Raw genomic sequence first — 48,434 nt, 5'->3', positions numbered from 1 at the left:
GGTGGCGGCGCTGCTGGGCGCGGCGGTGCCGCAGCCGGCGGAGGCGCTGCCGGCGGATGGGGAGGTGCAGCTGCGGGCGGCGGTGCGGCCGGGCGCGCGGGCGCCGCAGGCGGCGCGGCCGCTGGTGGTCCCTTCGGCGGCTGCTTCGGTTTTCCGTCAGGGCCGGTCTCTTGTGGCTGCGCCTGCGCGACGACAAGCGGCGGCGCGCCTTGTGCATGCGATGCGGAGCTTGCGAATTGCATCGCGGTCAGAGCCGTGGTGGCAAGCAGCACGAAACGAAGGTTGGTCATGTGGTGAACTTCCCCGGAAGGTTCTTTGACGAAGTGTTGGGATGAACAGCTACGCGTTAGGCCGGATTGTGGCGGACGAAGCGGACGCGGCCCGATTTATTTCTGCACGCAAATCACCTCACTATGGTGACGTTCATTGCGCATTCAGACGCAGGTTGCAATTGCCTCGGATGTGATGCGTCGCCTCATGCGCGATCCCGCGGCGGACTTGCATCCGTCGCGGGATTCGGCGTGAGCGGTCCGTTCGGTCCGCGTGATGGAATCTCTTCAGGCATGCGGCCCGGCAATTCGTCGGGCGGCGCTGGCGAGCCGGGCTCGCGCACCGGCGGTGCGATTTCAGGCTGCGGATTGCTCGGCGGAATCCCCGGCGGCGGTTCGGTGGGCGTACCGGGCGTCGACGGCGGTATCTCGGGCGGCTCGATCGGCATTACATAGAGACCTTGCGGTTGTCGCCGAGATCGGGGCGCGTGTTCGTCACCGCCGCGGCCGCCATCTTCACATAGGAAATCACGGTGCCGGGCGAGTCCCAGAACTCGGCATCGTCAGGCGTGACCTTGAGCACGCGGATGTTCGGATATTCCGCAGAGTCCCACCACGCCTTGGCCGGCGTCGAGAACAGCTCCTTGATCTTGGCACGGTCATTGGAGATCATTGCGGTGCCCGTCAGCGACACGTATTTCTGGCTGCCGGCATCTGCGAACGACAGGTTGATGGACGGATTGCGCGCGATCTCCTCGTCCTTGTGACGCCGCGCGTCGGTGAGGAAATAAATCGTGTTCGCGTTGCGGTCGAGATAGGCGCTCATCGGCCGCGCGCGGAGCTTGTCGCCATCGCGCGTCACCAGCATCGCGAATCCGATCGTCTTCATCAGATCCCATACGCGGTCGACGTCGCGGGCATTGTCGTTGGCCATGTCGTGCTCCTTCTTGCAAGGGACGACAACGGCGCGCGCGGAACGAGGTTCCGGCCGAAGGATGGAACTTATCTATTCCGGCGCGTGGCAAACCGCCTCGATGTTGTGTCCATCAGGGTCGAGCACGAAGGCGCCGTAATAGGTCGGATGGTAATGCGCCCGGATGCCCGGCGGCCCGTTGTCGCGCCCGCCCGCTGCAATCGCCGCCTTGTAGAACGCGTCCACCGTGGCGCGGTCCTTCGCCAGAATCGCGACATGCACCGGCTTGTTCAGCGCGCCCTCGCCGCCGATCCAGAAATCCGGCTTGCCGTCGGCGCCGAAGCCGGCGGCTGGATCGTGTCCGGTCTGCTCCTGCGTGACCTCCATGATCAGGCTGTAGCCGAGCGGCGCCAATGCCTTGGCGTAGAACGCCTTGGCGCGCTCATAGTTGGAGACCGGGAAGCCCATATGGTCGATCATTCGTAACCTCCGTTGTTCGTCGTCAGCGCGACAGGAACGTATTGCTCCGCGTCTTGCGCGCAACCACGAAACCGCGCGCGACCATGTCGGCGATACAATCGTCCCGCCATTCCTTTTGCGACAAATGCTCGATTACCACCGCGCGCGGCCATAGCGATTGCGGCGCGTCGCGGAAGAAGCCGATCAAAACGCGATCCTCGAAGCCCTCGACGTCGATCTTCAGCGCGTCCACCTTGGTGACGCCGGCCTCGCCGAGAATGCGCGTCAACCGCAGCGAGGGCACCTTGATCGCCTCGGCGCTGGCCGTGCCGGTGACGACATGCGTGGCACCGAGATTGTCGCCGCCGCTCTCGATCATCAGCTCGCCGTCGCTGTCGCCGGCGGCCGCCTGCACCAGGCGCACCTGCGTCGCTTTCGACGCGGCCTGGTTGAACGACAGCCGTCCAAACGTCATCGGATGCGGCTCGATGGCGATCACTTTGCCTGATGGCCCGACCTGTCGCGCCATCACCAGCGCGAAGGTGCCGACATTGGCGCCGACGTCGACGAACACGCCGCCCTCCGGGGTGTGCTGGCGCAGGAAGTCGAGCTCGTCGAGATTGTAATCGGGATTGAACAGCGCGCCGCGCTCGGTGGCGCTGCCCTGGTGATAGAAGCGGAACGATGCGCCCTGGTATTGCACGTCGATGGGACCACCGCGCAGCAGGTTCACCAATCGCGACAGCCAGGGCCGGAACGCGCCGCGCTTCAGCCCCGATTGTGTCGCGAGGCGAATGATCGCGGCCTGCGCCGCGTTCGGCGCAAACGCGCCGAACGGCGCGGACGAAGGGGCATTATCGGTCGCCAAGTCAAAGTCCTCGTTGCAAGCGGCGCATGCATAGCCGGTTTTGCCGGGGACTCCAACGCTCGATCCGGGCAACAATCTCTGGGTCGTCCCGGCCTTCGCCGGGACGACGAAGAAAAGAGACCGCCCCTCACGCCGCCTTTTTCGGCGCCTTGCGCTGGCGCAGGAAGCGGCCGAGCAGCTTGCGCTTGCCCTTGCGCGGGATCAGGTCGATATCGCTGACGAGTTTTGCGCCGCCCTTGCGGCGCTCCAGCACGATCTTGCGGCTGTGGAAGGCTTCCAGCTCGACACGATGCGCGACGCTGACGATGGTGGCCTTCGGCAGTTCGTCGGTGATCATCTTCATCATCTTGTCCTGGCTCTTCTCGTCGAGCGCCGAGGTCGCCTCGTCGAGCACGACGATATCCGGGTTGTGCAGCAACAACCGCGCGAAGGCGAGGCGCTGCTTCTCGCCGCCGGACAGCGTCTGGTCCCAGGGTGCTTCTTCCTCGATCTTCTCCTTGAGATGGTCGAGGCCGACCTTGTGCAGGGCCTCGCCGATCTCCTCGACCGTCCAGTCGTCTTCCGCGCCGGGATAGGCGACGGCACGACGCAAGGAGCCCGACGGCACGTAGGGTCGCTGTGGCAGCATGAACAGCCGCCGGTCGGGATGGAAATTGACGCTGCCGCCACCCCATGGCCAGAGCCCGGCGATGGCGCGCACCAGCGTGCTCTTGCCGGTGCCGGATTCGCCGGCCACCAGCAGCCGCTCGCCACGCTCGATCACCACCTCGGTCTCGCCGACCACGGCGGTGCCGTCATCGAGCGTGACGGAGAGATCCTTCAGCTCCAGCATGGCGTCATTGCTGGTCTCGCCGCGCTTGATGCGGCCGAAGCCGTCGCCCAGCTCGGCGCGCTCGAGGCCGTCGAGCGACATCATCAGCGAGGCGATGCGGCGAGCGCAGGCATTCCAGTCGGCGAGCCGCGGATAATTGTCGACCAACCAGCCGAACGCGCTCTGCACGATGGTGAAGGCGGAAGCCGCCTGCATCACCTGACCCAGCGTCATGCTGCCGTCGAGGAATTTCGGCGCGCACAGCAGAAGCGGCACGACCGGCGCAACGAGGCTCGATCCCTGCGACACCAGCGTGGTGCGCATGTGCTGACCCGCGAGCCGCGCCCATTGCCGCAGCACGTTGGTGAAATTGCGGTCGATGCCGTCGCGCTCCTCCTCCTCGCCGCCGAGCAGCGCGATGCTCTCGCCGTTCTCGCGCACGCGCGTCAGCGTGTAGCGGAAATCGGCCTCAGCCTGGTTCTTGTCCTCGGAGACCTGCACGAATTGGCGGCCGATCACCAGGATCGAGCCCGATGCGATTCCCGCATAGAGCATCGCGGCGATCACCAGGAAGCCGGGAATGGTCACCGACGATCCCGCAAGGGTGACGGTGAGCGCGCCGCCGATGGTCCAGAGCACGACGATGAAGGTCACGGCCGACAGCAGCGCGGACGTCACGCCGGCGAGAAAATCCACCGGCGAATCGGTCGCGACGCGCAGATCCTCCGCGATCCGGTATTCCGGATTCTTGTGGTCGCCGCTGACGAGATTGAGCTGGTAATAGCGGCCGTTGCCAAGCCAGCGCGTCAGCACGCTTGCCGTCAGCCACGCCCGCCAGCGCCGCTGGATGCCCATGCGCGCGAACACTTGTGCCACGCCGAGCACGATGCTGCCGATCGCGAGCGGGAAGAATACCGCGGTGAGATGGAAGACGGTGGACGCCTCGCGCTTCTCGATCGCGTCGAAGATCGCCCGATTCCAGACATTGATGCCGTATTGGAAGCCGACGGTGAGGACGATCAGCAGGCCGAGGCCGACGGAGTAGAGCCACGCAAGCCGGTCGCCGTTGCCGCCCCAGAAGCCGCGCGCGCTGATCCAGAAGCGGGTGAGGAGATAGTCCTTGCGGGCCTGCTCGGCCTCTTCAGGCGACAGCTCCGGGTCGGGCTCGATCAGCTCGGGCGGCGGCGGAGCCACTTCCCCGCCGGTCTCGCCGATGATTTCGACGATGGGCGGCTTCTTGCCCGATTCGCGTTTTCTGACCGGCTTTTGCATGGCCGGATAACGCAAGCTAAATCAAAAGGTTCCCGCAGGTTCCGGGCGTCAGCTCACTCGGCGGCGCCGTCGCGCACCCGGCGCCGCGCGACCCGGTGCAGCACGCGCGATAGCTGATCGATCGCGTAGGGCTTCTGCACGAGCTCGAAATCGACCTTGCCGTCCTGGGACAGCGCCTCGCTGTAGCCGGTGGTCAGCACGACCGGCACGCCGATGCCGCGGACCGCCTGCGCGAGATCGAGCCCGGTCATGCCGGGCATCACGATGTCCGAGAAAACGACATCGAAGCGATCGGCATCCATGACCAGCTCGGCGAGTGCATCGGTTGCGTTGTCGATCAGCGTGACGCTGTAGCCGAGCTCGGTGAGGCCGTCGGCCGCGAAATTGGCGAGTTCGATATTGTCCTCGACCAGCAGCACCGACATGCCGCTGCCGGCCACGGCCGGGGCCGTATTCGGTGCCTGCCGCTGCGGCAGCAAATCCGGCGCCACGCGCGGCAGGTAGAGCGAGAAGGTGCTGCCGTGGCCGACCTCGCTGGTGACTGTCACCTCGCCGCCGGACTGCCGGGCAAAGCCGAACACCTGCGACAGGCCGAGACCGGTGCCGTGGCCGATCTGCTTGGTGGTGAAGAACGGTTCGAAGATGCGCTCGAGCCGCGTAGCCGGAATGCCGATGCCGGTGTCGCTGACGGCAATGCCGACGAAACCGTGTTTGCCAGCAAGGTCATGGCCGCCTGAAAGATCAGGGCTGCCCGAGACGGGAGCCCGCGTGTCCGCAATGGTCGCTGCGGCCTCGACGTTGAAGACGATCCTGCCCTTGCCGTGCATGGCATCGCGCGCATTGGTCGCCATGTTGATCAACGCCGTCTCGAACTGGCTTGCATCGGCATTGACGAGGCAGGGCTCGGCCGGCAGCCGCATCGCGATTTCGATCGCGGGTCCGAGCAGCGTCGCGAGCATGTCGTGCAGCGACTGCAACCGCGCGCCGACGTCGAACACCTCCGGCTTCAAGGTCTGGCGGCGCGCGAAGGCGAGCAGCTGCGATGTCAGCTTGGCTGCGCGCCCGACCGCGTCCGCGATGGCGGTGATGTAGCGCTGGCGCCGCTCCTCGCTCAGCTGCGGCCGGTTCAGCAGGTCGACCGAGGCGCGAATCACGGTCAGGAGGTTGTTGAAGTCGTGAGCGACGCCGCCGGTGAGCTGGCCGAGCGCCTCAAGGCGCTGGCTGTGCTTGAGCGCCTCCTCGGCTTCGCGCCGCGCGGCGGCCTCGGCCTGGAGATGCTGGGTACGCCGGAACGCGAACGCCAGCAGCAGAAACAGCAGCGCGGTGGCGGGAATGCCGAACACCAGATGCTGGCCCATGGTGGCGAACCAGCGCGCGCGGATCGCCGAGGTCTCCAACCCCGCGCTGACATAGATCGGGTATTCGGCGATGCGTCGGTAGCCGATGCGGCGCTCGACCTCGTCCGATGGCCAGGCAATGGTGATGAGGCCATGCTCGGGGTGAGCTGCGATGCTGCGGCCGACCGGCCCGTTAGGATCGAGCCTGAGGTCGCGATCCAGCTGCGGAAGATGCGCCAGCACCACGCCGTCGGTGCGTCCCATGGCGAGGAAGCTGCCGGGGTCGGAGCCGATCCGGGCATAAAAGCTCTCGAAATATTCCGGCAGGACGGAGGCCTGGATCACGCCGATGAAGCTGCCGTCGTCGGAGCCGCGGCGGCGGCTGACCCCGAAGAAGCGCGCGCCCTGATAGGGCTGGCGCGGCGTCAGGGGAACGCCGATGTAGCTGCCGATGGTCTGGTCGACATGGGCGGCAAAGTAATCACGGTCCGCAAAGCTCTGCGCCGGCGGCGGCGATGCCAGGCTGTTGACCAGCGACTTTCCGTCCGCATCGAAGATCCAGGCCGATTTGAGCTGCGGCAGCGAATCGGACAGTTGCTTCAGGCGGCGGTGCAGGCCCGGTTCGCGCGAGCGGATGATGTCGTCGGGCATGCCGCGCACCACCTCGTTGATCTCGGCGAGGCTGCGGTCGATGGTCTCGAACACCTTGAGCGCATGCTCATGCGCGACATCGAGGGTGCGCTCGATCTCGCGGTCGGCGATATCTTTCGTCGAGGTGTAGGAGATCGAGGCGGCGATCGCGAACAGCGCAATCGGCAGCGCCAGGGACGCAGCCATCATCCACTGCAGCAATCTCAGCGAATTGCGTTGTGCGCCCTGCACGGTCGCTCCGGTCCCACGCCGGTGAGCTTACTTGAATTTCGCGCCGGGAAGAAAGCGGCTTGTGGCGGGAACCAGAGGTTGCAACCCGCCGGCTTGCCCGCGTAGGGCTGAGGTAAAATCTACTGGAAGATGCGCCCGCCGTAGAATGCCCCGGCCGTGCCGGCCGGGGATCGCAGCATGAATGACGCCTAGATCTGGCGCTCGACCATCTTGAGCTTGAGCTCGGCGATGGCTTCCGCCGGGTTGAGGCCCTTCGGGCAGGCCTTGGCGCAGTTCATGATGGTGTGGCAGCGATAGAGGCGGAACGGGTCCTCGAGATTGTCGAGCCGCTCGCCGGTCGCCTCATCCCGCGAATCCGATACCCAGCGGTTGGCCTGGAGCAGCGCGGCGGGACCGAGGTAGCGCTCGCTGTTCCACCAATAGCTCGGGCAAGAGGTCGAGCAGCAGGCGCAGAGGATGCATTCATAGAGGCCGTCGAGCTTCTCGCGGTCTTCGTGGCTCTGCTTCCATTCCTTCTGCGGCGTCGGCGAGGTCGTCTTCAGCCACGGCTCGACCGAAGCGTACTGCGCGTAGAAATTGGTGAGGTCGGGGATGAGGTCCTTCACGACAGGCTGGTGCGGCAGCGGATTGATCTTCACCGCGCCGTCCTTCACGTCGTGCATCGAGCGGGTGCAGGCCAGGGTGTTCTGGCCGTCGATGTTCATCGCGCAGGAGCCGCAGACGCCTTCGCGGCAGGAGCGGCGGAAGGTCAGCGACGGGTCGATGTTGTTCTTGATCCAGATCAGGCCGTCCAGCACCATCGGCCCGCAATCATGAGTGTCGACGTAATAGGTGTCGACGCTCGGAGTCTTGCCGTTGTCCGGATTCCAGCGATAGACGCGGAATTCACGGACCTCAGTCGCGCCCGCGGGCTTCGGCCAGGTCTTGCCGCCTGATATCTTGGAGTTCTTCGGAAGTGCGAATTCAACCATTTCGATAAAGCTTTCGCTGTTCGCTCAGTACACGCGCGCCGTTTAGTAAACGCGAGCTTTGGGCGGGATGTACTGGACGTCGTTGGTCATGGTGTAGTCGTGAACGGGGCGGTACTCGATCTTGACCTTGCCGGAATCTTCCAGCCAGGCCAGCGTGTGCTTCATCCAGTTCTTGTCGTCGCGCTCGGAGAAGTCCTCGCGGGCATGCGCGCCACGGCTCTCGGTGCGGTTGGCGGCCGAGTTCATCGTCACCACCGCCTGCGAGATCAGATTGTCGAATTCGAGCGTCTCGATCAGGTCGGAATTCCACACCAGCGAGCGGTCGGATACGGCGATGTCGATGATGCCGCTATGGACCTTCTCGATCAGGTTCTGGCCTTCGCTCAGGATGTCGCCGGTGCGGAACACCGCGCAATTGTTCTGCATGACGTGCTGCATGCCTTCGCGCAGCTTCGCGGTCGGCGTGCCGCCGGAGGCGTAGCGGTAGTGGTCGAGCCGGCCGAGCGCCAGGTCGGACGAATTCGTCGGCAATTCCGGCTGGCTGGCGTTCGGCGTGAGCTTCTCGGCGAGGCGCAGCGCCGCGGCGCGTCCGAACACGACGAGGTCGATCAGCGAGTTGGAGCCGAGGCGGTTGGCGCCGTGCACGGAGACGCAGGCGGCCTCGCCGATCGCCATCAGGCCGGGGATGATGGCGTTGTCGTCGCCGTCCTTCTTGGTCAGGACTTCGCCGTGATAGTTCGTCGGGATGCCGCCCATGTTGTAATGCACGGTCGGCACAATTGGGATCGGCTCGCGCGTCACGTCGACATTGGCGAAGATCTTTGCGGATTCCGAGATGCCCGGCAGGCGTTCGGCCAGCACCGCGGGATCGAGATGGTCGAGATGAAGGAAGATGTGGTCCTTCTTCTTGCCGACACCGCGACCTTCGCGAATCTCGATGGTCATCGCGCGCGAGACGACGTCACGCGAGGCCAGATCCTTGGCGGAGGGCGCATAGCGCTCCATGAAGCGCTCGCCCTCGGAGTTGACGAGATAGCCGCCTTCGCCGCGCGCGCCTTCGGTGACGAGACAGCCCGAACCGTAGATGCCGGTCGGGTGGAACTGCACGAACTCCATGTCCTGCATCGGCAGACCGGCGCGCAGCACCATGCCGCCGCCGTCGCCGGTGCAGGTGTGCGCCGAGGTGCAGGATGCATAGGCGCGGCCATAGCCGCCGGTGGCGAGGATCACGGTCTGGGCGCGGAAGCGGTGCAGCGTGCCGTCATCGAGCTTGAGCGCGATAACGCCGCGGCAGGTGCCCTGGTCGTCCATGATCAGGTCGATGGCAAAGAACTCGATGAAGAACTCGGCCGCGTGACGCAGCGACTGGCCGTACATCGTGTGCAGCATGGCGTGGCCGGTGCGGTCGGCGGCGGCGCAGGTGCGCTGCGCCTGGCCCTTGCCGTAGTCCATGGTCATGCCGCCGAACGGGCGCTGGTAGATCTTGCCGTCTTCGGTGCGCGAGAACGGCACGCCCCAATGCTCGAGCTCGTAGACCGCCTCGGGCGCGTTGCGCACCATGTATTCGATCGCGTCCTGGTCGCCCAGCCAGTCCGACCCCTTCACGGTGTCGTACATGTGCCAGCGCCAGTCGTCCTTGTGCATGTTGCCGAGCGACGCCGAGATGCCGCCCTGCGCCGCGACGGTGTGCGAGCGGGTCGGAAACACTTTGGTGATGCAGGCGGTACGAAGACCGGCTTCGCTGCAGCCGACCACGGCGCGCAGGCCCGCGCCGCCGGCGCCGACCACGACGACATCATAGGTGTGATCTTCGATCGGATAGGCTTTGCCGTTGGTGGCGGGAGCGCCGTTGCCCTTGCCATTGGTCTCTGTGGCCATGGGTTTAGACTCCGGAGGAAAGTTTCAGGATCGCGTAGGTCGAGGCGAGCGCCACGGCGAACGAGAAGAAGTTGTTGAGCATGATCGAGATGAGCTTCAGCTTCTCGTTATGGATGTAGTCCTCGATCACGACCTGCATGCCGATCTTCATGTGCCAGGCGCTGGCGAAGATGAAGAGCAGCAGGATCACCGCGATCGGCAGCGAGCCGAGAATCTGTGCGGCGCCGGCCTGGTTGCGGCCGAGCAGCATCATCACGATCACGATCACGGGGATCATCAGCAGCGTCATGGCGACGCCGGTGATGCGCTGGCGCCAGAAATCGGAGGTGCCCGAATGCGCCGCGCCGAGATTGCGCACGCGGCCGAGCGGGGTGCGCATGGAGGAGCCCTTCGGGGCGCCGTGGGATTCGTCGAAACTCATCGTCCGCCTCCGATCGCGTAGGCGATGATCCAAATGAGGACCGTGAGCACGATGCCGCCGATCAGGGCGCCCCAGGTCAACGCTTCGCGCTCATTGGCCTTGAAGCCGTAGCCGAGGTCCCAGACGAAATGCCGGATGCCGCTGAGCATGTGGTGCATCAGCGCCCAGGTGTAGCCGAACACGATCAGGCGGCCGATGATGCTGCCGGTGAAGGCCTGGACGTGGCTATAGGCGGCGGGGCCGGAGGCCGCCGCAATCAGCCACCAGGCCAGCAGCAGCGTTCCGGCGTAGAGGGCAATTCCGGTGGCGCGATGGACGATGGAAAGCGCCATCGTCAGGGTCCAGCGGTAGGTCTGAATGTGCGGCGAAAGCGGTCGTTCGATCCGTGCGGTCATGGGCTTCAATTGCTTTGTTGCGGCCCAGCATGGGGCGCGCGGGGATCGCGAAAGGTCGGCTCTATTTACGGAGTCGATTTCACCTGCGCAATCACCAAATCGCCATAAACCGAACTTGAGTTCAGCTCTAGGCCCTTGATGTAACAAGGCCAATCGTCCGCTTGGTATACCAGGGCGATGGCGCACCGACTAAAGACAGAACAGAAATTCATCTCTTGCGGGAGAGCTGCGGCACATTGAAATTACTATTGGAACGGCTCCAAGCTGCCGCGGGCCGCCCAGGGTTCGAACCAGTCAATTCATGTCACCGAACCGGCAGCGATGGTCGGCGAGCAATCGCCATTTTCCGCCAAGCGCACCGATTTTTCGCGAGACGGGCGGATATGCGCAACCTGCATCCCACCCCAGACCGGCGATGCGGCGGTCGACCCGACAAATCAGATCGCCTACAGCTTTCCGGGCAGCCAGTCCGGACGCTTGTCTCGGAGCCGCTGCGATCGCCGGGGCAGATCAGGGGTGATTGCAGGACTTGATATCAAGGAGATCGCCGAGCTCGCGCTGCTGCTGATCGCAACCGGCGCGCTCTCCGGATTCTTGGCCGGCGTGTTCGGCATCGGGGGCGGCGCGATTCTGGTGCCGGTGTTCTACGAGTGCTTCCGCATCGCCGGTGTGCCGCTCGATGTGCGCATGCCGCTCTGCATCGGCACTTCGCTCGCCGTCATCATTCCGACCTCGATCCGTTCGTTCCAGGCGCATTACAAGCGCGGCGCCGTCGATCTTGCGATCCTCCGGGTCTGGTGGCTGCCGATCCTGATCGGCGTCGTCGCCGGCAGCGTGGTCGCGCGTTACGCGCCGGAGCGACTGTTCAAGATCGTGTTCGTCGCCGTCGCTTGGTCGGCCGCGGTACGGCTGATCTTCGCGCGCGAGAGCTGGAAGCTCGGCGATGATCTGCCGAAGGGCCCCTTGATGCGAATCTACGGCTTCTGCGTCGGCATTTTGTCGACGTTGATGGGCATCGGCGGTGGCCTGTTCTCGAACCTGCTGATGACGTTCTACGGCCGCCCGATCCACCAGGCAGTGGCGACATCGTCGGCGCTCGCGGTCTTGATCTCGATCCCCGGCGCGCTCGGCTACATCTATGCCGGTTGGCCTGCGGCGGTTAGCTACCCGGCCGTTGCAGCCCTGCAGGTCCCGTTCGCGCTCGGTTACGTCTCGCTGATCGGCGCGGTCCTGGTGATGCCAATGAGCCTTGTGACGGCACCCCTCGGTGTGAAGGCTGCGCATGCAATGTCGAAGCGGACGCTGGAAGTCGCGTTCGGGTGCTATCTGTTCATCGTCGGCAGCCGTTTCGTGCTGAGCTTGCTGGGCGGACAGTAGGCGCCGCAAATTCCGTCATTGCGAGCGAAGCGAAGCAATCCAGGAGTTCTTCCGCGGCGGCAGTCTGGATTGCTTCGTCGCAAGAGCTCCTCGCAATGACGACGAGAGTTCTGCGAACAACAGCCCCTATTTCTTCGCGTAAAGATCCTTGTACGTATCCCGCAGCACGTTTTTCTGCACCTTGCCCATGGTGTTGCGCGGCAGCTCGTCGACCACGAATACCCGCTTGGGCATCTTGAACTTGGCCAGCCGGCCGTCGAGCGCTTTCAGCACCGCGGCCTCTGTCACATCCGCGTCCTTGTTGCAAACCAGCACCGCCGTGACGCCCTCGCCGAAATCGGCGTGGGGCACGCCGATCACGGCGGATTCGATCACGCCGGGCATGGCGTCGATCTCGCTCTCGATTTCCTTCGGGTAGACATTGAACCCGCCGGAGATGACGAGATCCTTGCCGCGGCCGAGAATGTGGACGTAACCCTTGGCGTCAATCTTGCCGAGGTCGCCGGTGATGAAGAAGCCGTCGTCGCGGAATTCCGCCTTGGTCTTCTCCGGCATGCGCCAATAGCCCTTGAATACGTTCGGGCCCTTGACCTCGATCATGCCGATCTCGTCGCGCGGCAGCTCCTTGCCGGTTTCAGGATCGGTGACGCGCACGGACACGCCGGGGAGCGGAAAGCCGACCGCGCCGGGCACGCGCTCGCCGTCATAGGGATTCGACGTGTTCATGTTGGTCTCGGTCATGCCGTAGCGCTCGAGCACCGCGTGCCCCGTGCGCGCCGACCATTCGCGATGGGTTTCGGCCAGCAGCGGCGCCGAGCCCGAGATGAACAGCCGCATGTGCTGTGTGGTTTCGCGCGACAGCGCAGCGTTCTGGAGCAGACGGGTATAGAACGTCGGCACCCCCATCAGCACCGTGGCACGCGCCATCAGCTTGATAATCAGATCCGGGTCGAGCTTCGGCAGGAAGATCATCGATGCCCGCGCGAACAGCGTCACGTTGGTCGCCACGAACAGGCCGTGGGTGTGGTAGATCGGCAGTGCGTGGATCAGCACGTCCTTGTCGGTGAAGCGCCAGAAGCCGACGAGCGAGAGCGAGTTGGACGTCAGATTGTCGTGGGTCAACATCGCGCCCTTGGAGCGGCCGGTGGTGCCGGACGTGTAGAGGATCGCGGCGAGATCGTCGTTTGCGCGCGGCACCGTGGTGAATTCGCTGCTCGCCTTGTCGGCGGCGTCCGTCAGCGAGCCCTTGCCGTCCGGCCCGAGCGTCTCGACTTTTGCTTTCACCTTGGCGGCGATGGGGGCGAGGCCCTCCGCCTTGGAGGGATCGCAGACCACCAGCGAGGGCTCGGCATCGCCGATGAAGTAGTCGAGCTCGTTGAGCGTATAGGCGGTGTTGAGCGGCAGATAGACTGCGCCGGCCCGCACCGTGGCCAAATACAGCACGATGTTGGCCACGGACTTCTCGACCTGCACCGCAACGCGGTCGCCGGGCTTCACGCCGCGCGCGACCAGTACATTGGCCATCTGTCCGGCACGGGCGATCAGATCACCATAGCTGATGCGGACCCCGTCATGCGTCTCGATCGCGAGGCGCTTCGGATCGTCGAGGCCGTCGAACAGGCGGGAAAACAAATTGGCGTTGGCAGCTTGGTTCATGCAAGATTTCCTCGACCGCAAGGCTTGACCGCAACGATCGTCAGAGGCCGGTCAAAACCGAGGGCTGGATTAGCAAAAACCGCCCCGATGAAGCAACGGAGACAGTTTGCATGACCAAAAACGGGAAACGCGTGGCCTGGGTGACAGGCGGGGGCAGCGGGATCGGGGAGGCCGGCGCCGAGGCGCTAGCGGCCGACGGCTGGACGGTGGTGGTCTCGGGCCGGCGCAAGGACGCCCTGGATACCGTAGTCGAGAAGATCACCGGGGCGGGCGGGGCCGCCGAGGCGTCGCGCTGGACGTGTCGGTCGCCGCCGCGGCCCAGAAGGCGGCCGATCAAATCGTCGCGAAGCATGGCCGGATCGACCTGCTGGTGAACAATGCCGGCATCAATGTCCCCAAGCGGAGCTGGAAGGACATGGAACTGGAGGGCTGGGACCAGCTGGTCCAGGTCAATCTCAACGGCGTGCTCTATTGCATGCGCGCGGTGCTGCCGACGATGCGCAAGCAGCAGGACGGCTCCATCATCAACGTCTCGTCCTGGGCCGGCCGCCACGTCTCGAAAATGCCGGGCCCGGCCTACACCACGACCAAGCATGCGGTGCTGGCGCTGACGCATTCCTTCAACATGGACGAATGCGTCAACGGCTTGCGCGCCTGCTGCCTGATGCCGGGCGAGGTGGCGACCCCGATCCTGAAGCTGCGCCCGGTGGTACCGAGCGAGGAGGAGCAGGCCAGGATGCTGCAATCCGAAGATCTCGGCCGCACCATCGCGTTCATCGCGAGCATGCCGGCGCGGGTTTGCATCAATGAACTGCTGATCAGCCCGACGCATAATCGCGGGTTTATCCAGACGCCGCACAACAGGGATTGAGCGGCAGGTAGATCGTCGAGGCTCGTCATTGCGAGCGAAGCGAAGCAATCCAGCGGTGCATCCGCGGTGGCAGCCTGGATCGCTTCGTCGCTTCGCTCCTCGCAATGACGCCCCCCACGGAGAACCACGCACTTAGTTTCACCCATCACAAAGAAGTTTTGTTCGAAACCGCTTCGCAAACGCTCCCGTAGTTCGAGCCAACGACGGCGCTGCTGCTTCACGCTCACAGGTCGCAGCCACCGTTGTTGCCCACTCGAACGCCGGCAGTCGCCGGTCACCATCCAATCGGGAGACTCTCCATGTCGAAGCGTATTGCCTATCTCGCTGCTGCCGCGTTCAGTACCCTGGCCATCACCGCGACCGTCGTCGCGCCCGTCCGCGCCGAGGAAAAGACCGTCATGGTCGGCGGCGCCGCGATGTTCCCGTCCAAGAACATCGTCCAGAACGCGGTCAACTCGAAGGACCACACCACGCTGGTGGCGGCGGTGAAGGCGGCCGGCCTGGTGCCGACGCTGGAAGGCAAGGGTCCGTTCACGGTGTTCGCGCCGACCAACGCAGCCTTCGGCAAGCTGCCGGCCGGCACCGTCGACACTCTGGTGAAGCCCGAGAACAAGGCGACGCTGACCAAGATCCTCACCTACCATGTCGTGCCCGGCAAGCTCGAGGCGTCCGACCTCACCGACGGCAAGAAGATGAAGACCGCCGAAGGCGAGGAGCTGACGGTGAAGAAGCAGGACGGCAAGGTCTGGATCGTCGACGCCAAGGGCGGTACCTCGATGGTGACGATCTCCAACGTCAACCAGTCCAACGGTGTAATCCATGTGGTCGACACCGTGCTGATGCCGGCGACGTAAATACCGCGCCGTCCGGCTTCACCCCCGAAACGGATGCGACGAAATGGCGAGCCGGGGGTACCCGGCTCGCTTTATTGTGACCACGATAGCCCGCCGGTATCGATTCGATGCCGGACAGGGCGTAACGAAAGCGGACGCATCGGCGTATAATTGCTGTCAGACGATGTTCAGGACGGAACCGCCATGTCGAGCCTCACAGTCACCGACGAGCAGGTCAGCGCCACCCCGGCCAAAGTGATCCAGCCGGCCTGGGTCCGGGTCATGCACTGGATCAACGCTTTCGCCATGATCCTGATGATCCTGTCGGGTTGGCAGATCTACAACGCCTCGCCGCTGTTCGGTTTCAGCTTTCCGCGCGAGTACACGCTCGGCGGCTGGCTCGGTGGCGGCCTGCTCTGGCACTTTGCGGCGATGTGGCTGTTGATGATCAACGGCCTTGCCTATCTCGTCACCGGCCTTGCCACCGGCCGCTTCCGGAAAAAACTGCTGCCGATCACCCCATCCGGCGTGCTCCACGACGTCAGGGCTGCGCTGACCTTCAAGCTCGGCCATGCCGATCTCTCCGTCTACAATTACGTCCAGCGCGTGCTCTATGCCGGCATCATCTTGGTCGGCGTCCTCATCGTGCTATCGGGGCTGGGAATGTGGAAACCGGTGCAACTGCACTGGCTCGTGTCCCTGTTCGGCGACTATCCGACCGCGCGCTACATCCATTTCTTCTGCATGGCCGCGATCTGCGCCTTCCTCGTCATTCACGTTTTACTCGCGCTGCTGGTGCCGAAGAGCCTGCGCGCGATGATCATCGGCCGTTGAGTGGAGAGAGAGTCATGGCGAAGCGCTCATTCCTGATCCCGGGCGTCGACAAGCGGCTGCTGATCAAGGATTCCATCAAGACGATGCCAGAGGTCAGCCGCCGCCGCTTCATCGCGGGCGGCGCCAGCCTCGGGGCGCTGACGCTGCTCACCGGCTGCGACGTGATCGACTCGTCCTCCGCCGAGGAGATGCTGAAGTCGGTTTCGAAATTCAACGATGCCGTGCAGGATTTCATCTTCAATCCCGACGCGCTGGCGCCGACGTTTCCCGAGAGCGCGATCACAAAACCGTTTCCGTTCAACGCCTATTACGATCTCGACGACGCGCCCGATGTCGACGGTGCCGACTGGAAGCTCGAAGTCCGCGGTCTCGTCGAGAACAAGAAGTCGTGGACGCTTCCCGAGCTGTACAAGCTGCCGCAGGTCACGCAGATCACGCGTCACATCTGCGTCGAGGGCTGGAGCGCGATCGGCAGCTGGACCGGAACGCCCATGCGCGACTTCCTCAAGCTGATCGGCGCCGACACGCGCGCGAAGTACGTCTGGTTCCAGTGCGCCGACAAGGACGGCTACAATTCTCCGCTGGACATGCGCACCGCGCTGCATCCGCAGACCCAGATGACGTTCAAATACGCCGGCGAAATCCTGCCGCGCGCCTACGGCTTCCCGATGAAGATCCGCGTGCCGACCAAGCTCGGCTTCAAGAACCCGAAATACGTGGTGTCGATGGAAGTCACCAACGACTACAAGGGCGGCTATTGGGAAGACCAGGGGTACAATTCGTTCAGCGGGAGCTAGCTCCGCGGACCTGCACTTGCCGTCGTCCTGGACAAGCGAAGCGAAGATCCAGGACCCATTACCCCAGGGTTCAGTTTGACGAAGACCAGCAACCACGAATCTTCGCCAAATTCCTCTGCGGGCTAATGGGTCCTGGCTTTCGCCAGGACGACACCGGTTAAGGCCCCACTTTCCGCTGGCACAGCGCGGCAACCGCGCCCAGCGCCAGCAGCGCCGCCGACACATTCAGCGCGTAACTCAAGCTCCCCAGTGCGTCCGTGATCGCGCCGACCACGATCGGGCCCAGCGTCTGGCCGACGCCGAACGAGATCGTCATCGCCGCGATCGCGGTCGGCCACACCTCGGGCGGATAGTTGAAGCGCACGAAGGCGGTGGTCGAGCCGACAACGGCGAAGAAGGCGACGCCGAACACGATCGCCGAGACCGCGAGCCATGCCGGCGAATGCCCGAGCATCGGCAGGGCGGCGCCGAGCGCGTTGGTGCCGAGAATGATGGCGGTGGCAAGACCGCCGCGATCGAGCGCCAGCACGCCGCGCCAGGCCCACGGTGTGACGAAGGCGCTCAGGCCGATCAGGCTCCAGAACGCGGCCTGTGCGGCGGCCCCGCCGCCGCCGTCGCGCACATAGGCGATCATGAAAGTCATGTAGGCGATGTAGCCCGCGCCAAACAGGAAGTAGCCGGCGAGATAGATCAGCACCGGAAAAATCGCGAAGGCGCCGTGGCTGCCTTGCGAGAAACGCACGCCGCTCTCGATGCGGACCAGGAACAGCGGCACGGTCATGACGACGGACAGCAGCGTCATCGCCCACCACACGATCCACCACGAGCCCGGCCCGAAATATTGCAGCGTGAACGGGGCGATCAGTCCTGATGAGAGAATGCCGATGCCGGGCCCGGCATAGAACAGGCTGAGCAGGAAATTGGCCCGCTCCGGGCGCGACTGCGCAATGGAAGCGGCCAGCGCGCCGCCGGCGACGAAACCGGCCGCGGCGCCAACGCCCAGCACGAGACGCGCCAGGCTCAGCGCAACGAAATTCCCGGTCAGCGCGCAAGTCGCAAGCGCGGCGACGCAGGCCAGGGTTCCGCCGCGGATCGCGGCCGACCAGCCCACGCGCTGGATCAGCCGGGACGCCACAAGCGCGCCCGCGAGGTAGCCGACGGCGTTGATGGTGTTCATGAAACCGGCCGCCGAGTAGGACCAGCCGAGGTCCTCGCGCATGTCGGGCAGCACCAGCGAATAGGCAAAGCGGCCGATGCCCAGCCCAACTGTCGCGGCCAGCGACAGGGTCAGGATCAACCGTGCGGGGTGGGCATCGGGTGGAGGGCGGTCAGGTGCGTGCAAGGGGTACTCCGGCATGCGCAGTGTGGCAGGCCCTGCCCGCCTTGCACAGAACCGAAGCGGCAATGGTGTCTTGCCAAGCACGCAACGCCGCTCTAGCACTCCGGCCGAAATCGACCTCAGAGGAAACGACCATGGCGACCCACAAACTGCTGCTGCTTCCCGGCGACGGTATCGGCCCCGAGGTGATGGGCGAGGTGAAGCGGCTGATCGACTGGCTCAATTCGGCGGGCATCGCCAAGTTCGAGACCGACACCGGCCTCGTCGGCGGTTCGGCCTATGACGCGCACAAGGTGTCGATCTCGGAAGGCGACATGGCCAAGGCCAAGGACGCCGACGCCATCATCTTCGGTGCGGTCGGCGGTCCCAAATGGGACGCGGTGCCCTACGAGGTGCGCCCCGAAGCCGGCCTGCTGCGCCTGCGCAAGGATCTCGGTCTGTTCGCCAACCTCCGTCCCGCGGTCTGCTACCCGGCGCTGGCGGAGGCCTCCAGCCTGAAGCGCGAGGCGGTCGAGGGCCTCGACATCATGATCGTGCGCGAACTCACCGGCGGCGTCTATTTCGGCGAGCCCAAGACCATCACCGATCTCGGCAACGGCCAGAAGCGCGCCATCGATACCCAGGTCTACGACACCTATGAGATCGAGCGCATCGGCCGCGTCGCCTTCGAGCTTGCGAAGAAGCGCAAGAACAAGGTGACGTCGATGGAGAAGCGCAACGTCATGAAGTCGGGCGTGCTCTGGAATGAGGTCATGACCCAGGTCCACAAGCGCGAATATCCCGACGTCACGCTCGAGCATCAGCTCGCCGATTCCGGCGGCATGATGCTGGTGAAATGGCCGAAGCAGTTCGACGTCATCGTCACCGACAATCTGTTCGGCGACATGCTGTCCGACATTGCTGCGATGTTGACGGGATCGCTCGGCATGCTGCCCTCGGCCTCGCTCGGCGAGGTCGACGTCAAGAGCAAGAAGCGCAAGGCGCTGTACGAGCCCGTGCACGGCTCGGCGCCTGATATCGCAGGCCAGGGCCTCGCCAATCCGATCGCGATGATCTCGTCCTTCGGCATGGCGCTGCGCTACTCCTTCGACATGGGCGCGCTCGCCGACAAGGTCGACGCCGCGATCGCCGCGGTGCTGGCCAGCGGCCTGCGCACCGCCGACATCAAGTCGGAAGGCACCACTGCCGCCTCGACCACGCAGATGGGCGAAGCGATCTTGAAGGAATTGCAGAAGCTGCACGCTTAGAGCCGTAGCCCGGATGGAGCGAAGCGAAATCCGGCGTTCTTCCCGCGTGTCGAAAATCCCGGATTGCGCTTCGCTCCATCCGGGCTACACGACAAACAAAAATGGCCGGGCGCGAGCCCGGCCATTTGATTCGGTCGATATGTCCGCCTCAGTACAGCGGGAAATTCTGCGGATAGCCGCCAACATCCTGCGGCGTGCTCAGCGGCTGGCGATCGATCGGGCGGTTGAGATTTTCGCGCGCGAAGGTCGGATAGCCCACCGCCGGCGGGAAGGCGTAGTCGGAGAACTTGCGGTCGCCCGGATTGACCTCGGTGCCGCCGTCGAGCCAGGAGCGCTTGCTCACATAGATGCGGGTGCGGCCCTGCTGATAGCTCGAATTGGGGCCGCTCGGGCCGTAATAGTGACGGCCGCTGTCATAGCGCTGCTTCTTGGTGTCGGCCGAGGCGGGTGTCGCGAAGGCTGAGGACATGGCAATCACGGCGCCGGCCGCAAGCCACATCGCCAGTTTGTTCGCGGCAGAGAAATTCGAGCTCATCACGTCCCCTTCAGGCGGCAAGCCGCCAATCAATTTCACGCTCATACTAACCCGGCCGGGGCGGCCGCAACTAGGTCTATTGGGTCACACCAGCGCTGAATAATCGTGCGCGCCGGCAAAAGTTGCATGGATACAGCCACTTGAGCTTGATGCCGATCAGAGCGCGCCGCGCAATTGCGCATTGGCGGCGCCGAGCAGCCAGTCCGACGCGCCCGGGGCGCGCAGGGGCGGCGCTTCAGCTCCGCATGGGCGAACAATTCGGCCAGCTTCGGCTCGTTGCCCGAGGTCAGCAGCGTTAGCCGGTTCAGCGTGCAGGCGATCGCGGCGCGCCGCGCAGGCAGGCTGTCGCCCTGGCAGGAGAATCCGGAGATCTGGAGCGCCGGCTCCTCGCTGCGCTTGAGGTAGCCGAGGCAGGCCCGCGCGCCCTCCGCCGTGCCGGTCGGCTGGAATAGGGCGACGGGGCCGAATTTCGTGGCGATCAGGCCGGCTTGCTCCAGAAGGGTCGCGGTGCCCAGTCCCATCCGGACGGCCAGATCCATTGTTGCCGGACGCGTCACGTCGAATTCGCCGCCTTCCCGGTAAATCTCGAGCTCGGCCACGGTCCTGTCTGCCTCGCTGGCCCAGCGCATCACGTCCCTGCGGCCGCCTTCGGGATGCCTGAAGATCGCGTAAGAAGCTGTTTTTTCTGACGAATCCAGCCGGCTGAGGGCGAAGGCCGGAGGCGACCGGTCGGCCACGCTCCAATCGGGCTTCAGCGCCGGATCATCGTCGCGCAAGTTGGGCAGCTGGCCGAGTGCGGCAAGGCCGAGGATGGCAAACAGTACCAAAATCCCCACATAGGCGAACAGGCGCGCCAGCGTGCCGACGACCTCGTCGGCGAAGGCTGCAAGCGCCAGATGGATCTGGGTGGGGTTTGCGGCCGTGCTGGCCTCGGGCGACTGCATCCACGTCCCTAAGGCATGGTCCAACGTTGTCTTGAGGCCGGTTCTCGCATAGAAGCGCTGCTCTTCCTGTTTAAGCCTCAGCTTCAGGAAAGAGCTTTTTCGTCGGAGAGTGAACGATGGGTTACAAAGTCGCAGTCGTCGGCGCGACCGGCAATGTCGGACGGGAAATGCTCAACATCCTCGACGAGCGCAAATTCCCTGCGGACGAGGTGGTGGCCCTGGCGTCACGCCGCAGCATGGGCGTCGAGGTCTCCTACGGCGACCGCACGCTGAAGGTCAAAGCGCTGGAGCATTACGACTTCTCCGACGTCGACATCTGCCTGATGTCGGCCGGCGGAGAGGTGTCGAAGGAATGGTCGCCGAAGATCGGCGCCGCCGGCACGGTCGTGATCGACAATTCCTCGGCCTGGCGCATGGACCCGGACGTGCCGTTGATCGTGCCGGAAGTGAATGCGGACGCGACTGCGGGCTTCAAGAAGAAGAACATCATCGCCAACCCGAACTGCTCGACCGCGCAGCTCGTGGTCGCGCTCAAGCCCCTGCACGACAAGGCGACGATCAAGCGCGTCGTGGTCTCGACCTATCAATCGGTGTCGGGCGCCGGCAAGGACGCGATGGACGAACTGTTCTCGCAGACCAAGGCCGTCTACACCAACCAGGAGCTGATCAATAACAAGTTTCCGGCGCGCATCGCCTTCAACGTCATCCCCCAGATCGACGTCTTCATGGAGGACGGCTACACCAAGGAAGAGTGGAAGATGATGGCGGAGACCAAGAAGATTCTTGATCCCAAGATCAAGCTCTCCGCGACCTGCGTGCGCGTGCCAGTTTTCGTCGGCCATTCCGAGGCCGTCAACATCGAGTTCGAGAACCCGATCAGCGCGGACGAAGCACGCGACATCCTGCGCAAGGCGCCGGGTTGTCTCGTCATCGACAAGCATGAGCCCGGCGGCTACGCCACGCCGTATGAAGCCGCCGGCGAGGACGCCACCTATATCAGCCGTATCCGCGAGGACGCGACGGTGGAGAACGGTCTCGTGCTGTGGTGCGTCTCGGATAATCTACGCAAGGGCGCCGCGCTCAACGCGATCCAGATCGCGGAAGTCCTGATCAACCGCAAGCTGATCAGCGCGAAGAAGAAGGCGGCGTAAGCCGTGCTGCCGTAGGGTGGGCAAAGACGCGAAGCGCCGTGCCCACCATCTTTCCACAATTGCTAGAAAAGTGGTGGGCACGCTTCGCTTTGCCCACCCCACAAGAGCTGCGGACCTACGCCATCTCGCGCGCGTTCCTGAATTCCTTCGCCGCCTTGTCCAGCACGAACAGTGATCCCTCCGCGACGCCGAAATAGGCGCCGTGGGTCTGCATCTGGCCGCTCTCGACCGCCTTCTGCACGAACGGGAAGGTCATCAGGTTTTCCAGGCTGCGGAACACCGCGGCCTTCTCGATGCGCTCGACGAATTGCGCCATGGTCTCGTGGTCGCGCTGCTCCACCACTTCGCCCGGCTTGATGAACATCTGCATCCATTTGCCGATGAAGTCGCCCGGCGTGAGCGGCTCGATCTTGTCGACGAAGGCGCGGATGCCGCCGCACTGGGCGTGCCCGAGCACCACGATGTGCTTCACCTTCAGCACCGTCACGGCATATTCCAGCGCCGCCGAGACGCCATGCGCGTTGCCGTCGGGCTGATACACCGGCACCAGATTGGCGATGTTGCGGACGACGAAGAGTTCGCCCGGCCCGACGTCGAAGATCACTTCGGGCGAGACGCGGCTGTCGCAGCAGCCGATCACCATCACTTCAGGGAACTGCCCCTTCACCGACAGCTCGCGGTAGCGGGTCTGCTCGGTCGGCAGCCGCTGGGTGGCGAAGGCCTTGTAGCCTTCCAGCAAATGCTCTGGGAATGTGGTCATGGCCTATGCCTAATCATATACCGCTGGGACGAACAAGCCTTTCGAATAGGCAGGCCAGATGCTATCGGCTTCGGTCGGAATGAGATGAGGAAACCGGAAGGAACGCTTGCATGACCCGCCCGCGCCGCAGCCATCTGTTCATGCCCGGCTCCAACCCCCGCGCGCTGGAAAAGGCGCGCAATCTCGCCGCCGACGGCCTGATCCTCGACCTGGAAGACTCCGTCGCGCCCGATGCCAAGGCAGTGGCACGCGATGGCATCGCGGCCGCGATCGCGGCCAAAGGGTTCGGCAAGCGCGAGATCCTGATCCGGACCAACGGCCTCGACACGCCCTGGTGGGCCGACGATGTCGCGATGGCGGCGAAGGCCTCGCCCGACGGCATCCTGGTTCCAAAGGTTTCACGCGTGGAGGAGCTCGACACGATCGGCCGCCGTCTCGCCGAACTCGGCGCGGCGCCGACCGTAAAGGTCTGGGCCATGATCGAGACCGCGCGCGCGGTACTGCATGCCGAAGAACTCGCTGCCGCCGGGCGCGATCCAGCGCGGCGCCTGTCAGGCTTCGTGTTCGGGCCCAACGACATCTCGCGCGAGACGCGCATCAAGATGCTGCCGGGCCGCGCGGCGATGATCCCGATGATCTCCCATTGCATCCTGGCGACGCGCGCCCATGGCCTCGAAATCCTCGACGGCCCCTATAGCGACATCGCCAACTCCGATGGTTTCGCCACCGAATGCGCGCAAGGCCGCGATCTCGGTTTCGACGGCAAGACGCTGATTCACCCCTCGCAGATCGAAGCCTGCAACGCGATCTTCACCCCGCCGGAGGAGGAAGTCGCGCGCGCGCGAAAGATCATCGCCGCGTTCGAGCTGCCGGAGAACGTCTCGCGCGGCGCGATCCGTCTCGACGGCGCCATGGTGGAGCGGCTGCACGCCGACATGGCGCGGCGCACGATCGAGATCGCGGACGCGATTGCGGCGATGGGGAAGGGCTGAGGGCAGGCGGTTGCGCTCAAGCCGAACGAACATTGACGCGGTTACCGGTATGCTCGGGGAGCCGCGGTTCTCTGAACGACCACGATCCCGGCTTTTCCCGTTGCGGTGGTGAAAGACAATGCTACCCTCACGCTCGATATTGATCCGGGCAAGCATTTGATGCGCATTTTTTTCCTAGCAGTCCTTCTCGTTACGTCATTTCCATTCGCCACGCCGACGCTTGCGCAGCAGGTTCGGGTTGCGCTCGTCATCGGTAACGGCGCCTATGAGAAGGTACCCGAGTTGCCGAACCCGACGCGCGATGCGGCCGACATCGGCCGCGCGCTGGAGCGGCTCGACTTCAAAGTCACCCAAGTCAAGAACGCGACTGCGCAAGAGATGAGGAAGTCTGTCGTCGAGTTCGGCCGCTCTGCGGAGGGAGCAGACCTTGCGGTCGTTTTCTATGCCGGACACGGCATGGAGGTCAGCGGCGAGAACTGGCTGATTCCGGTCGGCGCAGAGCTGCGCAGCGATACCGACATCGAAAGCGAGGCCATCAGCCTGCGCTCGGTGAGCCTTCAGGTTTCGAAGGCACGAAAGTTGGGCCTTGTGATACTGGACGCATGCCGCAACAATCCTTTTGCCGCAAAGATGAGACGCTCGCTGAGCACCCGGGCCGTGGCTCGCGGACTCGCTCCGACGGAGCCGTCCGATAACGTTCTGATTGCGTACGCCGCCCGGGACGGTACTACGGCAAGCGACGGGGATGGCCGGAACAGCCCATTCACGGCATCGCTCCTTCGCCACATTGAAACGCCGGGGCTGGAGATATCGTTTCTGTTTCGTCGTGTTCGTGACGACGTGATGGCGGCCACCAGACGCGAGCAGCAGCCTTTCGTATACGGCTCTTTGTCGAAGGAAGAGATTTACCTGAGAGCTCCGGTGGCGAGCGCTCAAGCGCCAGTCGCGTCGGCTCCCGCGCCTGCAGATGCCGCGGAGGACGAGAAGTTTTGGCTGGCTATCCAGACGTCCACGGTGGCAGGCCTCTACGAGGAGTTTCTGACCAGGTACCCCCGCAGCAGCCACGCCGCAGAAGCGCGCCAGCGGGTGAAGAATTTCAAGGCCAACGAAGTTGCGGTGCTCTCATCCCCAGCTGCCCCTCCGAAACCGGACGCAAAAACCGTCGTCCGAAATCTATTTGCGCCCGAAGATAACCAGAAAGTTGCAGCCATCGCGGCAGCTCAGCAACTCAAACTGCCAAGCTACGCTATATCGCCTGATCAGAATGATCCGCTCAATGCTAACTCCAGATTTGTCGGCGTGTGGTCCAACAAACGTGGATGGACGAATGGCAAAGGACGGTATGCCATGCTGATCGTTACGGAAGTCTCTGCCACCGGGTTAGCCAAGGGACACTACCTCTGGGGACCGCCGACAAAGGCATCGTGGGTGAAGGATGAGGCGGGGTACCGGTCGTTTGCCGAATACATTGTGAACGACAAATTTTCCATCAGCGGAACACCCGTCACCGTCAGGATGGACAAGAACGTCCTTACGCTGTCGTCCGTCAACAAGGAAAATCCAACTGAGAAGGCGAACATAGAGCTCCGCCCTGTCTGGAAGCTCGTGCCAGCGCCGGAGGATGCTTCAAGCAAGCGCGAGAAAACCTCGCAGCCTCGTGCCGCCAAAAAGGAAAGCGCGGCCGAACCGAGCCCGTCAGGCAATGTCAGTGGGACGAGCATGGAAGAGCGCTATCGTGCTTGCAGAAAACTCGTCAAAGGATTTGCCCGGCGCGAGGCTTGTGCCCGTACGGGCGTGATCTAGCACCGGCGGGACATCCCGCCGCTAAACTAATCCTTTGATAAGGGCAACGCCTTAGCGATGCGCGTGATCCGCACGGTCGAGCGACTCCAGTGTCGAGGCATTGGCGCAGAAGCCGTGATAGTTCTCCGCGGCGGTGCCGTCGGCCAGCTCGCGATCGCACTGGCCCTTGTGGCTGCAAAGCGCGCACACCCGCTCCATGTCGCGCAGCAGCAGCGGATGCGCGCGGCCGAGCCCTTCGGCACTGATGCCGAGCTGCTCCAGCATCTTCGGCAGCTCGTCGGCGGCGTGCTTGCCGTGACGGACCAGATCTTCCAGATCGTCAGGCGCGATCCGCAGGTCTTGCGCGATCCGGTCGAAATCGGCGCGGTCGAGCTGCCGGATCTCGTTCAGCTCGCGGCGATGCTTCAGCCAGCTTGCAAAGGACTCGATGAGGTCCTGGACAATGGGATAAGGCCTGGTTGCGGTGCTCATGCGAAGCTCATTCGAACGACGGAATTGGAGCGAGATTAGGCACAATGGTGCAGGTGCGCGTTGCGCTGGATCAAATACAGCTCTCGTGTCCCGGACGCGCTGCAGCGTGAAGCGCTGCTCGCAGAGCCGGAGCCATCTCGCCGCATCGCTGGGCCCCGGCTCAGCAACGCACCGCTTCGCGCTGCGCTGCGTCCGGGCGCGAGAGCGCCGCACAGCGGAGAAAATTATGCGAACCGCTCCGCCGCCCACGCATACAGGCTGCCCGGGATCGGCTTCTCACCGCCGCGGCCCTTGGGCGAGATATGCAGGCCGATGATGTCGCGGTCGGTGACGAGGCCGAGATAGCTCGAGGGATCGAAGAACAGTTTTGGCTCGGCATGCACGGCGTAGAACGATTGCTTCGGCAAGGCGCAGTGCAGCTCGCCGGTGCGGCGCGCGAGCGCGGTGAGTGCCGCCGGCCCGAAGATCGCGACGCGGATGTCGGAGAGGCGGTTCGAGCCGCCGCGCAGGCGGCGCATCGCAAACGTGACGCGATGGCGCAGCGACAGCCAGTTCGGCGTCAGCTCCTCCTGCTCCATCAGCTCTTCGAAAGCGGCAACGATGCCGTGTTCAGGTGGAAGGTAAATCACGGAGTTGCCGAGCTGGCGCGGCCGCTCCCACGCGAAATAGGGCTTTGCCGGATCGATCTCGACGGGCCTGAGCAGCAGCACGTCGGCGTCGAGCCAGAGGCCGAGGTCCTTCGCCATCAGCTTCATGCGGAAGAAGTCGCTGAACTGTAGCGTGGTCCAGTCGCGCCAGCTTCCATCTGGCTGCGGCGGCCGCAATCGTTCGGAGAACGCATGCGGCAGGATCGCCTCGGCATCCGCGTTGCCGACACCGGCGGGCAGGCCGGGAATGGTGTCGAAACTGTAGACCGTGACCTTGTGGCCGGCCGCCAGCTGCGAGCGCAGACAGGTCTGGCGCAGGGCGTCCATCGGGCCATGCCAGAAGGTGACGATGTCGGGCAGCATGCGCGGAGCTTAGAGCATGATCCGGAAAAGTGTGCAGCGGTTTTCCGACAAGATCATGCTCGAAAGATACGGGATAATCAGAACAAAGAAAAAGCCCCGGCGCTTGTAGCACCGGGGCTTGAACAAAAACTTGAGATCAGGCCCAGGCGCGTTCGCGCTTGAGCTTGTCCTCATAGGTGTCGATCGAGGCCTTCTTCTCCATCGTCAGGCCGATGTCGTCGAGGCCGTTGATCAGGCAGTGCTTGCGGAACGGGTCGATCTCGAACTTGACCTTGCCGCCGTCGGGACCGCGGATCTCCTGGTTCGGCAGGTCGATCGTCAGCGTCGCGTTGGCGCCGCGCTCGGCGTCGTCGAACAGCTTGTCGAGGTCTTCCTGGGCCACGCGGATCGGCAGAATGCCGTTCTTGAAGCAGTTGTTGTAGAAGATGTCGCCGAACGAGGTCGAGATCACGCAGCGGATGCCGAAGTCGAGCAGCGCCCAGGGCGCGTGCTCGCGGCTCGAGCCGCAGCCGAAATTGTCGCCGGCAACCAGCACCTTCGCATTGCGATAGGCGGGCTGGTTGAGGACGAAATCCGGATTCTCGCTGCCGTCGTCCTTGTAGCGCTGCTCGGAGAAGAGCCCCTTGCCAAGGCCGGTGCGCTTGATGGTCTTGAGGTACTGCTTCGGAATGATCATGTCGGTGTCGACATTGATGATCTTTAGCGGCGCCGCGACGCCTTCCAGCGTGGTGAACTTGTCCATGGTTGCGCTTTCCCGGGGTGGTCTAGGGAACCGGTATTTATCGCGATCGAGGCCGAAATCCTAGGCCGAATTCGGCAGATCTCGTCTGCCTAACCGGGCCTCTCTGCTCACCCTGGCTCTTGAGCCTCGATCGCGGCCATATCGTCGTCCGACAGGCCGAAATGATGGCCGATCTCGTGGATCAGGACGTGGCGGACGATATGGCCGAGGCTTTCGTCGTGCTCGGCCCAATAGTCCAGGATTGGCCGGCGGTAGAGCCAGACCATGTTGGGCAGCCGCGCCACGTCGGCAAAACTCTGCTGCGGCAGGCCGACGCCCTGGAACAGGCCGAGCAGGTCGAACTCGCTCTCGCATGCCATCTCGTCCAGGACTTCCTCGGTGGGGAAGTCGTCGACGCGGATGATCACGCCCTCGCACAGCCTACGAAACTCCGCCGGCAGGCGTTCGAACACTTCATGCGCCATCGCTTCCATCTCGGCCAGCGAGGGCGCTTCCAATTCCGTCCACATGGGCTTCTCATAGCGTGGGTTTCGCGGCGATGCATCCGGCTTTATAAGCGCGGCGAGGTTGACGAGCGCCGTCAAAACGGGGAGCGTAGGCCTCGAAGTGGACGTTCAGGTGGGCAGAAAAATGCGAGCGAAAACAGCGCTGACGCTACTGTGCATGGGGTTGTTTTCGCAGTTTTGCGTTGGCGCGGAGGCCCAGACCGCGGCTCCCGGGATCAGGCTCGCCCAAGCGGCCTCACGAGACGATCTGCCGCCGCCGCGCAAGCGGCCCCCGGCGCGCCTGCGCGTCACGCCCTATTACAGTCCGGATGGCGTCTATCCCCGTTACAATCCCGGTCCCGATGCGGTCCGCGAGTGCAACGCCACCTATGTGCAGGAATATCGCCCCAGCGGCACGGTGATCGTGCCGCATATGAGCTGCTACTGGCGCCGGGGTTGATACGAGCGCGATGCCGTCGCGCGCCTGAGGCGGAGGTCTTCATGACGAGGTGGTTCGCAGTGGCGGTTGCCGTCGGGCTTGCCGCAGGCCTGCCTCACGCGTCCGCTGCGCACAGGGTGACGAAGCTGCCCGACGCGTCGGCCGGGCGCGCGGTGTTCGACGGGCGCCGACATGTGCGGTCCGTCGTGCGATACGCCCCCCGTCCCGATCCGCATTACTACGCGCGGCCTGTCTACTACCGCCCTTATCCCTACGGCGTGCCCGCACCCTTCGTGCTCGGCTTCGGCCCGTGGTGGTGACCTCGCGGCGCGATGCCGGGCCCGTCGTTCATTCATGAGGCATTCACGTCGCTGTCCCTAATTTAATCTTGGGAGCGACTGCCAATGAACAGGGATGACGCGCGCCGGGAGCGAGCGTCGCAACTCCGCTGTCCAGATTCAGGGAGAAGTCGATGCTGAGAATATTGGGTCTCAGGGCAAGCCCGATGCGCTTGCTCGGGATTGCGGCTGCTGCCACGCTGATGCTGTCGGCCGGAACGACGCGTCGTGCCGAGGCGATGACCCCGATCAATCCGACGGCGTTGCCTGCGGCGAAGGCCGCAAGTGACGATGTGATCCCGGTTCGCCACGGCGGCGGCGGCGGTGGACATGGTGGTGGCGGCCATGGCGGCGGCTTCCATGGCGGCGGCGGCTTCCACGGTGGCGGAGGACATATCGGTGGCTTCCGCGGCGGTGGCTTCCACGCGGGTGGCTTCCGCGCCGCGCCCGCGTTTCATGGCGGCGGCTATCGCTACGGCGGAGTTCGCCACTATGGCGGAGGCGGGTTCCATCGCTACGGCATCTATCGCCCGCATTACGGCTATCGCCATTTCCATCGGCGCTACTATGGCGGCTACTATCCCTATTACCACCATCCGCGCCGCTGCCGGGTCATCTGGACCTATTACGGCCCGCGCCGCGTCTGCCGCTGGCATCGCTGGCACCATCCGTACCGCTATTGGTAAGCACGATCGAAATGAAAAGGGCGCCTCGACGGCGCCCTTTGTTCATCCGGTGGCTTAAAGCCAATCCTTCAGTTTCCACGTCGCCGACGTCCAGCGCGTCAGGTTCTCGATCTTCCATTGCTTGAACATCGCCGGCGGCCAGCGGCTGAGCTTCGAGGTCTCCTCGACCTCGGGCTTGGCGACCATGCGCAGCGGTGCGGCGCGCCGCCGATGCTGGGGCGTCGCCGCGCTGATCAGATCGACATATTCAGGCTTGCTGGCCATGATCTCGTGTCCTCGCGAAATGTTCGCGAGGACGCAGTGTCGGCGCTGCCGATTAACGGCGGTTTGCCGCAATCGCTCAAATTGCAGGGAGCGGCTTACCGCCACTCCCTAATGTCGACGAAGTGGCCCGCGATCGCCGCGGCTGCGGCCATCGCTGGCGACACCAAATGGGTGCGGCCCTTGAAGCCCTGGCGGCCCTCGAAATTGCGGTTCGAGGTCGAGGCGCAGCGCTCTTCCGGAGCCAGCTTGTCGGGGTTCATCGCGAGGCACATCGAGCAACCGGGCTCGCGCCATTCGAAGCCGGCCTTGATGAAGATCTTGTCCAGACCTTCAGCCTCGGCCTGCTCCTTCACGAGGCCGGAGCCCGGCACGACCATGGCGTTGACGCCGCCTGCGACCTGCTTGCCTTCCGCGATCTTGGCGGCGGCGCGCAGATCCTCGATCCGGCCGTTGGTGCAGGAGCCGATGAAGATGCGGTCGAGCTTGATGTCGGTGATCTTCGTCCCCGCGGTCAGGCCCATGTATTTCAGCGCGCGGTGCTTCGACAGGCGCTTGGCCTCGTCCGCGATCTTGTCGGGATCGGGCACGCTGCCGGTGACCGAGATCACGTCTTCAGGGCTCGTGCCCCAGGTCACGATCGGCGGCAGCTTCGCGGCATCGAGCCGCAGCTCGTGGTCGAAATGCGCGCCCTCGTCCGAGCGCAGCTTCTCCCAGTAGCGCATCGCCGCGTCCCAGTCGGCGCCCTTCGGCGCCTTCGGACGACCGCGCAGGAAGTCGAACGCCTTCTGGTCCGGCGCGACCAATCCGGCGCGTGCACCGCCTTCGATCGACATGTTGCAGACCGTCATGCGGCCTTCCATGCTGAGCGCACGGATCGCGTCGCCGGCGTATTCGAGCACGTAGCCGGTACCGCCCGCGGTGCCGATCTCGCCGATGATGGCGAGGATGATGTCCTTGCCCGTCACGCCATCCGGCAATTTGCCGTCGACAGTGACGCGCATGTTCTTCGCCTTCTTCTGGATCAGCGTCTGCGTCGCCAGCACATGTTCGACTTCCGACGTGCCGATGCCGTGCGCGAGCGCGCCGAACGCACCATGCGTCGAGGTGTGGCTGTCACCGCAGACGATGGTGGTGCCGGGCAGCGTAAAGCCCTGCTCGGGGCCGATGACATGGACGACGCCCTGACGCTTGTCGAACTCGTCGTAATATTCGATGCCGAATTCCCGGGCGTTGTCGGCCAGTGCCTTGATCTGCTCGATGCTTTCAGGGTCGGGGTTCGGCTTGGTGCGGTCGGTGGTCGGCACGTTGTGGTCGACGACGGCCAGCGTCTTCTCCGGCGCGCGCACCTTGCGTCCGGTGGCGCGCAAGCCTTCGAACGCCTGCGGTGAAGTGACCTCGTGCACCAGATGGCGATCGATATAGAGCAGGCAGGTGCCGTCCTCGGCTTCGTGCACCAGATGGTCGTTCCAGATCTTGTCGTACAATGTGGTCGGCTTGGACATGAGCGTCAGCTCCAGGAATGTTGTGTAGAGCGGGTTGCGCGGATAGCGCGCGGGCAACAAAATCGTCAGCGCAGCTTTTAGGCTGCGCGCGTAAGCTCTGACGTTGCCGAGGTCGCGAAGCGTCCGAAGAACCGGCCAGGCAGCCGCGAGCGATCGTCGATGACGACGCGCTTGACGGGCGAGAGGCTGGTCAAATCTGGAAACATTCCAAGAATATATAGCAGGCCGAACCGGAATCGCGAGGGCTTTGACGCGCACGGCTGACGCAACAAAAAAGCGCGGGGTTGGCCCCGCGCTTTTGGAAACTCGCCTGTAAGCGGAGCTTACTCGTTGACGGCAGCAGCCGGGCGGTCCTGCTTCTTCTCGACGATGCGGGCCGACTTGCCGCGAAGGTTGCGGAGATAATAGAGCTTGGCGCGACGCACCTTGCCGCGGCGCACCACCTTGATCGAGTCGATCATCGGCGACATCACCGGGAACACGCGCTCCACGCCTTCGCCGTACGAAATCTTGCGCACCGTGAAGCTCTCGTTGAGACCGCCGCCGGAACGGCCGATGCAAACGCCTTCATAGGCCTGCACGCGGGTGCGGTCGCCTTCGACGACCTTCACGTTGACGATCACGGTATCGCCGGGGCCGAATTCCGGAATCTCCTTGTTGGCGGAGAGCTTGTCGAATTGCTCTTTTTCGAGCTGTTGGATCAGGTTCATGGGTAAATCTCCATCGGCGCGCCCAGCCTTGGAAAACGGGGGCTGCGCGAAATTCGTTTATCCAGCCATTGCGGATGTGGCCGCTGCTATAAGGCAAGCCGGAGCGTTTGTCACCCGTCTGTCTTGTTTTTTGGCGTTTTTTGGCGTCCGCCCCGATTCGGGACTTTGCTCGGGATCTGGGCCCACAAATCCGGTCGCCGGGCCGCGGTCAGGGCCTCGGATTCCGCCCGCCGCCAGCTGGCGACCTTGGCATGGTCACCGGAGGTCAGGATCTCCGGAATCGGGGTTCCCTCGAACCGCTGCGGCCGGGTGTATTGGGGGTATTCGAGCAGGCCGTCCGAGAAGCTTTCCTCGGTTCCCGAGGCCTCCTTGCCCATCACGCCCGGAAGCAGCCGAACGCAGGCGTCGATCAGGGCCAGGGCCGCGATTTCACCGCCGGAGAGGACGTAGTCCCCGATCGAGACCTCCTCCAGGCCCCGCCCGTCGATCACGCGCTGGTCCACCCCCTCGAACCGCCCGCAGACGATCAGGGGTCCCGGACCCTTGGCGAGGTCCGTGACCCGGGCCTGGGTCAATGGCCGACCCCTCGGGCTCATCAGCAGTTTCGGGCGGTCCGGCCCGATCCCGGCGGCATCGATCGCGGCCGCCAGAACATCGGCCCGAAGCACCATGCCCGGTCCGCCGCCGGCCGGGGTGTCATCGACACTGCGGTGGCGGTCGGTGGCCGAGGCCCGGATGTCCCGCGCCTCCAGCTCCCAGAGCCCGCCAGCCAGCGCCCGGCCGGCCAGGCTCACGCCCAGCGGCCCCGGAAACATCTCCGGAAACAGCGTCAGCACCGTCGCGCGCCAGGGTGAGGGGTTGGTCATCGGATCTCAGTTATTGTCGTCCCGGACAAGCGGAGCGCAGATCCGGGACCCAGAACCACCGCACTTCGTTTTGCGACGGCTGGAGCGATCAGCTTAGCTAAAAATTCTGGCGGCGGTTATGGGTCCCGGCCTTCGCCGGGACGACCCGGGGAGGGATCCTCGCCCGCGATCTCCTCCGGCAGCGCGATCACGACGCGGCCGCCGGCGATGTCGACCTCCGGCACCACCGCGTCCGTGAACGGCAGCAGCAGTGTGGCTCCTGTGGGCGGCGCAATCTCGATGATGTTACCGGCGCCGAAATTGTGGATCGCGAGCACGCGGCCGAGCGCATCGCCGGCCATGGTGACGGCGGCGAGCCCGATCAGATCGGTGTGGTAATATTCGCCCTCGTCCGTCGCGGGCAGCTTTTCGCGCGCGACGTAGAGCTCGATGCCGTTGAGGCGCTCGGCCTCATCGCGAGTCGTGACGCCCTTGAACGTTGCAACCAGATGATCCTTGGCCGCGCGCGCCGTTGCGACCTCGAACTGGCGCTTGCCGTCCTTGGACGAAAGCAGACCGTAGCTCCGCACGGCAAACGGATCTTCCGTGAAGGTCCACAGTTTGACCGCGCCGCGCACACCATGCGCGGCGCCGATCCGCGCGACGCAGACCAGCGCCGGCATGATCTGGCCTTAACCCTTCGCGGCGGCTTCGGCCTGCGCCTTGCGCTCCTTGCGCGGCACGGCCTTCTCGGGGTTGTTGCGCACTTCGCGCTTCTTGACGCCGGCGGCGTCGAGGAAGCGCGATACACGGTCCGACGGCTGCGCGCCCTTGGCGAGCCAGGCCTTCACCTTGTCCATGTCGAGCTTCAGCCGGGTCTCGTTGTCCTTCGGCAGCAGCGGGTTGAAATAGCCGAGACGCTCGATGAAGCGGCCATCGCGCGGAAAGCGCGAATCGGCGACGACGACGTGATAGACGGGACGCTTCTTGGTGCCAGCGCGGGCGAGACGGATAACGACGGACATCTAAGTTCTCCTTCAAAGTACGTTTTGTTCGGTTGATTGGTATTCCGCGTTGCGCGAGACCGCTGCGATCTCCCGCGACGAATTCCTCATTTCTTCTTGCCAGGGAAACCGCCGAGACCCGGCAGCATCGGCTTGCCGCTCAGCCCGGTCAGGCCCGGAACGTTCGGCAGACCCTGGCGCAGCCCGGCAGGTAGATCCTTCGGCAGGCTGGGCAGACCCTGTCCGCCGCCACCCTGCATCTTCTCCTGCAGCGCCTTCATCTCTTCCGGCGAAGGCGGCTTCATGCCGCCGCCAAAGCCCATCGCCTGCGCTATGCCCGCGAGCGGACCGCGCTTGCCGGAGCCCATGGCCTTCATCATATCGGCCATGTTCCGGTGCATCTTGAGCAGCTTGTTGACCTGCTCGACGCTCTGGCCGGAACCTGCGGCGATGCGCTTCTTGCGGCTGGCCTTGAGCAAATCGGGATGACGGCGCTCGTCGCGCGTCATCGAATCAATCACCGCGACCTGGCGCTTCAAAATCTTGTCGTCGATGCCGGCGGCCGCGATCTGGTTCTTCATCTTGGCGATGCCGGGCATCATGCCCATCAGGCCGCTGATGCCGCCCATATTGGCCATCTGCAACAGCTGCTCGCGCATGTCGTTGAGGTCGAACTGACCCTTGCGCATGCGCTCGGCGGTGCGCGCGGCCTTTTCGGCATCGATGTTGGCGGCAGCGCGTTCGACCAGCGAGACCACGTCGCCCATGCCGAGGATGCGGCCGGCGATACGGTCGGGATGGAAATCCTCCAGCGCATCGGTCTTTTCGCCGGTGCCGAGCAGCTTGATCGGCTTGCCGGTGACCGCGCGCATCGACAGCGCGGCGCCGCCGCGGCCGTCGCCGTCCACGCGCGTCAGCACGATACCGGTGAGGCCGACGCGCTCGTCGAAGGCGCGAGCGAGATTGACGGCGTCCTGGCCGGTGAGGCTGTCCGCCACCAGCAGCACTTCATGCGGATTGGCGGCGGCTTTGATCGCTGCCGCTTCCGCCATCATCTCTTCGTCGAGCGTGGTACGGCCGGCAGTGTCGAGCAGCACGACGTCGTAGCCGCCGAGCTTGCCGGCCTCGAGCGCGCGCTTCGCGATCTGCGCCGGCTGCTGGCCGGCGACGATCGGCAGCGTCGGAATGTCGAGATCGCGGCCCAGGACGGCCAGCTGCTCCATCGCCGCGGGACGGTAGATGTCGAGCGACGCCATCAGCACCTTGCGCTTGTCGCGCTGGACCATGCGACGGGCGAGCTTTGCGGTGGTGGTGGTCTTGCCGGAGCCTTGCAGACCGACCATCATGATCGGCACCGGCGGCACGGAATTGATGTCGATGGTCTGGCTTTCGGCGCCGAGCGTGTTGATCAGCTCGTCATGGACGATCTTGACCACCATCTGGCCTGGCGTCACCGACTTGACGACGGTGGCGCCGATCGCCTGCTCGCGGACCCGCTCGGTGAAGCTGCGCACCACCTCTAACGCGACGTCGGCTTCCAGCAGTGCGCGGCGCACTTCGCGCATCGCGGCGTCGACGTCCTTTTCGGTCAGCGCACCGCGCCCCGTCAGACGATCGAGAATGCCGCCAAGCCGTTCCGACAGATTGTCGAACAATGCCGTTGTCCTTTTTTCACCTCTCCCCGCAAGCGCGGGGCGAGGGAGCAGAAATCCAAACACCTTCACGCCCGAGGGCGCATCGCGCTGTCGGGCGTTGGCCTCTGGCCTCTGGGACCAGTCGGCGAGTCGAAAAGAAAGCCTTTCCGAGAAGTGCCGGGGTTAAACGCCGCTGACGCCCGAAAGTCAAGGAAAGTTTGGGTGGCCGGGGCTGCTTTGGAAGGCAAAGCCTTGAAAAGATGAACTTTCCGGCGGCGGGTTCCTTTTCCGCAGACCCCGCCCATATAGCGGTGATGTCCTCCCCCTCCGACCATCTTTGAAGCCAGTTCCGTGCCGATCACCCGCCGCCGCCTTTTCGGACTGCTCGCCGGTGCCGGCGCATTGGTCGGCGTGCCCTCCCTTTGGATGTCCCGCATGAAAACCTATGACGGCCCGGTCTCCGACCATTTCGACGGCCTGAACTTCTTCGATCCGGACGGCGTGCCGCCGAAATCGCTTCGTGAGGTCCTGCGCTGGCAATTCGGCGGCAAGCGGCAGCGCGCGACTTGGCCGGATTGGGCGCCGAGCCCCCATGCCGACGCCCCGCCCGACCGCGTCCACGGCGACAAGGTGCGGCTCTCTTTCGTCGGCCACGCCAGCTGGCTGATCCAGACCGGCGGCCTCAATATCCTCGTCGATCCCGTCTGGTCGACGCGGGTCTCGCCCGTCAGCTTCGCCGGGCCGAAACGGCACAACGATCCCGGCATTGCGTTCGACAAGCTGCCGAAGATCGATGTCGTGCTGGTCTCGCACGGCCATTACGATCATCTCGACATGGCGACGCTGTCGCGGCTCGCCAAGAATTTTGCGCCGCGTGTGGTGACCCCGCTCGGCAATGACGTCACGATGCGCAGCACCGATGCGACGATCAAGGTGGAAGCGTTCGACTGGCATGATCGCGTCGAGCTCGGCGGCGGTATCGCCGTGACCCTGGTGCCGACCCGGCACTGGTCGGCGCGCGGCATGTTCGATCGCAACAAGGCGCTGTGGGCGAGTTTCGTGCTGGAGACGCCTGCGGGGAAAATCTACGTCGTCTGCGATTCCGGCTACGGCGATGGCGGGCATTTCCGCCGCGTCGCCGAGAGGCACGGGCCGCTCCGCCTGGCGATCCTCCCGATCGGCGCCTATGAGCCGCGCTGGTTCATGCGCGACCAGCACATGAACCCGGAAGACGCGGTGAAGGCGCTCGCGGATTGCGGCGCGCAAGCCGCACTCGGGCATCACCACGGCACGTTTCAGCTGACCGATGAAGCAATCGATGCGCCGGCGAAAGCGCTGGTCGAGGCGCTCGATGCCGCGAAGGTTCCGCAGGAAAGATTTGTGGCGATGAAGCCCGGGCAGGTGGTGGAGATCTAGCTTCGTCGTCGCTTCGAACCCGCTGTCGTCCCGGCCTAGTGCGCAATTGCGGCCGGGACGACAATGGAGTCTGTAGCGGCAGCTGCCCCTACTGCTCTTTCGCCTTGATCGCCCAGCTCACATTCACCGTCACCGCTAGCGTTTCCTCGCCCGGCGCGACCGCGGCCTGCGGTGCGGCCATGGGAGCTGCGGCCATGCGTCCCTTGAACAGCGGCATCGGGGCGCCGCCTTCGGAGACGCTGAGCGGTGCACCCAGCGTGACGCCGGTCGCCCTGGCGTAGATCTCCGCTTTGCGGCGGGCGTCTGCGACAGCTTTCTCGCGGGCATCGTCGAGCAGTTTCGAGGCCTGCGTCACCTCGAAGGAGATGTTGCCGATATCATTGGCGCCGGCGCCGACCAGCGTGTCGATGATGGCGGCGACCTTGGTCACGTCGCGGATCTTCACGGTGACGCGGTTTGAGGCGCGGAAGCCGACAACGGGCGAGGCGCCGGTGGATTTGTTCTGGCCGTATTGCGGCTGCAGCGACAGCCGCGAGGTCTGGTAGTCCTTCTCGTCAATGCCTGCGCCCTTCAGCGCCAGCAGCACCTTGCCCATCGCGGCGTTGTTGGCGTCGGAGGCTTCCTTCGCAGACTTGGCGTCGTTGGCGACGCCGGCGTCGATCTGCGCCAGATCAGGCGCGGCGGAGATCGTGGCTTCGCCGCTCACCGAAATCGCGGACGGAAAATCGTCGGCGAGCGCAGGCCTTGCCAGCATCGTGGCGGCAAAGGACGCAACAAGGGAGGTCAAAAGGATGGCAGGCTTGTTCATCGGTCTCACTTCAGCGGCACGAAAACATTGATCACGAGCTTGTCCTCGGCCGTCTTCAGGGGATCGGTGAGGTATTCCTCGATGAAGGTGTCCTTGGCTTCCAGCTTCTTGTCGTCGAGATGATTGGTGATCGCCTCATAGGTGTTGTCCATGTTGTCGTAGGAGCCGCGATGAACGAATTTCAGCGCCTTGCCCTCCGGCGATTTGCCGACGCTCATGTCCTTGGGCAGGTTCTTCGGGTCCTGCTCGACCGGGATCTCGGCTAGGAAGGTGAAGCCGGTGTCGTCGGTCGAGGTGTAGACGATCATCGAATTGCCGGCGTGCTTGATGCCCTGCTTGTCCAGCAGCGTGTTCAGCGCCTTGAAGGCGTCAATCAGCGTGTCGAAGGCCGAGTCCCAATTGGCAGTGCCCTTGACCATCAAAACCTTCTTGGGCTCGAGCGTGGTCTCCTGGCCGAAGGGATCGGCCGTCTGCACGGGAGCCGGCGTCGCGGCCGCAGCGGGCGGCGGGGCGGCGGGGCTGGGTGAGGCACTTGCGGCGGGCGAGGGCGAGGTTGCAGGGGAAGTGGCAGGGTTTGGCGAGGCGCTGGCCGCCGGCGAGGGCGTGGCCACGGGGGCAGCGCTCGCGGCCGGGGCGGGCGAAGCCGACGGGGCCGGCGAGGGGCTCGCTGATGCGGCCGGTGCCGGGCTCGGCGTTTGGGCCAGCGTGGCGGACAGACTAAACGACAAGGCCGCTGCCGGGATCAGCGCGGCCAAAACGAGACGACGAAACCTGAACATTTTTATTCTCCCCAATAGCTTATCCGCCAAGGCCTTACGTCCCCGAAGCCTTAGCCCGGCCGCATGTCCCGGATCGCGCGAATTGCGCCGTTCTAACACGCGAGCGCCGAATTCGTCCCATGACAGATGCGTCATGGCAGCGTCCTGGCTCTTGTCGGCAAATCACTGGCCAAGAGGGCCAAGGATCGCCATATAAGGCAGGCGAAATTCGGGAATTTTCATGAGCGCGCTGGCCAACCACGCATTTGCCAAGATGAACGGCATCGGCAACGAGATCGTCGTTGTCGACATGCGCGATTCCACCTCAAAGGTCACCCCGGACGATGCCCGCGCGGTGGCATCGCCGCGAGGCGGCGTGCCCTACGACCAACTCATGGTGCTGCAGAAGCCGCGCTTCGACGGCACCGAAGCGTTCATCAGCATCTACAACAGTGACGGCTCCGAGGCCGGCGCCTGCGGCAACGGCATGCGCTGCGTCGTGCGGCGCATCTTTGAAAAGACTGGCCAGAGCACGGCAATGTTCGAGACGGCCGCGGGCCTGCTCAATGCCTGGCAGGGTCCGGCGCCGGATCTTTATACGGTGGACATGGGCGCGCCGAAGTTCGGCTGGCAGGACATTCCGCTCGACCAGGAATTTCGTGACACCCGCTACATCGAATTGCAGATCGGCCCGATCGACAATCCGATCCTGCATTCGCCCTCGGTGGTCAGCATGGGCAATCCGCATGCGATCTTCTGGGTCGATGACGTCAACGCCTACGACCTCGAGCGTTTCGGTCCGCTGCTGGAGAACCATCCGATCTTCCCGGAGCGCGCCAACATCACGCTAGCCCATATCGTCGATCCCCAGCACATCACGATCCGCACCTGGGAGCGCGGCGCCGGCCTGACCAGGGCCTGCGGCTCGGCCGCATGTGCCACGGCGGTCGCGGCGGCGCGGCTGAAGCGCGCCGAGCGCAATGTCGAGATCACGCTGCCCGGCGGCAAGCTCGGGATCGAATGGCGCGAGCGCGACGATCACGTGCTGATGACGGGCACGGCGACCTTCGAATATGAAGGCCGTTTCGATCCGGCGCTGTTCGCGCCGGTCGGGTGATGAGCGTCGACATCGTCACCTTCGGATGCCGCCTCAATGCTTTCGAGGCCGAGGTGATCCGCCGCGAGGCCGAGGGCGCGGGCCTTTCAGATGCCATCGTCATCAACAGCTGCGCCGTCACCAACGAAGCGGTGGCGCAGGCGAGGCAGTCGATCCGCAAATTGAAGCGCGAGCGGCCGGGAGCGCGCATCGTCGTCACCGGTTGCGCGGCGCAGACGCAAAGCGGCATGTTCGCCGAGATGGCCGAGGTCGATCGCGTCGTCGGCAATGACGACAAGATGCGGTCGTCCGCATGGCGCGAGGCGCGTGCGGCGTTCGATCTCGGTACGAGCGAAAAAATCGCCGTCAGCGACATCATGGCGGTGAAGGAGATGGCTCCGCATCTCATCGACGGCTTTGCGAGCGGCCTGCCGCGCGTGTTCGTGCAGGTGCAAAACGGCTGCGACCATCGCTGCACTTTCTGCATCATTCCGTTCGGGCGCGGCAATTCGCGCTCGGTGCCGATGGGCGCCGTGGTCGATCAGGTCCGGGCATTGGCCGAGCGCGGCCATGCCGAGATCGTGCTGACCGGCGTCGACCTCACCAGCTACGGCACTGACCTGCCGGGCACGCCAAAACTCGGCATGCTGACGAAGCAGATCTTGCGGCATGTGCCGGAGCTGAGGCGCCTGCGCATCTCCTCTATCGATTCGATCGAGGCGGACAGCGATCTGTTAGATGCCATTGCCGAGGATTCGCGGCTGATGCCGCATCTGCACCTGTCGCTGCAGTCCGGCGACGACATGATCTTGAAGCGCATGAAGCGGCGGCATACGCGCGGCGACGCCATCGCGTTCTGCGACCAGGTCCGCCGGCTGCGCCCGGATATCGCGCTGGGGGCCGACATCATCGCGGGCTTTCCGACCGAGACCGAGGAGATGTTCTCGCGCTCGCTCGATCTGGTCGAGCAATGCGGCCTGACGTTCCTCCACGTCTTCCCCTATTCGCCGCGTCCCGGCACGCCGGCCGCGCGGATGCCACAGGTGGCGGGTGGTGCAATCAAGGAGCGTGCGAAGCGGCTGCGCTCGGCCGGTGAGACCGCGCTCCTGCAGCGGCTGCGAGCCGAGATCGGCGCCACGCGTGAGGTGCTGATCGAGAGCGACGGTCAGGGACGGACGGAGCATTATCTGCCGGTGGCGATTGCGGGCGAGCGTGTGGGCCGCATCGTGCCGCTGCGGATCGCCGGTCGTGATGGCGCGCGGCTGACGGTGTGATGCTTCCTTCCCTTCTCCCCTTGTGGGAGAAGGTGGCGCGAAGCGCCGGATGAGGGGTTGCTTCCGCGTACTCAACTCAATGTGGACTCGCGGAGAGAGACCCCTCACCCGTCTCGCCGCTGCGCGGCGAGCCACCCTCTCCCACAAGGGGAGAGGGAAAAACTACAACGCCCGCACCTGCCAGAACCGCAGCGTCCGCCGCGCATTCTCCGGGGTCATGCGCGCGTAATGGCTTTGAGCCCTTGCGATATCGGCCGGCTTCATCGCGCCGCTCGCAAAGCGGCTTTCGAGCACGGCGGCGGTGGTTTCCCAGCTGAGCTGCGCCGCCTTGCACGGCACCAGCAGGCCGTCCTCGCGCAGGCTTTGCATCAGCGGGCGGATGACTTCGACGGTCGATCCCGACAATGCCGCCAATGCGGCCACCGCTTCTTCATAACGGCGCTGTGTTGCGAAGCCGAGCAGCGTCGCTTCGCTGAGCTGGCCGGTCGCCCTGAGACCTGCGACGGCGCGCTTGGCGCCTTCGAAATCGCGGACACCCGACATCTCGCGCTCGACACCGACGGTGACTGCGGCGATCGCGCTCTGGATCTCCTCGAACAGATGCGGCGGCGCGCGCGACAACAGGCGGGTCCGCACGGCCTCGCTCGCCGAGCGCAGCAGTTGACGGCGCAGGTCTGACGGCAAATCGACGCGGACGCCGACGCTGACAGCGAGCTCGGGATCGGCCTCCGCCTGTCCGACGATGACGGCAAATCCGCTTCCGGAGACGCGCGCGCCGGGATTGGCGGCGAGCCGCCGGCTGACGCTGGGATAACGTCGCGCCAGCAATGCATCGGTGACGATCTCCTTCAGCCACCAGCGTCCGGCGACCGCGAGCAGATGCGGCTCGCCCTTGGATGATGCGATCTGCACCAGCGCGCCGTCGTCGAGGCGCGCGGATTCCTGCAGCACCGGACCAGCGATGCGGATTTCGTCATTGTTGGCGAGGCGGCGAATGACCGATGGCGGCGCCTGCGCGATCGGCGCGAGCTGCGCGCTGATCTCGGCGAGCGCTACGCGCGCGCCCATGTCGGCGATGGCGCGGAGCTCGATGGTGCCGATCAGGCGATCGAGCACGTCGTCAAACAGTGCGATCTGCTCGTCGTCGAAACTGCCGGCGGAGGACAGGAACAGGTCGGTGACGCGGCGGGCTGTTGCCAGGCCCTTTTCCGCCGAGCCAGTCCGAAGCGCGGACTCGACCTCGTCGATGATCGATAACTCGGCCGTGGACATGACGCGCAGCTCGTCCTGAGCAGATTGACGGAAGCTTGTTCTAAGCAACCGCTATCATTAGAGACGAGCACTGAACGTTTCGTAAACTATAGGGAGCGCTTCGCGCTCCTCACCATAGGGGGCTGACAGCACTACTCCCCGTTCCACCCGCAGGCGCGGAGGCGCTCGTGCATGTGGGGTGGGGCCGGCGCCACCACGCGGACCGGCTCCTTGTTGCGGGAGATCGGTACCACGATCTCGCGGGAATGCAGGTGCAGCTTCGGCTCGCCGAAGCGCGGACCGTTGCCGTAAATGTTATCGCCGAAGATCGGCCAGCCGGTCGCGGACGAATGCACCCGCAATTGATGGGTCCGCCCGGTCACCGGTTCCATGGCGAGCCAGGTCAGGCCGTCGCCCCGCCCCATCACCTTCCAGTTGGTGATGGCCTTCTGGCCCTCGGGATCGGGCTTCTGCCACCAGCCGCGTTCGGCGTTCAGCCGCCCGAGCGGCATGTCGATGGTGCCTTCGTCCTCAGCGGGGCCGCCCTCGACGATGGTCCAGTAGGCCTTGCCGATCTTGCCATGCTTGAACAGCAGGCCGAGCGAGGCCGTCGCCTTGCGATGGCGGCCGAGCACCAGGCAACCGGAGGTGTCCTTGTCCAGCCGGTGGGCCAGCACGGGCGGCCGCGGCAGGCCGAAACGAAGCGCCTCAAAGGAGTTTTCCAGATTGGCACCGCCCTTGGGTCCGCGATGCACCGGCAGGCCGGCCGGCTTGTCGATGACCAGCATCAATCCGTCGCGATGGAGCACGCGCGCCAGGATTTCGTCGGCCGTCAATTCGGGAACATCGAGCAATTGCAGGACTTTCGGTCAAGACTTTCGTTTGCGAGCCGGAACGGCTAACACACCGCCACCATGAACGATACCACCCCCGAGACCCCCAAGCTGAGCTGGTGGCGCCGCCTGTCCGACGGGCTGAAGCGCACCTCGTCCTCGCTCGGGACCGCGGTCGCCGACCTCGTCACCAAGCGCAAGCTCGACCGCGCCATGCTCGACGACATCGAGGACGTGCTGCTCCGCGCCGACCTCGGCACCTCCGTCGCGGTGCGGATCGCGGATGCGGTCGGCACCGGGCGCTACGACAAGGCGATCTCGGCGGACGAGGTCAAGGACGTCGTCGCGACCGAAGTCGAGAAGGTGCTGGCGGCGGTGGCAAAACCGCTCGAGATCGACGCCGGCAAGAAGCCGTTCGTCATCCTCGTGGTCGGCGTCAACGGCTCCGGCAAGACCACCACCATCGGGAAACTCTCGCAAAAATTCGCGACCGAAGGCCGCAAGGTGATGCTGGCGGCCGGCGACACCTTTCGCGCAGCGGCGATCGAACAGCTCAAGGTCTGGGGCGAGCGCACCAGGACGCCCGTCATATCAGGTGCGCAAGGTTCGGATTCGGCGAGCCTCGCCTTCAACGCGCTGACGGCCGCGAAGGAGCAGGCCATCGACGTGCTCCTGATCGACACCGCCGGGCGGCTTCAGAACAAGGCCGAGCTGATGAACGAGCTCGAAAAGGTCGTGCGCGTCATCCGCAAGCTGGACGCGACTGCGCCGCATGCGGTGCTGCTCGTGCTGGACGCCACCGTCGGCCAGAACGCGCTGTCGCAGGTCGAGGCCTTCCATCGCACCGCCGGGGTCACCGGCCTCGTGATGACGAAGCTCGACGGCACCGCCCGCGGCGGCATTCTGGTGGCGCTCGCGGAGAAATTCAAACTGCCGGTGCACTTCATCGGCGTCGGCGAAGGCGTCGACGATCTCGCGCCGTTCACCGCGCGCGATTTCGCCCGCGCGATTGCCGGAATCGAAAGCTGAAGAATGGACAAGACCCAGCCGCATCCGCTGTTCAAGCTTGCCACCGAGCTTGGTCCGCTGCTCGTGTTCTTCTTCGTGAATGCGAAGTTCAACCTGTTCGCCGCGACCGGCGCCTTCATGATCGCGATCGTGGCGGCGATGATCGCCTCCTATGTGGTGACGCGCCACATCCCGATCATGGCGATCGTGACGGGCGTCATCGTGCTGGTGTTCGGCACGCTGACCCTGGTGCTGCATGACGAGACCTTCATCAAGCTCAAGCCGACCATCATCTACGCTTTGTTCGCCGCGATCCTCGGCGGCGGCCTGTTGTTCGGCCGCTCCTTCATCGCGGTCATGTTCGACCAGATGTTCAATTTGACGCCGCAGGGCTGGCGCATCCTCACGCTACGCTGGGCGCTGTTCTTCGCCGGCATGGCGGTCTTGAACGAGATCGTCTGGCGCACCCAGAGCACCGACTTCTGGGTGAACTTCAAGGTGTTCGGCGTCACACCGATCACCATGATCTTCGCCATCGCCCAGATGCCGCTGACCAAGCGTTATCACCTCGAGCCGGCGTCGCTGGAAGCGAGCGAGGCCGAGGCGGGGGACGTGAGGAAGGGTTGAGCTCTCAACTCATCATTGCTGGTTGCAGCCACACACTCAACTGTCATCGCCCGGCTTGACCGGGCGATCCAGTATTCCAGAGACGGTTGTGAGATACGGAGAGGCCGCGGCGTACTGGATGCCCCGGTCAAGCCGGGGCATGACAGCGGTGTTTGGGGTTGGGTCCTTCGCTCACACTGACGACAGAGCTAGCTCCCCGCCGCCTTCAACGCCTTCTCCATCTGCGGCAACAGCACCGTCCGCAAATTCTCCGGCGTGATCGGTCCCACCAGCTTGTAGACGATGGTGCCTTCGCGACCGACGACAAAGGTCTCCGGCACGCCATAGACGCCCCATTCGATCGAGGCGCGGCCGTTGGCATCGACGCCGACGTGGCCGAACGGGTTGCCGTAGCGCCCCAGGAAGCGCCGCGCATTGTCGGCGGCATCCTTGTAGTTGATGCCGACGAGCTGGAAGCGTTTGTCTTTTGCCAATTCGGTCAGGAGCGGCGCCTCGTCGTGGCACGGCACGCACCAGGACGCCCAGACATTGACGAGGCTGACCTTGCCCTTGAACGCAGCGGGATCAAGGCCGGGGATCTGCGCGTTGTCGGCCTGCAATCCCTCGAGCGGCGGCAGCGTGGTCTGCGGCGCGGGGCGTCCGATCAGCGCGGAAGGGATTCGCGAGGGATCGCCGCTGCCGAGCCGGAACCAGAACAGCAACGCCAAGCCGATGAAGGCGATCAGCGGCAGCACCATCAGGAAGGTGCGGCGCTGCGGCGGAGCGGACGTCGATTGCTCGTTCATGATTGATCTCTCATGCTCGATCTCTCATGGCCGATCCGTCGCGCTGCGGCCGGAGCGGCGGGTCACGCCGCTGCGCTCGAGCTCGCGCAGGCGCTGTGTCTGGCTCCGATGATCGAGCACGATCCAGCCGATCAGGATCACGACCACAAGGGCGGCCGCGGCATAGGACGTCACGATGAAGGACGCGTAGGGACCGAGCGACATGATCATGCAGCCCCAACTTCCTTTGACGTGCCGACTTCTGCAAACGCCACACGGCTCGCCTGCATCATCTGCAGGGATCGCACGCGCCGACGCAAAATCTCGTTGCGCATCGCCGCGATATGCAGCGTGACGAACAGCAGGGTGAACGCGACCGCCATCACCAGCAGCGGAATCAAAAAGGATTTGTCGAGCGACGAGCCGCCCATCCGCATCACCGAGGCCGGCTGGTGCAGCGTGTTCCACCAATCGACCGAGAACTTGATGATCGGCAGGTTGAGCGCGCCGACCAGCGTCAGCACGGCGGCGGCGCGCCCCGCGCGGGAGGGCTCGTCGACCGCGCGCCACAGCGCCATCAGGCCGAGATACATCAGGAACAGGATCAGCACCGAGGTCAGCCGCGCGTCCCATTCCCAATAGGTGCCCCACATCGGCCGGCCCCACAGCGAGCCCGTGAGCAGCGCAAGGAAGGTGAAGCTGGCGCCGATCGGGGCGGCCGCTTTGGCGGCGACGTCGGCAAGCGGATGCCGCCACACCAGCGTGCCGAGCGAGGCAATGCTCATCACGCCCCATACGAACATCGACAGCCAGGCATTAGGCACGTGGATGAACATGATCTTTACCGTCGCGCCCTGCTGATAGTCGTCGGGTGCGGTGGCAGACTGATAGAGCCCGATCGCGAGCAGGATGATGGTCGCGGCCGCAAGCCATGGCAGCAGCCGCGCCGTCAGCGCGAGGAACCGTGTGGGGTTGGCGAGGTCGATCAGCGTCATGGTATCCTGATAATCACAGGTAAGCGCTCACGCAATCAGCACGAAAGTCCGCAGCGAAAGTTGATCGGGGTCAAGGTCAATCCAATCCATGCTTCAGGCTCGCCGCAGCCGCGAACGGGCCGATCACGAGACTGACCAGCGATAGCGCGCACAGGATCGAGAACGGCGCGCCGAACGTCATGGGTCCGACGATCGCCGCCTGTGAGGCCGCGACGCCGAAGATCAGCACCGGTATCGACAGCGGCAGCACCAGGACGGCCATCAGCAAGCCGCCACGATGCAGCGTCACCGCCAGCGCCGCACCGATCATTCCCGTAAACGTCAGCGCCGGGGTGCCAGCGAGCAGTGTCAGCGCCACCGCGCCGGTTGCGACCATGTCGAGGTTGAGCAGCAGGCCGAGCACGGGGGTTGCGACGATCAGCGGCAGGCCGGCGGCCAGCCAATGCGCCAGCGCCTTCGCCGCGCAGGCGAGTTCCAGCGGGGTCCGGCTCATCGTGATCAGGTCGAGCGAGCCGTCCTCGTGGTCGGCCATGAACAGCCGGTCCAGGGTCAGCAGGCTCGCCAGCAGCGCCCCCAGCCACAGGATGGCGGGTCCGAGCCGCGACAGCAGTGCCAGGTCCGGCCCCACAGCAAACGGCATCAGCACCACCACGGTCAGAAAGAACAGCACGCCAATCAACGCCCCGCCCCCGACGCGGAGCGCGATCCGGATATCCCGGCGGATGAGGGCAGACAGGGCGGTCATGCCACTGCTCCCAGAGGTGAGGAGGCAGCGTCGGCCGGTTGCCCCGGGCGAGCTGCGCTCCCTCCCCCCTTGTGGGGGAGGGCGGGGGAGGGGGGTAGCCCCGAGGAAGATGGTTCTTGGGTGCGGGCTGCTAGCAACGGAGCGCCCGCCTGCCGCACGCGAGAACCGAGAGAGTGCGCCGTGTGGCACCCCCCTCCCTGACCCTCCCCCACAAGGGGGGAGGGAACGGAGAGGGCGGAGTTCGGCCGCTTGGAAACCTGAGGGTCGACCCGAATCACGCCGCACCCCCGATCCGCAGCTCCCGCGAATCGATCCCGAGCGGGGCATGGGTGGCGGCGACGATCAGGCCGCCGCGCGCCAAGTGCCCGCGCATCAATCCGGAAAACATGTCCCGTCCCGCGACATCGAGCGCCGTGGTCGGCTCGTCCAACAGCCAGACGGGGCGGCGGACGGTGAGCAGGCGGGCCAGCGACAGCCGGCGGCGCTGGCCGGCGGACAGGAAGGCGGCGGGCAGATCGGCGGCATGGTCGAGCCCGACGGTGGCGAGTCCCTTGCCGGTGTCGAAACGCTCGCCGCCGAGAAAATCGGCCCAGAACGTCAGATTCTCCGCCACGCTCAGGGCTGGCTTCAGGGCGTCGCGATGACCCAGATAGTGGCATTGCTCCGGCAACGTCAGCTCGGCGTCACCCCCGTCCAGCGCGATCGTGCCGCTCGCCGGAATGAGCAGGCCCGCGATCAGCCTCAGCAGCGAGGTCTTGCCCGATCCGTTGCGGCCGACGACCGCCACGGCTTCGCCGGAGCCGGCCTCGAAATCGAGCGCGGAAAACACCTCGCGCCCGCCCCGCACGCAACTGACCCCGCGTCCGGAAAGCTGCATCTTGCCTCGTATCGATCCGCTCAAAGCCAGGCCTCAGGAAAACTTGGGGTAGCGTATGGGAATTTTTGGCTCGCGGATTGCGGCGGCACGATTGTGGCTGTGGCGGCGCGGTTAGAAAGCTTCTATAAGCCCGGAACTACTTGATGCGGCAACTCAACCTGCCCCTGCAAGTGACTCAGCCTGCCTACGCTGACGGTGTTAAAATACCCTGCCGGGTATAACTGACAATTGGGATTT

The 48,434-nt window shown here is 64.7% G+C and carries 50 protein-coding genes and 3 pseudogenes; 17 read left to right on the top strand and 36 right to left on the bottom strand.

The window, feature by feature from the left end; translation table 11 throughout:
- The 11 genes and pseudogenes from ACFQX9_RS05820 to sdhC form a co-directional block, all read right to left on the bottom strand.
- Positions 1 to 290, bottom strand: a pseudogene (locus ACFQX9_RS05820) (OmpA family protein); the annotation flags it as partial.
- A gap of 185 nt (positions 291 to 475) precedes the next feature.
- Positions 476 to 718: a hypothetical protein gene (locus tag ACFQX9_RS05815; RefSeq protein ID WP_018459772.1), complete on the bottom strand. Its 243-nt coding sequence runs from the start codon at positions 716 to 718 to the stop codon at positions 476 to 478.
- Positions 718 to 1,203, bottom strand: coding sequence for a pyridoxamine 5'-phosphate oxidase family protein (locus ACFQX9_RS05810; protein WP_377787135.1), 486 nt, complete (start codon positions 1,201 to 1,203; stop codon positions 718 to 720). The genes ACFQX9_RS05815 and ACFQX9_RS05810 overlap by 1 nt, the downstream gene beginning before the upstream one ends.
- A 72-nt stretch (positions 1,204 to 1,275) precedes the next feature.
- A complete protein-coding gene (locus ACFQX9_RS05805; protein WP_377787131.1) occupies positions 1,276 to 1,662 on the bottom strand; it encodes a VOC family protein in 387 nt (128 codons plus the stop codon).
- Positions 1,663 to 1,684: 22 nt separating this feature from the next.
- Positions 1,685 to 2,509: an FkbM family methyltransferase gene (locus tag ACFQX9_RS05800; protein WP_377787128.1), complete on the bottom strand. Its 825-nt coding sequence runs from the start codon at positions 2,507 to 2,509 to the stop codon at positions 1,685 to 1,687.
- Positions 2,510 to 2,636: 127 nt separating this feature from the next.
- Entirely contained in the window at positions 2,637 to 4,592 is a 1,956-nt protein-coding gene (locus ACFQX9_RS05795; RefSeq protein WP_377787125.1) for an ABC transporter ATP-binding protein/permease, read from the bottom strand.
- Positions 4,593 to 4,645: 53 nt separating this feature from the next.
- On the bottom strand, positions 4,646 to 6,811 hold the full coding sequence (locus ACFQX9_RS05790; RefSeq protein ID WP_377787122.1) for an ATP-binding protein: 2,166 nt from the start codon (positions 6,809 to 6,811) through the stop codon (positions 4,646 to 4,648).
- 188 nt (positions 6,812 to 6,999) lie between these two features.
- Positions 7,000 to 7,782: a succinate dehydrogenase iron-sulfur subunit gene (locus ACFQX9_RS05785; protein ID WP_377787120.1), complete on the bottom strand. Its 783-nt coding sequence runs from the start codon at positions 7,780 to 7,782 to the stop codon at positions 7,000 to 7,002.
- Between the two features lie 42 nt (positions 7,783 to 7,824).
- A complete protein-coding gene (gene sdhA / locus ACFQX9_RS05780) occupies positions 7,825 to 9,660 on the bottom strand; it encodes a succinate dehydrogenase flavoprotein subunit (protein ID WP_085348452.1) in 1,836 nt (611 codons plus the stop codon).
- A gap of 4 nt (positions 9,661 to 9,664) precedes the next feature.
- On the bottom strand, positions 9,665 to 10,081 hold the full coding sequence (gene sdhD / locus ACFQX9_RS05775) for a succinate dehydrogenase, hydrophobic membrane anchor protein (RefSeq protein ID WP_007598776.1): 417 nt from the start codon (positions 10,079 to 10,081) through the stop codon (positions 9,665 to 9,667).
- Positions 10,078 to 10,476, bottom strand: a complete 399-nt coding sequence (gene sdhC, locus ACFQX9_RS05770) for a succinate dehydrogenase, cytochrome b556 subunit (protein ID WP_018459778.1) — start codon at positions 10,474 to 10,476, stop codon at positions 10,078 to 10,080. Before sdhC ends, sdhD begins: the two co-directional genes overlap by 4 nt.
- A 516-nt stretch (positions 10,477 to 10,992) precedes the next feature.
- Here sdhC and ACFQX9_RS05765 point away from each other — a divergent pair.
- On the top strand, positions 10,993 to 11,853 hold the full coding sequence (locus ACFQX9_RS05765; protein WP_085348459.1) for a sulfite exporter TauE/SafE family protein: 861 nt from the start codon (positions 10,993 to 10,995) through the stop codon (positions 11,851 to 11,853).
- A gap of 126 nt (positions 11,854 to 11,979) precedes the next feature.
- Here ACFQX9_RS05765 and ACFQX9_RS05760 read toward each other — a convergent pair whose 3' ends face one another.
- Positions 11,980 to 13,509, bottom strand: a complete 1,530-nt coding sequence (locus ACFQX9_RS05760; protein WP_377787115.1) for a malonyl-CoA synthase — start codon at positions 13,507 to 13,509, stop codon at positions 11,980 to 11,982.
- 110 nt (positions 13,510 to 13,619) lie between these two features.
- On the opposite strand from ACFQX9_RS05760, the pseudogene ACFQX9_RS05755 reads away from it, so the two are divergent.
- The 4 genes and pseudogenes from ACFQX9_RS05755 (at position 13,620) to ACFQX9_RS05740 (ending at position 16,844) form a co-directional block, all read left to right on the top strand.
- Positions 13,620 to 14,380: pseudogene (locus tag ACFQX9_RS05755) on the top strand (SDR family oxidoreductase).
- Positions 14,381 to 14,679: 299 nt separating this feature from the next.
- Positions 14,680 to 15,234 (top strand): fasciclin domain-containing protein, encoded by a 555-nt coding sequence (locus tag ACFQX9_RS05750; protein ID WP_085357596.1) that lies wholly within the window; start codon positions 14,680 to 14,682, stop codon positions 15,232 to 15,234.
- A gap of 183 nt (positions 15,235 to 15,417) precedes the next feature.
- The gene (locus ACFQX9_RS05745) at positions 15,418 to 16,047 is read left to right on the top strand and encodes a cytochrome b/b6 domain-containing protein (protein ID WP_377787113.1); all 630 of its coding nucleotides are present in this window, start codon (positions 15,418 to 15,420) and stop codon (positions 16,045 to 16,047) included.
- A gap of 14 nt (positions 16,048 to 16,061) precedes the next feature.
- Positions 16,062 to 16,844 (top strand): molybdopterin-dependent oxidoreductase, encoded by a 783-nt coding sequence (locus ACFQX9_RS05740; RefSeq protein ID WP_085348447.1) that lies wholly within the window; start codon positions 16,062 to 16,064, stop codon positions 16,842 to 16,844.
- A 157-nt stretch (positions 16,845 to 17,001) separates the two neighbouring features.
- Here the strand turns inward: ACFQX9_RS05740 and ACFQX9_RS05735 are convergent, their stop codons facing one another.
- The gene (locus tag ACFQX9_RS05735) at positions 17,002 to 18,186 is read right to left on the bottom strand and encodes a YbfB/YjiJ family MFS transporter (RefSeq protein ID WP_085354313.1); all 1,185 of its coding nucleotides are present in this window, start codon (positions 18,184 to 18,186) and stop codon (positions 17,002 to 17,004) included.
- Positions 18,187 to 18,317: 131 nt separating this feature from the next.
- On the opposite strand from ACFQX9_RS05735, the gene leuB reads away from it, so the two are divergent.
- Positions 18,318 to 19,430, top strand: a complete 1,113-nt coding sequence (leuB, locus tag ACFQX9_RS05730; protein ID WP_085348446.1) for a 3-isopropylmalate dehydrogenase — start codon at positions 18,318 to 18,320, stop codon at positions 19,428 to 19,430.
- Positions 19,431 to 19,578: 148 nt separating this feature from the next.
- Here the strand turns inward: leuB and ACFQX9_RS05725 are convergent, their stop codons facing one another.
- Positions 19,579 to 19,965, bottom strand: a complete 387-nt coding sequence (locus tag ACFQX9_RS05725) for a hypothetical protein (RefSeq protein WP_027514960.1) — start codon at positions 19,963 to 19,965, stop codon at positions 19,579 to 19,581.
- 156 nt (positions 19,966 to 20,121) lie between these two features.
- Positions 20,122 to 20,909 (bottom strand): annotated as a pseudogene (locus ACFQX9_RS05720) (hypothetical protein).
- Positions 20,910 to 21,025: 116 nt separating this feature from the next.
- Between ACFQX9_RS05720 and ACFQX9_RS05715 the strand changes: the two are divergent.
- Positions 21,026 to 22,060, top strand: coding sequence for an aspartate-semialdehyde dehydrogenase (locus ACFQX9_RS05715; RefSeq protein ID WP_018459790.1), 1,035 nt, complete (start codon positions 21,026 to 21,028; stop codon positions 22,058 to 22,060).
- A 115-nt stretch (positions 22,061 to 22,175) separates the two neighbouring features.
- Here ACFQX9_RS05715 and ACFQX9_RS05710 read toward each other — a convergent pair whose 3' ends face one another.
- A complete protein-coding gene (locus ACFQX9_RS05710; RefSeq protein WP_018459791.1) occupies positions 22,176 to 22,820 on the bottom strand; it encodes a carbonic anhydrase in 645 nt (214 codons plus the stop codon).
- Between the two features lie 110 nt (positions 22,821 to 22,930).
- Between ACFQX9_RS05710 and ACFQX9_RS05705 the strand changes: the two genes are divergently transcribed.
- Positions 22,931 to 23,812, top strand: a complete 882-nt coding sequence (locus ACFQX9_RS05705; protein WP_085348444.1) for a CoA ester lyase — start codon at positions 22,931 to 22,933, stop codon at positions 23,810 to 23,812.
- Positions 23,813 to 23,920: 108 nt separating this feature from the next.
- Positions 23,921 to 25,615, top strand: a complete 1,695-nt coding sequence (locus ACFQX9_RS05700; RefSeq protein ID WP_143273062.1) for a caspase family protein — start codon at positions 23,921 to 23,923, stop codon at positions 25,613 to 25,615.
- Between the two features lie 51 nt (positions 25,616 to 25,666).
- On the opposite strand, the gene ACFQX9_RS05695 is transcribed toward ACFQX9_RS05700, so the two are convergent.
- From ACFQX9_RS05695 to ACFQX9_RS05680, 4 genes are all read right to left on the bottom strand, one after another.
- Positions 25,667 to 26,086, bottom strand: a complete 420-nt coding sequence (locus ACFQX9_RS05695; protein ID WP_026233876.1) for a hypothetical protein — start codon at positions 26,084 to 26,086, stop codon at positions 25,667 to 25,669.
- 224 nt (positions 26,087 to 26,310) lie between these two features.
- Positions 26,311 to 27,096, bottom strand: a complete 786-nt coding sequence (locus ACFQX9_RS05690; protein ID WP_247475286.1) for a hypothetical protein — start codon at positions 27,094 to 27,096, stop codon at positions 26,311 to 26,313.
- A 136-nt stretch (positions 27,097 to 27,232) separates the two neighbouring features.
- Positions 27,233 to 27,838, bottom strand: coding sequence for a 3-isopropylmalate dehydratase small subunit (leuD, locus tag ACFQX9_RS05685; RefSeq protein WP_018459795.1), 606 nt, complete (start codon positions 27,836 to 27,838; stop codon positions 27,233 to 27,235).
- Between the two features lie 107 nt (positions 27,839 to 27,945).
- Complete coding sequence (locus ACFQX9_RS05680; RefSeq protein WP_377787104.1) at positions 27,946 to 28,347, bottom strand: metallopeptidase family protein; 402 nt, start codon at positions 28,345 to 28,347, stop codon at positions 27,946 to 27,948.
- 154 nt (positions 28,348 to 28,501) lie between these two features.
- On the opposite strand from ACFQX9_RS05680, the gene ACFQX9_RS05675 reads away from it, so the two are divergent.
- From ACFQX9_RS05675 to ACFQX9_RS05665, 3 genes are all read left to right on the top strand, one after another.
- On the top strand, positions 28,502 to 28,783 hold the full coding sequence (locus ACFQX9_RS05675; protein WP_035973483.1) for a hypothetical protein: 282 nt from the start codon (positions 28,502 to 28,504) through the stop codon (positions 28,781 to 28,783).
- Between the two features lie 41 nt (positions 28,784 to 28,824).
- Positions 28,825 to 29,082 (top strand): hypothetical protein, encoded by a 258-nt coding sequence (locus ACFQX9_RS05670; RefSeq protein ID WP_377787101.1) that lies wholly within the window; start codon positions 28,825 to 28,827, stop codon positions 29,080 to 29,082.
- Positions 29,083 to 29,234: 152 nt separating this feature from the next.
- Positions 29,235 to 29,786: a hypothetical protein gene (locus ACFQX9_RS05665; RefSeq protein WP_377787098.1), complete on the top strand. Its 552-nt coding sequence runs from the start codon at positions 29,235 to 29,237 to the stop codon at positions 29,784 to 29,786.
- Between the two features lie 54 nt (positions 29,787 to 29,840).
- Here ACFQX9_RS05665 and ACFQX9_RS05660 read toward each other — a convergent pair whose 3' ends face one another.
- From ACFQX9_RS05660 to ffh, 7 genes are all read right to left on the bottom strand, one after another.
- Entirely contained in the window at positions 29,841 to 30,050 is a 210-nt protein-coding gene (locus tag ACFQX9_RS05660; protein WP_007604263.1) for a hypothetical protein, read from the bottom strand.
- Positions 30,051 to 30,145: 95 nt separating this feature from the next.
- Complete coding sequence (gene leuC / locus ACFQX9_RS05655) at positions 30,146 to 31,552, bottom strand: 3-isopropylmalate dehydratase large subunit (RefSeq protein ID WP_026233880.1); 1,407 nt, start codon at positions 31,550 to 31,552, stop codon at positions 30,146 to 30,148.
- A 323-nt stretch (positions 31,553 to 31,875) separates the two neighbouring features.
- The gene (rplS, locus tag ACFQX9_RS05650) at positions 31,876 to 32,262 is read right to left on the bottom strand and encodes a 50S ribosomal protein L19 (protein ID WP_007598824.1); all 387 of its coding nucleotides are present in this window, start codon (positions 32,260 to 32,262) and stop codon (positions 31,876 to 31,878) included.
- 110 nt (positions 32,263 to 32,372) lie between these two features.
- Entirely contained in the window at positions 32,373 to 33,128 is a 756-nt protein-coding gene (gene trmD, locus ACFQX9_RS05645) for a tRNA (guanosine(37)-N1)-methyltransferase TrmD (RefSeq protein WP_377787094.1), read from the bottom strand.
- A gap of 116 nt (positions 33,129 to 33,244) precedes the next feature.
- Entirely contained in the window at positions 33,245 to 33,790 is a 546-nt protein-coding gene (gene rimM / locus ACFQX9_RS05640; protein ID WP_085357578.1) for a ribosome maturation factor RimM, read from the bottom strand.
- Positions 33,791 to 33,799: 9 nt separating this feature from the next.
- A complete protein-coding gene (gene rpsP, locus ACFQX9_RS05635; RefSeq protein WP_007598827.1) occupies positions 33,800 to 34,132 on the bottom strand; it encodes a 30S ribosomal protein S16 in 333 nt (110 codons plus the stop codon).
- Between the two features lie 86 nt (positions 34,133 to 34,218).
- The gene (gene ffh / locus ACFQX9_RS05630) at positions 34,219 to 35,766 is read right to left on the bottom strand and encodes a signal recognition particle protein (RefSeq protein ID WP_018459806.1); all 1,548 of its coding nucleotides are present in this window, start codon (positions 35,764 to 35,766) and stop codon (positions 34,219 to 34,221) included.
- A gap of 330 nt (positions 35,767 to 36,096) precedes the next feature.
- Here ffh and ACFQX9_RS05625 point away from each other — a divergent pair, with 330 nt between their 5' ends.
- A complete protein-coding gene (locus tag ACFQX9_RS05625; protein WP_377787088.1) occupies positions 36,097 to 37,161 on the top strand; it encodes an MBL fold metallo-hydrolase in 1,065 nt (354 codons plus the stop codon).
- Positions 37,162 to 37,249: 88 nt separating this feature from the next.
- Here ACFQX9_RS05625 and ACFQX9_RS05620 read toward each other — a convergent pair whose 3' ends face one another.
- Both ACFQX9_RS05620 and ACFQX9_RS05615 read right to left on the bottom strand, forming a co-directional pair.
- Positions 37,250 to 37,969 (bottom strand): SIMPL domain-containing protein, encoded by a 720-nt coding sequence (locus ACFQX9_RS05620; protein ID WP_377787085.1) that lies wholly within the window; start codon positions 37,967 to 37,969, stop codon positions 37,250 to 37,252.
- Between the two features lie 5 nt (positions 37,970 to 37,974).
- On the bottom strand, positions 37,975 to 38,748 hold the full coding sequence (locus ACFQX9_RS05615) for a GyrI-like domain-containing protein (protein WP_377787083.1): 774 nt from the start codon (positions 38,746 to 38,748) through the stop codon (positions 37,975 to 37,977).
- Positions 38,749 to 38,968: 220 nt separating this feature from the next.
- Between ACFQX9_RS05615 and dapF the strand changes: the two genes are divergently transcribed.
- Entirely contained in the window at positions 38,969 to 39,844 is an 876-nt protein-coding gene (gene dapF / locus ACFQX9_RS05610) for a diaminopimelate epimerase (protein WP_377787080.1), read from the top strand.
- Entirely contained in the window at positions 39,844 to 41,097 is a 1,254-nt protein-coding gene (gene mtaB, locus ACFQX9_RS05605) for a tRNA (N(6)-L-threonylcarbamoyladenosine(37)-C(2))-methylthiotransferase MtaB (protein ID WP_377787078.1), read from the top strand. The genes dapF and mtaB overlap by 1 nt, the downstream gene beginning before the upstream one ends.
- Positions 41,098 to 41,259: 162 nt before the next feature.
- Here the strand turns inward: mtaB and ACFQX9_RS05600 are convergent, their stop codons facing one another.
- The gene (locus tag ACFQX9_RS05600; protein WP_247295774.1) at positions 41,260 to 42,369 is read right to left on the bottom strand and encodes a DUF2336 domain-containing protein; all 1,110 of its coding nucleotides are present in this window, start codon (positions 42,367 to 42,369) and stop codon (positions 41,260 to 41,262) included.
- A gap of 131 nt (positions 42,370 to 42,500) precedes the next feature.
- Positions 42,501 to 43,202 carry an RluA family pseudouridine synthase gene (locus tag ACFQX9_RS05595; RefSeq protein WP_377787075.1) on the bottom strand — a complete coding sequence of 234 codons (702 nt, stop codon included), beginning with the start codon at positions 43,200 to 43,202 and terminating at the stop codon, positions 42,501 to 42,503.
- A gap of 60 nt (positions 43,203 to 43,262) precedes the next feature.
- Between ACFQX9_RS05595 and ftsY the strand changes: the two genes are divergently transcribed.
- Together ftsY and ACFQX9_RS05585 are read left to right on the top strand one after the other, a co-directional pair.
- Positions 43,263 to 44,210, top strand: a complete 948-nt coding sequence (ftsY, locus tag ACFQX9_RS05590; protein ID WP_377787073.1) for a signal recognition particle-docking protein FtsY — start codon at positions 43,263 to 43,265, stop codon at positions 44,208 to 44,210.
- A gap of 3 nt (positions 44,211 to 44,213) precedes the next feature.
- Positions 44,214 to 44,816, top strand: coding sequence for a septation protein A (locus tag ACFQX9_RS05585; RefSeq protein ID WP_247475292.1), 603 nt, complete (start codon positions 44,214 to 44,216; stop codon positions 44,814 to 44,816).
- Between the two features lie 188 nt (positions 44,817 to 45,004).
- Here the strand turns inward: ACFQX9_RS05585 and ACFQX9_RS05580 are convergent, their stop codons facing one another.
- The 5 genes from ACFQX9_RS05580 to ccmA form a co-directional block, all read right to left on the bottom strand.
- Positions 45,005 to 45,601, bottom strand: a complete 597-nt coding sequence (locus ACFQX9_RS05580) for a DsbE family thiol:disulfide interchange protein (RefSeq protein ID WP_377787071.1) — start codon at positions 45,599 to 45,601, stop codon at positions 45,005 to 45,007.
- A 24-nt stretch (positions 45,602 to 45,625) separates the two neighbouring features.
- On the bottom strand, positions 45,626 to 45,811 hold the full coding sequence (gene ccmD / locus ACFQX9_RS05575) for a heme exporter protein CcmD (protein WP_018459816.1): 186 nt from the start codon (positions 45,809 to 45,811) through the stop codon (positions 45,626 to 45,628).
- A complete protein-coding gene (locus tag ACFQX9_RS05570) occupies positions 45,808 to 46,575 on the bottom strand; it encodes a heme ABC transporter permease (protein ID WP_377787068.1) in 768 nt (255 codons plus the stop codon). The genes ccmD and ACFQX9_RS05570 overlap by 4 nt, the downstream gene beginning before the upstream one ends.
- Positions 46,576 to 46,651: 76 nt before the next feature.
- Complete coding sequence (gene ccmB / locus ACFQX9_RS05565) at positions 46,652 to 47,320, bottom strand: heme exporter protein CcmB (RefSeq protein ID WP_106945554.1); 669 nt, start codon at positions 47,318 to 47,320, stop codon at positions 46,652 to 46,654.
- 274 nt (positions 47,321 to 47,594) lie between these two features.
- Positions 47,595 to 48,197 carry a heme ABC exporter ATP-binding protein CcmA gene (gene ccmA / locus ACFQX9_RS05560; RefSeq protein WP_377787065.1) on the bottom strand — a complete coding sequence of 201 codons (603 nt, stop codon included), beginning with the start codon at positions 48,195 to 48,197 and terminating at the stop codon, positions 47,595 to 47,597.
- Between the last annotated feature and the right edge of the window lie 237 nt (positions 48,198 to 48,434).

Source organism: Bradyrhizobium sp. GCM10028915 (assembly GCF_042666195.1).
GTDB classification, from domain to species: Bacteria; Pseudomonadota; Alphaproteobacteria; order Rhizobiales; family Xanthobacteraceae; genus Bradyrhizobium; species Bradyrhizobium canariense_D.
Note: the sequence above shows the minus strand (reverse complement) of the source record. Positions and strands in the feature narration are given on the sequence as shown.

What these genes read in the sequence shown, in the direction of transcription:
- ACFQX9_RS05615 (WP_377787083.1), bottom strand. Translation starts at nt 38,748, where the DNA reads ATGTTCAGGTTTCGTCGTCTCGTTTTGGCCGCGCTGATCCCGGCAGCG.
- sdhC (WP_018459778.1), bottom strand. Translation starts at nt 10,476, where the DNA reads ATGACCGCACGGATCGAACGACCGCTTTCGCCGCACATTCAGACCTAC.
- ACFQX9_RS05675 (WP_035973483.1), top strand. Translation starts at nt 28,502, where the DNA reads ATGGGGTTGTTTTCGCAGTTTTGCGTTGGCGCGGAGGCCCAGACCGCG.
- ACFQX9_RS05750 (WP_085357596.1), top strand. Translation starts at nt 14,680, where the DNA reads ATGTCGAAGCGTATTGCCTATCTCGCTGCTGCCGCGTTCAGTACCCTG.
- rplS (WP_007598824.1), bottom strand. Translation starts at nt 32,262, where the DNA reads ATGAACCTGATCCAACAGCTCGAAAAAGAGCAATTCGACAAGCTCTCC.
- ACFQX9_RS05795 (WP_377787125.1), bottom strand. Translation starts at nt 4,592, where the DNA reads ATGCAAAAGCCGGTCAGAAAACGCGAATCGGGCAAGAAGCCGCCCATC.
- ACFQX9_RS05660 (WP_007604263.1), bottom strand. Translation starts at nt 30,050, where the DNA reads ATGGCCAGCAAGCCTGAATATGTCGATCTGATCAGCGCGGCGACGCCC.
- ACFQX9_RS05740 (WP_085348447.1), top strand. Translation starts at nt 16,062, where the DNA reads ATGGCGAAGCGCTCATTCCTGATCCCGGGCGTCGACAAGCGGCTGCTG.
- ACFQX9_RS05710 (WP_018459791.1), bottom strand. Translation starts at nt 22,820, where the DNA reads ATGACCACATTCCCAGAGCATTTGCTGGAAGGCTACAAGGCCTTCGCC.
- ccmD (WP_018459816.1), bottom strand. Translation starts at nt 45,811, where the DNA reads ATGATCATGTCGCTCGGTCCCTACGCGTCCTTCATCGTGACGTCCTAT.
- rpsP (WP_007598827.1), bottom strand. Translation starts at nt 34,132, where the DNA reads ATGTCCGTCGTTATCCGTCTCGCCCGCGCTGGCACCAAGAAGCGTCCC.
- ccmA (WP_377787065.1), bottom strand. Translation starts at nt 48,197, where the DNA reads ATGCAGCTTTCCGGACGCGGGGTCAGTTGCGTGCGGGGCGGGCGCGAG.
- sdhD (WP_007598776.1), bottom strand. Translation starts at nt 10,081, where the DNA reads ATGAGTTTCGACGAATCCCACGGCGCCCCGAAGGGCTCCTCCATGCGC.
- rimM (WP_085357578.1), bottom strand. Translation starts at nt 33,790, where the DNA reads ATGCCGGCGCTGGTCTGCGTCGCGCGGATCGGCGCCGCGCATGGTGTG.
- mtaB (WP_377787078.1), top strand. Translation starts at nt 39,844, where the DNA reads ATGAGCGTCGACATCGTCACCTTCGGATGCCGCCTCAATGCTTTCGAG.
- ACFQX9_RS05815 (WP_018459772.1), bottom strand. Translation starts at nt 718, where the DNA reads ATGCCGATCGAGCCGCCCGAGATACCGCCGTCGACGCCCGGTACGCCC.
- ACFQX9_RS05580 (WP_377787071.1), bottom strand. Translation starts at nt 45,601, where the DNA reads ATGAACGAGCAATCGACGTCCGCTCCGCCGCAGCGCCGCACCTTCCTG.
- ACFQX9_RS05585 (WP_247475292.1), top strand. Translation starts at nt 44,214, where the DNA reads ATGGACAAGACCCAGCCGCATCCGCTGTTCAAGCTTGCCACCGAGCTT.
- ACFQX9_RS05805 (WP_377787131.1), bottom strand. Translation starts at nt 1,662, where the DNA reads ATGATCGACCATATGGGCTTCCCGGTCTCCAACTATGAGCGCGCCAAG.
- ACFQX9_RS05695 (WP_026233876.1), bottom strand. Translation starts at nt 26,086, where the DNA reads ATGAGCACCGCAACCAGGCCTTATCCCATTGTCCAGGACCTCATCGAG.
- ACFQX9_RS05785 (WP_377787120.1), bottom strand. Translation starts at nt 7,782, where the DNA reads ATGGTTGAATTCGCACTTCCGAAGAACTCCAAGATATCAGGCGGCAAG.
- ACFQX9_RS05690 (WP_247475286.1), bottom strand. Translation starts at nt 27,096, where the DNA reads ATGCTGCCCGACATCGTCACCTTCTGGCATGGCCCGATGGACGCCCTG.
- ACFQX9_RS05725 (WP_027514960.1), bottom strand. Translation starts at nt 19,965, where the DNA reads ATGAGCTCGAATTTCTCTGCCGCGAACAAACTGGCGATGTGGCTTGCG.
- ACFQX9_RS05570 (WP_377787068.1), bottom strand. Translation starts at nt 46,575, where the DNA reads ATGACGCTGATCGACCTCGCCAACCCCACACGGTTCCTCGCGCTGACG.
- ACFQX9_RS05670 (WP_377787101.1), top strand. Translation starts at nt 28,825, where the DNA reads ATGACGAGGTGGTTCGCAGTGGCGGTTGCCGTCGGGCTTGCCGCAGGC.
- ACFQX9_RS05600 (WP_247295774.1), bottom strand. Translation starts at nt 42,369, where the DNA reads ATGTCCACGGCCGAGTTATCGATCATCGACGAGGTCGAGTCCGCGCTT.
- ACFQX9_RS05715 (WP_018459790.1), top strand. Translation starts at nt 21,026, where the DNA reads ATGGGTTACAAAGTCGCAGTCGTCGGCGCGACCGGCAATGTCGGACGG.
- ACFQX9_RS05745 (WP_377787113.1), top strand. Translation starts at nt 15,418, where the DNA reads ATGTCGAGCCTCACAGTCACCGACGAGCAGGTCAGCGCCACCCCGGCC.
- ACFQX9_RS05810 (WP_377787135.1), bottom strand. Translation starts at nt 1,203, where the DNA reads ATGGCCAACGACAATGCCCGCGACGTCGACCGCGTATGGGATCTGATG.
- dapF (WP_377787080.1), top strand. Translation starts at nt 38,969, where the DNA reads ATGAGCGCGCTGGCCAACCACGCATTTGCCAAGATGAACGGCATCGGC.
- ccmB (WP_106945554.1), bottom strand. Translation starts at nt 47,320, where the DNA reads ATGACCGCCCTGTCTGCCCTCATCCGCCGGGATATCCGGATCGCGCTC.
- trmD (WP_377787094.1), bottom strand. Translation starts at nt 33,128, where the DNA reads ATGACCAACCCCTCACCCTGGCGCGCGACGGTGCTGACGCTGTTTCCG.
- ACFQX9_RS05680 (WP_377787104.1), bottom strand. Translation starts at nt 28,347, where the DNA reads ATGTGGACGGAATTGGAAGCGCCCTCGCTGGCCGAGATGGAAGCGATG.
- leuB (WP_085348446.1), top strand. Translation starts at nt 18,318, where the DNA reads ATGGCGACCCACAAACTGCTGCTGCTTCCCGGCGACGGTATCGGCCCC.
- ACFQX9_RS05620 (WP_377787085.1), bottom strand. Translation starts at nt 37,969, where the DNA reads ATGAACAAGCCTGCCATCCTTTTGACCTCCCTTGTTGCGTCCTTTGCC.
- ACFQX9_RS05760 (WP_377787115.1), bottom strand. Translation starts at nt 13,509, where the DNA reads ATGAACCAAGCTGCCAACGCCAATTTGTTTTCCCGCCTGTTCGACGGC.
- ACFQX9_RS05705 (WP_085348444.1), top strand. Translation starts at nt 22,931, where the DNA reads ATGACCCGCCCGCGCCGCAGCCATCTGTTCATGCCCGGCTCCAACCCC.
- leuD (WP_018459795.1), bottom strand. Translation starts at nt 27,838, where the DNA reads ATGGACAAGTTCACCACGCTGGAAGGCGTCGCGGCGCCGCTAAAGATC.
- leuC (WP_026233880.1), bottom strand. Translation starts at nt 31,552, where the DNA reads ATGTCCAAGCCGACCACATTGTACGACAAGATCTGGAACGACCATCTG.
- ftsY (WP_377787073.1), top strand. Translation starts at nt 43,263, where the DNA reads ATGAACGATACCACCCCCGAGACCCCCAAGCTGAGCTGGTGGCGCCGC.
- sdhA (WP_085348452.1), bottom strand. Translation starts at nt 9,660, where the DNA reads ATGGCCACAGAGACCAATGGCAAGGGCAACGGCGCTCCCGCCACCAAC.
- ACFQX9_RS05665 (WP_377787098.1), top strand. Translation starts at nt 29,235, where the DNA reads ATGCTGAGAATATTGGGTCTCAGGGCAAGCCCGATGCGCTTGCTCGGG.